The sequence below is a fragment of the Enterococcus sp. SMC-9 genome, from assembly GCF_021011285.1.
Lineage (GTDB): Bacteria > Bacillota > Bacilli > Lactobacillales > Enterococcaceae > Enterococcus_C > Enterococcus_C montenegrensis.
Map to the genome: position 1 here is coordinate 115,343 of NZ_JAILYE010000007.1, position 57,671 is coordinate 173,013.

The following is a 57,671-nucleotide window of genomic DNA, read 5'->3' on the forward strand; positions in this document are numbered from 1 at the left end:
AAGCCGCTTGAAGATGAAGCTAAACCAGCGGCATAAGGAACATGATTATAACTTTTTACTTCAGCGAAAAGCGGACAAGTTGCCATTTTGCGCACTAAGTCTAAAAAGCGGCTGACTTTTTCTGTGCTTTTTTCATCTTGTAAAATATCATCTAAATAAAAGGTATCTGCTGTTAAATCTTCTGAAAATATTACTGTCGTCTCGGTATAAAAAGCATCTAAAGTTAATGAAAGACTGTTGTTCATGGGAATAATTAATTCTTCATTGGCTTTGCCCCAGTATTTGATTAAGGCGATATTGGTGTGTGCCCGGGCACTTCCTTTAAGCATATTGATAAACTCCTAATTCTTGAATCCAAGTTGCTTTGGCACCTTGGTTAGTTAAAGCGGTCGTAATTTTTTTGGCGGTACTGTAATCTGAAGCTAGGGCGATCATGCAGCCACCCTTACCACCACCAGTTAGTTTAGCGCCTAGTGCGCCATTTTGATTGGCCACCATAATTAAATTATCCAATGTTTGATCGCTTACTTGTAGGGCGGCTAAGTTTTTTTGGGCAGCATTCATTAGTTCCCCCAGATAAGCGGCTTGATTATTTAAAATAGCCTTTTTAGCTTTTAAAGTTAAGTCTCCTAGCTCATTAATTAAATGGCCAGTAGTCTTATTATCTTGTTCAAAACGTTGCGCTACTGCTTTAACAGTTTGGCGGGTTTTGCCTTTAACACCGGTATCTGCCACAATTAAAAAACCACTGATGTTGATAGGAAAAGTCTCAAAAGCTGCGCCTTTTTGAAATAAAATCGGTTCATCACCGGCTGTGGCTGCAGCATCAATGCCACTTGGATTCCCATGGGAAATTTTCTCAGCATAATTTACATAGGTTAATAAAAGCTCATGGCTTAGGGGTAAATTTTGCCAATCAAAAAATGCCCGGGTAATGGCTACCGCAACAGCAGCGCTTGATCCCATTCCTCTTTCAGCGGGAATGGTACTAGAAATTGTAATTTGTACTGGTGGCGTAGAAAAGTCATGACGCAATTGGTGAATGAGTGTTTTAATATTTTCCAGACTTTTTGGTGCCTTCGCTAAGGGACCGACAAAATAACCCGAACGTAATACGTCGTAAATGTGGTCGGTTATTTCAGCTGTGACATGGGTCGGTTGGAAAGGAAAAGCGATGGCGGGTTTTCCATAGACAACAGAATGTTCCCCCATCAAAATAATTTTTCCATTGGCATTACCTTCACCACTGGATTTCATGCAAATGCCTCATTTCTTTTTATATTTAAATAAAACAAAATATGTACTGCTTGTCCATTCTACTAAAAATTAAGCGAATCGTTAAGGGTTTATGAAAAATTTCAACGCTTTTCAATTTTTTCTTAAGAGATTTTTTTAACTTCTTTTTTTTAATTCATTGCATTTATAAAGGTAAACTATAGAAAGCTATTTTTTTGTCAGTGAAATATTTTTTTTCACTCAGGTGGCTTGTTCTAATTTTTAAGCCATATTGGTAGCGGATTTTATCAAAATAGTACCTGTTTTTGTGAGTACTTTCTTATTTGACGCAACAAGATGTTGTGGGGTATAGTGTGTCAGGTAGAGAAAAAACACAATATTTAGTGATAGGTGAGTTGGAGGTCCATGAGTGTGATTGTATTAGCAGGTACCATTGGCGCAGGTAAATCAAGTTTAACAGAAATGATTGCCAATCATTTAAACAGCGAAGCATTTTATGAATCAGTTGATGATAATGAAGTATTGCCCTTATTTTATCAAGATCCCAATAAATATGCTTTTTTATTGCAAATTTACTTTTTGAATAAACGATTTGATAGTATAAAAAAAGCATTGCAGCACGAAGACAATGTTTTGGATCGTTCGATCTATGAAGATTCTTTATTATTTCATTTAAATGCTGATTTGGGTCGGGCAACTGCCACAGAAGTACAAGTGTACGATGAATTGTTGGCCAATATGATGCAAGAATTGCCATTTGCCGCTCAAAAAAAGCATCCTGATTTATTGGTTCACATCAAAGTGTCCTTTGAAACGATGTTAGCGCGAATTAAAAAACGTGGCCGCGAGTTTGAACAATTGGAATATGATCCAAGTCTTTACGATTATTATCAAGAATTAAATCGTCGTTATGATGCGTGGTTTGAAAACTATCACGAGAGTCCAAAATTACAAATTGATGGCGATCTGTTGAATTTCGTGGAAGATGAAGTAGCGGCAAAAGAAGTTATCCAACTGATTGATGACAAGTTGGCAGAAATTCGCCAATTAGAATTTATCGGCTAAAAAGTAAAACGCTGGAATCCAGGCTTATGAATAGGGATTCTAGCGTTTTTTGTTATAATTGAAGATAGAAAATCAAATGAGGTGGAGTATGGAACATAAAAGAGAATTTAATCAAGGCGCCTCTTATTGGGTCCAAGTCGATAATCACAGTGTCACCACTTTAAGTGAATTACAAGAAAAGTACCAGTTAAGTGATGAAATGCTGACATATTCTTTAGATAAAAACGAACGCGCGCGGGTAGAATATGATCCCGAAGAACATGCTTTTTTACTGGTTTATAATGTGCCTCATCGCCATAAAACAGATAATCATTATGAAACAAGTCCGATGACCTTTATTATTAAAGAACATCATCTTTTTTCTTTTACGACAGAGCATACCAGCTATGTAGCAGATATGATGGAGAATTTACTCCACAAAAATAGTAAACAAAGTGAATACAGCTTATTGTTCCACACGCTATTTTTAATCTCAGATTCTTTTTTTCCTTTGATTGAAGAAGTGAACAGTGAGCGGATGCGTTTAAATCAAAAACTGCGGGAAAAGACGACAAATAAAAATTTACTGGAACTTTCTGACCTTGAAATTGGTTTGGTCTATTTAGTAACAGCGACCAAACAAAATGCGGTCTTACTGCAACAAATCCGCGCCTTGAATATTTTCCATCGCCTGCAAGATAATGAAAAAGAGCAATTGGAAGATGCTCTAATTGAAGCCAAGCAAGCAGTGGAGATGACGAATTTAGCTGCTCAAGTTATCGACCAACTTTCAGGTGCCTATAACAATCTTTTAAATAATAATTTGAATGATACGATGAAATTTTTAACTATTTGGTCGTTATTGCTTACGGTACCGACGATTGTTACGGGCTTTTTTGGCATGAATGTTCCGCTGCCATTCTCCCATTCTGTTTTTGGTTGGGGGATTGCAATGTTGATTAGCATTGGCTTATCTGTTTGGATGCTTTTGGCTATGTGGCGCCGGATTAAATAAGCTAATCTTTAATAACAAGCCCCAGACTAGCTGCAATAACTAAGGCTTGTTGGGAATTGACAATGAGCCCGCGCAAGTTTTCTTGCTCTAAAATGATGCGATAAAATTTGTTATTGCTAAAATCAAGCTTGTTTAAAGATGTATGGCCCCAATTACTACCTGTTAAATCATTGTTAATGAAGTTTATATGTTGCCATTTCAGATTGTAAAATTCACTATCAGTCAGGCGACAATTGGCGAAAGTCACAACTTTCAAATTTCCTTGACTAAAAGAGACAAAGTCACAAAGACAGTCGTGAAATTGACAATCGCGTAAATAACTTTCTGCAAAATTGGCTCCCGTGAGCTTACATTGTTCAAAAATTACTTGATGAAAGCTGGCTTTAAGCCATTCAATATTGGAAAAATCACAATTACGAAAAATCACGTTGCTAGCCTCGAAATTGTCCAGGCGGGTTTTATGCAAGGTGATTTTTTCTAATTCACTTTGACGAATGATGATGTTTTTACCAGTTAAATAGCTGTGATCACTATTAGTAAAACGATTTGCTTCAAAGTAGGCTTCATCTTCAATAAAAAAATCATTTTTAATTAAAACTGGTAATTGAGGTGGGGCAGGCTGCTTCATTGGCGCGTCTCCTTTGTGGTTTGTTAGTTGCATTTTAGCTAAAAAAAATACTAAAAACAAATTAAGCTAAAACAGATATGTCATTTCACTTAAAAATATTTATTATTTTAGAATAATTATTGTGAAAAATATTTTATCTCATAAATTTCTAATATTGAAAACGTATTATCGCAAGCTTTAGAATGGAAACTCCTGTTATAAATAAGGCAATAGAGATTCACAAGCAGAATGATCGCCTTTAGCTTCTTTTTTTTCTAGAATGTAAACGGAAACAGAAAATAGATTGTTTCACACTTATTTTTTCAGAATTGCTTTTTTCTCTTTTTTTGAAAAGGTTTGTGAAAAAAGTAGTATGAATGAGTTTATTATTGGAGGAATAAAAAATGACAAAAACGATTATTGTCGGAACTAACCATGCCGGAATTGCTGCTGCAAATACATTATTAGATAATTACCCAGATCAAGAAGTCGTGATGATCGACCGCAATACGAACTTAAGTTACTTGGGTTGCGGCACTGCCTTGTGGGTAGGCCGTCAAATAGATGGTTATCAAGACCTTTTTTATACAAATAAAGAAGCATTTGAAGAAAAAGGCGCCAAAATTTATATGGAAACTTCTGTAACTAGCGTTGATTTTAACCAAAAAATCGTTCATTGCGAGAAAAAAGACGGTTCTACGTTTGAAGAAAATTATGACAAAATTATTTTAGCCACAGGTTCTCGCCCAATTTCACCTAAAGTACCCGGTCACGATTTAGACGGAATTCACTTCTTGAAATTATTCCAAGAAGGACAAGATGTTGATCGCGAAATGGCACGAGACAGTGTAAAAACAGTGGCTGTCATTGGTGCTGGTTATATCGGTGTAGAAATTGCAGAAGCAGCAAAACGCCGAGGCAAAAATGTCTTATTATTTGATGCTGCTGATCGTTCATTGCCTTCATATTATGATAAATGGTTTACAGATGATATGGATAAAAATTTGGCAGATCACGGGATTGAATTACATTTTGGAGAATTGATCAAAGAATATAAAGGTGATAGTCGCGTAGATGCCGTTGTTTCTGAAAAAGGGCAATACCCAGTGGACATGGTTATTAATGCGATTGGTTTTGGGCCAAATGCACAATTAGGAAAAGATCATTTAGAATTATTTGCTAATGGGGCTTATTTAGTTGATCGTCACCAACAAACAAGTGATCCAGATGTTTATGCAGTCGGAGATTGTGCGACCATTTACTCTAATGCACTTGATGCTACGACTTATATTGCACTTGCCTCTAATGCTGTTCGTACAGGAATTGTGGCGGGTCATAATATTGGTGGCACACCGGTTGAATCTGCTGGCGTTCAAGGCTCAAATGGTATTTCAATTTTTGGCTTTAATATGGTTTCAACAGGCTTGTCTGTTGCTGCAGCCCAAAAGAACAACATGGAAGTTAAATACACGGACTACGAAGACTTACAAAAACCTGGTTTTATTAAAGAAGAAAATGGCGATGTCAAAATTCGTATCGTTTACGAAGCGTCTTCACGTCGAATTGTCGGTGCACAAATGTCTTCCACCGAAGATATTTCCATGGCAATCCATATGTTCTCACTGGCAATCAGCAAACACGTTACAATCGACGAATTAAAATTATTGGATATCTTCTTCTTGCCACACTTTAACCAACCTTACAACTACATTACAATGGCTGCTTTAGCTGCTGAATAGGTAGAAAAATAAAATAAGTGTAAAAACGTTAAGAGCAGTTTTATCGCTGTTCTTAGCGTTTTTTTGTAATCTTAAAAAATTTTAGGCTGTTGGGAAAAAGTTTGTCGTTATAGTGCTACTTGCATTTGGTAGTTATGAAAACTGACAGGCTTCTTTTTATTAAATGCGAAAATATTGGAGATAAAGAATATTTCAAGTGGTAGGATTAGTTTTCACTTGACGCCTCCTATAGGGATAACGGCATAATGAAATAGTAGACAATTTAATTTAAGTGGTAGGCTGATTATTAAAAACTTAGGGAGGATTAAAATGGCAAGACCAAAAACAAAAGAAGCGTTACTTCAAGCAGGAAATGATACTTATCTTAATATGATGGAATTATTAGACACACTGCCACAGGAAAGTTTAACGCAAAATTTCACCTTTGACGTTGAAAAGGAAAAGCAAGCACATTGGCAGCGGGATAAAAATTTACGGGATGTTTTCGTGCATCTGTATGAATGGCACAAGCTGCTGTTAGATTGGGTAGCGGCCAATCAAAAAGGAAAAGCAAAGCAGTTTTTAAAAGCTGGCTATAATTGGAAAACTTATGGGAAAATGAATGAGGAATTTTTTTTAAAACATCAAAATACCAGTTATGAAGAGGCGTTGCAACTTATAGCTAAAACGCATTACCAAGTTATGGATTTGGCTAAGACATTTTCTAATGAAGAATTATTTGAAAAAGGAGTATTTCCGTGGGTGGGAGGAAGTACCTTAGGGAGCTATTTTGTTTCTGCAACAGCGAGTCACTATGAATGGGCAATGAAAAAAATCAAACGATTCAAAAAGAGTTTGTAGCTCCGTAGTAAAAAAATCTGTCTACCCAAGTATGTTTTAATCTTATGCGTAAGATTAACCAAATTTTGAAAATAAATATAAAAGAATATTCAGAAAATTTAGAATAAACTGTTGACATCATTTTCACGAAGCTTTATGATATTTGTAACAAACAAGCAGGTGATGAAAATGACAACTTCGACATTCATGATGAATTTATTATTATAGCCTAGGACTCTTTTGGTAATTTAAGAGTCCTATTCGCATTGCATTAACGGTTAAAACCTTAATGGAATGCTTTTTTTATAAATTTTTTTGGAGATAAAAGCTGTTGCACATTGCAAATTACTGCATCAAGGAGGGAATTACATGCGCGAGATTCAATTTTTTGACACAACGCTACGGGATGGCGAACAAACTCCCGGTGTTAATTTTAATACGAAAGAAAAGGTGCAGATTGCCTTACAGTTAGAAAAATGGGGTATTGATACAATTGAAGCGGGCTTTCCGATTGCTTCTGAGGGAGATTTTGAGGCTGTAACAGCAATTGCCAAAGCGGCAACTACTATGACGGTAGCTGGCTTAGCGCGGTGCCAGAAAAAAGATATTGATCGTGCTTATGAAGCGTTGCAACATGCTAAGTTTCCTCAAATTCATGTCTTTTTGGCAACGAGTGATGTGCATATGCAATACAAATTAAAAATGACAGAAGATCAAGTCTTAGCAGCGATTTGGGAACATGTGAGTTATGCAAAAGAAAAATTCGCCAAGGTTCAATTTTCACCTGAAGATGCTACTCGTACTAACAAAGAATTTTTATTAAAAGCTGTTCAAACGGCAATTGATGCGGGTGCCACAATTATCAATATTCCCGACACAGTCGGTTATTCCAATCCGAATGAATATGGTGCTTTGTTCAAATATTTATTGGCAAATATCAAAAGTGAAGAAGAAATTATTTTTTCTTCCCATTGTCACGATGATTTAGGTATGGCCACAGCCAACGCATTGGCTGCAATTGAAAATGGTGCCAATCGAATCGAGGGTACAATAAATGGCATTGGTGAACGCGCGGGAAATACGGCTTTAGAGGAAGTGGCCGTAGCACTGCATATTCGCCGTGATTTCTATCAATGTGAAAATAAAATTCAACTCAAAGAAACAAAACGAACCAGTGATTTAATCGCCCGTCTTTCAGGAATTTCTATTCCACGTAATAAGGCGATTATTGGCGGCAATGCCTATGCCCACGAGTCAGGAATTCATCAAGACGGTGTTTTAAAAAATCCAGAAACATATGAAATTATTACGCCACAATTAGTGGGTGTGAATACGAATTCCTTGCCACTGGGAAAACTTTCTGGCCGTCACGCTTTTGTAACCAAAATGGAGGAATTGGGCTACAGCTTAGCAGAAGCAGAAGTCAAACCACTTTTTAAACGTTTCAAAAATTTGGCAGATAAGAAAAAGCAAATTACTGACGCGGATCTCCTGGCTTTGGTAGCCGATCAAGTACGCCAAGAAGAAACAAGTCTTCACTTAGCTGGTGTGCAGTTACAGTATGTTTCTAATGGTCATCAAGGCGCGATTGTTTCGGTTCGTGACAAAAAAGGAGAAATCAAAATGGCTTCTGCGATTGGTTCTGGCAGTATTCAAGCAATCTACAATTCAATTGATCAGATTTTTGAACAACAGCCAGTTTTGATCAGCTATGAAATCACCGCTTTAACTGCTGGCGAAGATGCGCAAGCACAAGTGCAGGTGATTTTAGAATGTCCCCAGACAAAAAAACGGATTAACGGAATTGGCATTGATTTTGATGTCTTAGAAGCTTCGGCAAAAGCCTATGTTCAAGCCAGTGGTAACCTAAAAAATCTTTTCTCAGAAGATAAATAATAAAGGTGAGGGGAATCGTGATGAAAAAAATTACAGTTTTAGCCGGGGATGGAATTGGACCGGAAATTATGAATAGTGCCATTGCTGTGTTGCAGGCAGCTGCACCCAAGTATGGTCAGGAATTTCAATTTGATGAACAACCTTTTGGCGGTGCTGGAATTGAAGTCAGTGGTAAAGGATTGCCGCAAAAAACCTTAGTTGCCTGTCAAAATGCGGATGCAATTTTATTAGGGGCTATTGGTGGTATTGCAGGTTCACCTTGGGAAAAAGCCGAACAAACGCCTGAACAAGGACTGTTAGCTTTACGAAAAGCGTTAAATCTCTTTGCCAATATTCGACCAATCAGTGTGCCAGATGCACTGCTACCCTTATCTCCCATTAAAGAAGCAATCGTAAAAGGGACAGATTTTATCGTGGTGAGGGAATTAACCAGTGGCATTTATTTTGGTGAACCAAGAGAGTTACAAGAACAAGCAGCTTTTGATACCTGCCGTTACACGCAAAAAGAAATTGCGCGAATTGCCCATAAAGCTTTTCAAATTGCACAAACTCGTAATAAAAAAGTAACGTCGGTGGATAAAGCCAATGTATTGGCTACAAGTAAATTATGGCGCAAAGTTGTGACGCAAGTAGCCAAACAATACCCTGATTGTACATTGGAACATCAGCTGGTTGATTCCTGTGCGATGCGTATCGTGCAACAGCCTACAGAATTTGATGTGATTGTCACAGAAAATTTATTTGGTGATATTTTAAGCGATGAAGCCTCTGTTTTACCGGGAACATTAGGTGTTTTGCCAAGTGCTAGTCATAGTGAAAACGGTGTGTCATTATATGAACCCATTCACGGTTCAGCCCCAGATATTGCCGGAAAAAATATTGCCAATCCTGCTTCAATGATTTTATCAGCGGCTTTAATGTTACGACAAAGTTTTAGTGAAGAAAAAATGGCGCAAGCAATTGAAACAGCCGTTTTTGCGGTTATGGATGAAGGTGTTATTACGGCTGATTTAGGCGGTAGTGCAAAGACGACGGAATTTACAACAGCTGTCATAAATAAAATTCAAGCATAAACAGTTTATGGATTAAAGGAAGAAAAACATATGTGCATAAGAGGGGAGTAAAAAGATGGGAAAAACACTTTTTGATAAGATTTGGGAACGTCACGTCATTAAAGGAGAAGCAGGAGGCGCCCAATTATTATATGTAGATCTGCAGCTGATCCATGAAGTTACTTCACCGCAAGCTTTTGAGGGCTTGCGACAAGCTAAGCGTAAAGTTCGCTGTCCCAAGCGAGTTTTTGCCACGATGGATCATAATGTCCCAACGGTGGATATTCATAATATCACGGACTTGATTGCAAAAAAGCAAATCGATACTTTACGCCAAAATTGTCAGGAATTTGGGATTGAGCTTTGTGATAATGGTTCAGAAAATCAAGGAATTGTTCACATGGTAGGACCAGAGATGGGGTTGACACAACCAGGTAAAGTCATTGTTTGTGGCGATTCCCACACGGCTACTCATGGTGCTTTTGGCGCAATTGCCTTTGGGATTGGCACAAGTGAGGTGGAACATGTTTTTGCAACGCAAACAATTTGGCAGAAAAAACCAAAACGCATGGGTATCAAAGTAACAGGGAAATTACAACCAGGAGTTTATGCTAAAGATATTATTTTAGCTTTGATTGCTAAATATGGTACGGATTTTGGTGTTGGCTATGCGGCGGAGTTTTTCGGAGATACAATTACGAATTTATCAATGGAAGAGCGGATGACTATTTGTAATATGGCAATTGAAGGTGGTGCTAAAATGGGGATGATGGCCCCGGATCAAAAGACATTTGATTATGTTGCAAAACGTAAATATGCACCTAGAAATATGGACGCAGCTATAGCCGATTGGCAGACGCTTTATACAGATGAAGATGCCCAATTTGATACGTTATTAGAATTGGATGCCAAAAATTTAGCACCTTATATTACCTGGGGGACCAATCCGGAGATGGGGGTTTCTTTTGAAGAGAACTTTCCTGCAATCAAAGATCATAATGATGCATTAGCTTATGAATATATGGATTTAAAGCCTGGTCAAACACCCAATGATATTCCAATTGAATATGTTTTTATTGGTTCTTGTACTAACGGCCGACTTTCAGATTTACAAGAAGCCGCTAAAATTATTGCAGGCAAAAAAATTAAAGTCGGTGTCACAGGCATTGTTGTACCAGGTTCACGACCAGTAAAAAAGGCCGCTGAAAAGTTAGGACTAGATGAAGTTTTCAAGGCTGCAGGATTTGAATGGCGAGAACCCGGATGTTCCATGTGTTTGGGGATGAATCCAGATAAAGTTCCTGAGTTTGTCCACTGTGCCTCTACTTCTAATCGCAACTTTGTGGGCCGTCAAGGGAAAAATTCCCGCACGCATCTATGTAGTCCGGCTATGGCTGCTGCCGCTGCGCTAAATGGAACTTTTGTCGATGTACGAAAAATCGTGAAGGGAGCTGCATGTTAATGGAGGCATTTAAAGTCTATACGGGAATGACTGTTCCTTTTATGAATGATAACGTGGATACCGACCAAATTATTCCAAAAACGTATTTGAAACGTGTAGATAAAAAAGGTTTTGGTGAATTTCTTTTTGATGATTGGCGCTATTTGTCAGATCACAGGCCCAATCCTGAATTTGTGTTAAACTTTCCAGAGTATCAAAAGGCTACGATTTTAGTTTCAGGCGATAATTTTGGTTCTGGTTCTTCGCGAGAACACGCGGCCTGGGCTTTAATGGATTATGGCTTTAAAGCAGTTATTGCTGGCAGTTTTAGTGACATTTTTTATATGAATGCGACTAAAAATGGCCTGTTGCCGATTGCTTTAGACAAAGTAGCACGAGAAAAATTAGCAGCTGTATCACCGACCGCTAAAATTACGATCGATTTACCAAACCAAGTTGTCAAAACAAAAGAGGACACATTTTCATTTGCTATTGATGAAACGTGGAAAAATAAATTGGTGAATGGCTTAGATGAAATTGGGATTACCTTGCAAGCAGAAGAATTGATTAGCCAATATGAAAATGAAGGTGTACCCATCTATTGGCGTTAAATGAAAAAGCTTTCTGTCAGTCTCTGGGATGAAATCACTAAAAAATTAAAGTAAGAGCTTAATTTTTTAGTGATTTCATCTACAGGTACATTTACAGACGGCTTTTTTTGTCTCACTTTATGAATCACTACGGCCATAAGCAAAAATTTTCAAAAATAAAAAGCCATGCTAGCAAATTTTGTTATATAGCTTGGGACAAAAAGGTTCCTTAAGCTTTTCAAGCTGGCTTGCTTTTTGAAGCAACTTTCTGCGATATTAAGCCAAACTTTCAAGAAAATTGAAAAGCAATTATTGAAATTCTGTCTTATTGTTTAAAAGCAAAACGAGTTTTAAAAACTTCTCTACTTTAAAAAGCCAAGTTTAGTTGATTTAAAAAGTGCATGAGTTGATGGTAGTCAATTTCGGGATTGCGACTTTTAATATTTTGATAAACTTTTTTTGAAATATTAGGTAATTGGGATTTAATTTCTCGCCCTTTTTGGGTTAAATCAATTTTTAGAATTCGCTCATCTTCAGGAGAACGGCTACGATTTAGTAGTCCTTGATTCTCCATTTTTTTTAAAAGTGGGCTTAAAGTGCCCGAATCTAGGAATAATTTTTCACCTAAACATTTTACACTCATATCCTCTTCAATCGCCAATAAAGCGATAAAACTTGTATAAGTCAAATCCAATTCTGCTAGAAAAGGTTTATATAACCGAATTATTTCTTTTGAGGCAACATACAGTTGAAAACATAATTCTTTTGTTAAAAAATCTTCCGCCAATTTTTTCACGTCCTTTTAATTTCTTTTAGTCTAAGCAGAATCTAAATTTTTGTCAAACACAATTAAATTGTATACAATTTAATTTGTAAATAAGAAAGAAGGAATTGACATGAAAAAAGTTTATGCAACTAGGATGATTAATACCGGTGGTCGTACAGGAGAAGTTCACTCACCTGATCACGCTTTTACCATGAATATTTTGCCTCCTGGCAGCAAAGAAAAAGGCGCAACAAATCCCGAACAACTTTTTGCGGCAGGTTACAGTGCTTGTTTTAACAGTGCACTTTCTTATATTAAAGAACAAGCGGGCTTTACCGGTGAATCTACGATTGAAGTAACCGTTTCTTTATATAATTTGAGTCAATCGGAATTACCTGACGTGCAATTAGGAGTTGAGATTGCCGGACATATCGATGGTGCGACGAATGAAGAAACAATGGAATTATTGCAAGAAGCGCACAAAGTTTGCCCGTATTCTCGTGCTACCAAAGGAAATATCGCAGTAACTATTAATGCTTATTAAGTAAGGGGGTAAAAGAATGGAAACTCGTGCAATTGTCATTAATCAGTATGGTGGTAGTGAAGGTTTACAAGAAGAAAATGTGAAGCTGCCCGCTTTAAAAGAAGATCAAGTTTTAGTTCAAGTTCAAGCGACCTCAATTAATCCAATTGATTGGAAATTGCGGGAAGGTTATTTGCAACAGATGTTTGATTGGGAATTTCCCATTATTCTTGGCTGGGATGTAGCTGGAATAATTAGCGCAGTTGGTGAAAATGTCACAGACTGGCAAATCGGTGATCGTGTTTTTGCTCGACCGGCGACTACGCGTTTTGGAACTTATGCCGATTATGCGATTGTGGATACAAATCTTTTGGCTAAAATACCCGCTAATATTTCCTTTGAAGCTGCTGCTGCCACACCTCTGGCGGCTTTGACAGCTTATCAAGGATTATTCAATCATGGTCATTTGCAAAAAGGTGAAAAGGTTTTGATTCATGCTGGTGCCGGTGGTGTCGGAACTTATGCAATTCAATTAGCAAAAGCACAAGGAGCTGAGGTATTTACAACTGCTAGCAAAAAAAATCATGAACTGCTTTATCGCCTTGGCGCAGACAAAGTAATTGATTATCATGAAGAAAATTTTGCGGAAGCTTTTTCTGATTTAGATTTGGTATTAGATACAATGGGAGGAAAAATTCAAGAAGACAGTGTCCAAGTGCTCAAAAATGGTGGTCGCTTAGTCACAGTCTTAGGTATCAGTAATCCGAATTTAATGACAGCTAAAAATATTTTTGCACAGGCTATTTGGTTAGAACCAAATGGTAAAGAGTTAGCGCAATTAGCCAATAGGATGCAGGCAGGTCAGTTAGAAAGTGTTATTGGTGCGCAATTTCCGCTAACGGCTGCAGGGGTGAAATCAGCCCATGAATTAAGTGCTACCCATCATGCGGTGGGCAAAATTGTTTTAACCAATAATTAAAAAAATATAGATAAATAAAAGTACAGCTTTAAACAACACAAAAAATACAGCAGAAATTATAGGGATAATTTTCGCTGTATTTTTTGTGTTGTTTAAACTTTTTCTACGCGTAGCTTGAGGCTTAGGGGCGATTTTGTTGGCGCCATTTTAAAGGCGTTTGTCCCTTAATTTTTTTAAAAGAGCGGATAAAATAGCTAGGCTCCAGGTAGCCGAGTTCTTCACTAACATCGCTGATTGATAAATCAGTATCTTTTAACAACTCTTCGGCCCAATAGATTTTTAGCTTACTGTAAATCTGGCTAAAAGGCTCACCAAATTCTTCTTTCAAAAGACGGCTTAAATAACTAGGGCTCAAATTCACCAACTGTGCTAGTGTTGGCAGATCCACATGATTGCTTTTATTAGCGAAGACGGCATCGACAGCTGGTTGCAAAATTTTGTTTTTAGCTTGATAAATGCCACTGGTGGTATTTAAGCGTTTTTCTAAGACTGATTGGCGAATATCCTCTTGAATAAAGGTCAAATCAACCGGTTCTTCATCTTTTATGACAGCTAAATTTGTAGTGCGCTTTGTTAGACGAAGTGTTTGTTGATAGGCTTTGATTAAGTAATCTTTTTTGATGGCTTCGGTGACAATATATTCACTTAATTGTTCTAACATATTGGCTGCATGATTTAAATCGGCCATACTAAAACGCGGATAGGCGTTAATTAAATCCTGATGTTCAGCTTTAAAGGCGGCGACATCAGCGCGGGTATCCAAGTTTAAAATCTGTTCTAATTCTTCTTGTTGTTCGTCTAATAAAATTTCCCCTGCCATAATAGCACCGACGTAATTATTGTCCACCAGAATAGGAATGGCTAAATCAACAATATTAAAATGACAGCGGTAAATGAAAGGTTCACCGGTGCGCACAGCTTCTAAACCGCCGCGGGCATCACATTTTTCACAAAATTGTGCTAATTGTGGGTGGTGACGGGCTAAGTTACAAAAGGGTTTCACTTGGCTGTGCTTTGTAATGGGTTTGCCTTTGTAATCAACTAAAATAATTGCTAAGTGGGTAGCGACAGCAATACTTTCTTGTAGGCGCTCCCATTTTTCTAAATCCAAAACTTTTTCAATTTCAAAATGGGTACTCATAATTGGGCCCTCCGTAGTTTTATTATAGAACTTTTTGGTTTAATGACAAATAATTGCTATTTCACAAAAAAGTTCTATCTAAATTTATAAGAAAGCGCTATCAAAGTGTCGTGTTAATTGTAATGGAAGCGGTTATTATTGTGGCGTAGAGAAAAAGAGATAGTTAATTTTTACTATCTTTAATTTTCGATTTATAAAAAATCGACCCACCACAAATGAGGAGGAATTTACTATGAGAAAAGCATTAATCTTACCAACAAAGTATGTCCAAGGAGAAAATGAATTACTAAATTTAGGTTATTTTGTTCAAACGTTTGGCAAATCAGCTTTACTAATCGCAAATCCAGAAGATGTCAAACGCGTGAAACCGCAATTAGATGCGACTGCCAAAAAATTTAATATCACCTTTATTGAAGGTGGTTTTAATGGTGAAGTTACTCGCGCAGAAACCAAACGCTTGCAAGCTGTAGCAAAAGAAAATCATACTGATGCCATCGTTGGTTTAGGTGGTGGTAAGGCTATTGATGCTTCAAAAGTAGTCGCAGAAGGCGAACATTTAATTATTGTACCAACAATCGCGGCAACGGATGCACCAACTTCACATTCTGCTGTTTTATACCATGAGGATGGTTCTTTTGATGATTATGCATACTTTAAACAAAGTCCAAGTGTCGTTTTGGTAGATACAACTGTCATCGCCAAAGCACCAACCCGTTTTTTAGTTGCTGGTATGGGAGATGCTTTGTCCACTTATTTTGAAGCAAGAGCCACGCATAACTCTTATTCACGGGTAAATGCGAGCTTACCAATGGGCTCAAGAGAAGGTTTAACACCTAATGCGTCTGGAACGTATGCGGCTTTAGCGATGGCTAAATTATGCTGGACTCATTTGCAAGAAGATGGTTTAAAAGCCAAAATTGCAGCGGATAGTAATTTAGTAACAGAAGCTTTAAATAAAATCGTTGAAACCAACATCTTGCTTTCAGGACTTGGTTTTGAAAGCGGTGGTTTAGCAGCAGCACACGCCATTCATAATGGGATGACGGTTTTACCAGGTGCCCACGGCTACTTGCACGGTGAAAAAGTGGCTTTTGCAACAATTGTTCAATTGGTCTTAGAAGATGCGAACAAAGAAGAATTAGAAGCAGTCATGGATTTTAGTGCTTCTGTTGGTTTGCCATTAACATTGGCTGATTTGGGAGTTGAAACGATTTCCTTTGATGAAGCCATGGCAGTTGCTGAAATTGCTTGTATTCCAGAAGAGTCCATTCATTCAATGCCGTTTCCAATTGTGGTAGAAGAAGTGGCCAATGCGTTAATTGTCGCAGATAAAATTGGTCAAAATTATAAAGAGCGACACGACTTAGCGTAGATTTTTATTGACGAAGGAGTAGGTTATCCATGAAAAAAAGTATCTTTTTAGTTTCCCATAGTAAAGAAATTACGGACGGTATTAAAACTATGGTGGAACAAATGGCTCAAAAAGAAGAAGTAGCTATCTTTTCTTTAGGCGGCACAGCTGAAGGGCAATTGGGCAGTGATCCAACCAAAATTATGGCTGCCGTAGAAGCATCACAAGATGCCGCCGTCTACCTTGTTTTTGCCGATTTAGGCAGTGCGGTATTAAGCGCTGAATTGGCCTTTGATTTGTTAGCTGAAAATGACCAGAAAAAATATCGCTTAGTGGACGCTCCCTTAGTTGAAGGTGCCTTTGCAGCAGCAATTACTGCCGGCATTACAGATGATGTTGAACAAATCATGACAGAAGCCAAACAAGCAGGCAAAAAAGGATGGTAAAAAGATGAAGAAGATTATTAATGAACCGGGTATGATTGTGGATGAAATGTTGCAAGGTTTAGTCAAAAGCTATCCCGAATCAATTCACCAAGTGGCTGACTCGCGTGTTGTGGCAAAAAATGAAACCAAAAAACAAGTTGGTCTAGTATCTGGTGGTGGAAGTGGTCACGAGCCAGCCCATGCTGGCTTTGTAGGGGAAGGGATGTTAAGTGCGGCCGTTTTAGGCGATGTCTTTACTTCTCCAACCCCTGATCAAATTGAAATCGCTATAAATGAAGTAGATTACGGCGCAGGTGTTTTATTAATTGTAAAAAATTACACCGGCGATATTTTAAATTTTGAAATGGCGAAGGATATGGCAGCGTTAAATGAAATTCCAGTGGAGATGGTCGTAGTTGATGATGATGTCGCAGTTGAAAATAGTACGTATACAGCCGGAAAACGTGGCGTAGCAGGAACTATTTTAGTGCACAAAATTTTGGGTGATGCAGCCAGAAGTGGTCTAAGTTTAAGCGAATTAAAAACGCTGGGGGAAAAAGTTGTCGCTGAAATTAAAACCATTGGGGTGGCCTTAGCTGCGGCAACCGTACCGGAAGTTGGAAAACCTGGCTTTACTCTAGCAGAAGATGAAATTGAATTTGGTGTTGGTATCCATGGTGAACCCGGCTACCGTCGGGAAAAGATGCAGACTTCAAAAGAGATGGCCCAAGAATTAGTTGGTAAAATTTTGGCACAATATGAACAAAAACCTGTTGAAGTTGGGGTGTTGGTGAATGGTATGGGCGCAACACCGCTAATGGAACAATTTGTCTTCATGAATGATGTCTTAAATGAATTAAGCAGTCAAGGTATTGCAGTTACTTTTCACAAAGTTGGCAATTATATGACTTCCATTGACATGGAAGGACTTTCTTTAACCTTGATTAATTTGAGCGAGAAAACTTGGTTAAGTGCGCTAAACAGTCAAGTAGACACAATTTCTTGGTAAAAGTTGGCAAAGAAAGGACAAAAAAACAATGGAAATAACCGTAAAAGAATTGCAAGCATGGTTGGCAGATTTTGCAGCTGAAATAAAAGCCAAAAAAGATTATTTAAGTGAGCTAGACACCCCGATTGGTGACGGGGATCATGGAAATAATATGGCTCGCGGAATGAAGGCCTATGAAGAAAGTTTGGCACAACAAAAACCTGCGACAATTAGTGATACCTTTAAAGTATTGGCAATGGCCTTAATTTCAAAAGTTGGGGGCGCTTCTGGTCCCCTCTATGGCTCAGCTTTTATGAATTTAACCAAAGAAACGAAAAATATTACAGAAATCACCAGTCAGGCCCAATTAGGAAATTTAATGGCACAAGGCTTAAATGGTATTCAATTACGGGGAAAAGCTGAAGTTGGCGATAAAACGATGGTCGATGTCTGGTCGCCAGTGGTAGCCGCGTTAAAAGAAGAAAATTTAACGGTTGAAAAAATTACAGCAGCTAAAGAAGCAACAAAAGATCTAGTGGCCAAAAAAGGCAGAGCTTCTTATTTAGGCGAGCGGGCAGTAGGCCATATCGATCCTGGAGCAGCCTCAAGTGCCTTGTTATTTACCACTCTTTTAACATATTTTTAAAAGCGTAACGAATAAATAACATTTTAGGAAGGGAAAAAAATGAAAACAAATTTTGATTTTATGATGCCCAGTGTCAATTTTTTTGGGCCAGGAGTAATTAAAAAAATTGGCGAACGAGCAAAAATATTAAATATGAAAAAAGTCTTAATTGTGACAGATAGTTTTTTGCGTCAAATGGAAAATGGTCCGGTCAAACAAACAGAAGCAAGTTTATCTGATGCTGGTGTGGCTTATGCAATTTTTGATGAAGTAGAACCTAATCCCAAAATTCGCAATGTGAAGGCTGGGGCAGCATTGTATCAATCTGAAAACTGCGATGCCATTATAACCGTGGGCGGTGGCTCTGCTCATGATTGTGGCAAAGGGATTGGAATTGTTTTGACCAATGGTACTGACGTGACAAAATTGGCAGGAATTGAAACGCTAGATAAACCATTACCTCCACTAATGGCAGTTAACACGACGGCAGGTACTGCTTCTGAAATTACCCGGCACGCAGTCTTGACAAATGAAGCGACACATTTGAAATTTGTGGTAGTTTCATGGCGTAATGTACCGCTAGTTTCCTTTAATGATCCATTACTAATGTTAGATGTTCCAACAAAATTAACCGCTGCAACTGGCATGGACGCATTGTGTCATTGTGTGGAGGCTTACGTTTCAGAAAATCACAATCCGATTACAGACGCGCAAGCAATTCAAGGAATGAAGCTAATTGGGCAATATTTACGACGTGCAGTGGCAAATGGTCACGATTTAGAGGCACGTACCAATATGGCCTATGCTTCGTTACTTGCGGGTATGGCATTTAACAACGCTGATTTAGGGTATGTTCACGCAATGGCGCATCAATTAGGTGGTCAATACGATGCGCCTCATGGTGTTTGTTGTGCTGTATTAATGCCTACTGTTGAACGTTGGAATATGATCGCTAGTCCAGAACGTTTTGTAGATATTGCTGTTTTTTTAGGTGAAAATATTGCAGGCTTGTCAAAAATGGCAGCTGCTGAGCGGGGAATTGCAGCATTAGAACGTATTTCAGAAGATGTCGGCATTCCTGCAAATATTAAATCCATAGGCGCAAATCCGGCTGACTTTTCTTTAATGGCAGAAAATGCTTTGAAAGATGGGAATGCTTTTTCAAATCCCCGTAAAGGGACAAAAGCCGATATCGTTTCACTGTTTGAAGCAGCCTATAATGCTTAACTAAAGGGATAACAGGTGGTATTAAAACCGTCTAAAATAATAGCACCTTTTTTATTTAACTACTCCTACGCGTCGTTTGTTGACAAAAACTGTCAACAAAAAGAGCTGTGACAATTGTTGTCACAGCTTTTTTTGTTTGCTTAGAAAGTTTAGTGAAATATAAGAAATGTGAGCACTAAGCGGACTATTTTAGTTTTAGTGCTAAAAATGATACGCTTACATTGAAGAAAAATTAAATAGTAGAGGAGTGGTGAAAATGGAGGAGAAAGAAAAACAATTAGCAGACTTGGCTAAAGAAGCAAAAAAAGATAAGACAATGGAAAAAATCGACGAAATGGAAAAAGAATTGCAACTGGATGATGACAATGAAGAAAAAGATGAAAAAGAAAGCAAAGGCCTTGAAAAGGTGTTAGAAGAGACCCCGTTACCTGGCGCCAATTTTCGTGGCCCCAACCAGACCTTTTAGGCAATTAAAAGTATAGGTGTAAAATCGTAAAAGATAATACAGTCTCAAATAAAAGCCAGTTTCTTGAAATGTAGTACTTCTAAAAAGTTAGATTTTTAATCTGACTTTTGGAATTGCTGCAAAAGAAAATGGCTTTTTTTTGCTTGGTAACAGAAATTTATAAAAAAGTTAGTCAAGTTTCTTTCTTGTTGACAAAGAATTTTGGATATAGTATATTATACGAGTTGAGAAATGAAAGCAGAAGCACCCGCTTCTCGCCTTAGTGAAGATATTGCTGGGCAGAATAGTTAGATCGCTTGTTTACAAGCTGATTTTGCGCGCGGGTTCGAATTCGAACTCGTTTTTTTATTGCTTTCTCTCTTCAAAAAACTTGGAGGTGAATGACCATAGCAAAGGATATGATGGTAAACGACGGCATTCGTGCACGTGAGTTGCGTTTGATCGACCAAAACGGTGAACAATTAGGTGTTAAAACTAAAGCAGAAGCATTGAGTATTGCAGAACAAGCCAATCTTGATGTCGTTTTAGTAGCTCCCGGTGCGAAACCACCAGTAGCGCGGATCATGGATTACGGGAAATATCGTTTTGAACAACAGAAAAAAGATCGTGAAGCTCGTAAGAAACAAAAAGTGATCAACATTAAAGAAGTTCGTTTAAGTCCGACAATTGATGTCAATGATTTCAATACAAAACTGCGTAATGCACGTAAGTTCCTAGAAAAAGGAGACAAAGTGAAAGCTTCGATCCGTTTTAGAGGTCGTGCCATTACCCACAAAGAAATTGGTCAGAAAGTCCTTGATCGCTTAGCTGAAGAAGTTGCGGATATCGCAGTTGTTGAGCAAAAAGCGAAGATGGACGGACGCAGCATGTTTCTAGTGGTTGCACCAAAACCTGAGAAATAAGCGTCAGTCAGTCAAAGTTCATGAAGAATTGATTTTGAGGAGGAAATTAGTTATGCCAAAACAAAAAACACACCGCGGTTTAGCAAAACGCGTAAAACGTACCGGTAAAGGCGGATTAAAACGATTCCGCGCGTTTACAAGCCACCGTTTCCACGGCAAAACAAAAAAACAACGCCGTCAATTGCGTAAAGCAAGCATGGTGTCAGCTGGCGATTACAAACGTATCCGTCAACAATTAGCTCGTATGAAATAAGCTAATTGAACCCTTGCTTTACCATTTCAAAAATTCGAGATTTATTTTAGGAGGAATTAAACATGGCACGTGTTAAAGGTGGAACAGTAACTCGTAAACGTCGTAAAAAAGTGCTTAAATTAGCTAAAGGTTACTACGGTTCCAAACATACTTTATTTAAAACAGCAAAAGAACAAGTAATGAATTCATACAACTACGCATACCGCGATCGTCGTCAGAAAAAACGCGACTTCCGCAAATTGTGGATTGCACGTATCAACGCAGCGGCTCGTATGAACAACTTGAGCTACTCAAAATTAATGCATGGCTTGAAATTGGCTGAAATCGACATCAACCGCAAAATGTTGGCTGATCTTGCAGTCAATGACGCAGCAGCTTTCACTGCACTAGCTGACCAAGCGAAAGATGCATTGGCTAAATAATTATATTTAACTACTGCAAATCCCTCACGAATTTCGTGAGGGATTTTTTTACGATTTACACGTCCTGAAGTAAGGCGTATAAAGGCAGTAGCTCTTTGTAAGTTTCTTCAATATATTGTGCGGCTTTAGCAGGATGATGCCATAATTCATCTTTATTTTTAATAATTCGTCCAATTTGGAATTCAGCTTTTTTAACGGTGCTCAGTCGCAGTAAGGCATGTTCTAAATTTGCTTGCGTTAATGGGACTGTTTTTTCTTTGGTATGATCCAAACTCATAACGGTATCTGCTGGTAGCCTATCAAATATAGCAGTGTTTTTTAACAGTATAGCGGCCATTTCTTTTTGTCTTTTTGGTTGATCGATAATGGAGAGCCACATGAAAACATATTCTGGCCAAATACCGATTTGAAAGTGAGCACTCATTTTGTAGCCGCGTTTACCTTCGCTCATAGCGGCCCAAGTATTTTCGGGCGGGTGAACAGTTCTACGGCGGTGTTGGGCAATATGCAGATAAAAAGGATGTTTAAAGTGTTGTGCTAGCATTTCGCAAGTTGGGTTACCAATTGCTGTAAAAACTGGCTGAATCTCGCTACGAATAGCAGCCATTCGTGCTTCTAAACCTGGTATAGTAAAAACGGTAAAGCTTTTTTCATTAAACATTTCATAACTCCCTTTAGTTAGTGTTAATTTAAAGATAGCATATTTTCTTTTCCAGATAAAAAATAACAATTCAAAATTTTTTTCACAAAAAGTCTTTTATTTTTTTAAGTTAATGTTACAATTGTGTTACAAAAGAAATGTTTTTGTAAAAAATAAAAGTGAAGAAGTGTGATCAAAGTGAAAAAAGTATTGGGGATTTTGGCTTTCATGGCACTATTAACAGTTCCAAGTGCGTATGCCGCTGAGGAAAATACGGCTGCAAATGTGAATGAAAGTGAAGAAACACTAACCACCACAACGGCTGAGCAGATGAGTACGACGCAAACGACAACATCTTTAGAGACGACAAGTGAAAAGACAACAGATACGACAACCACAGCTGTTGAAGTGGGGGAAGCAATCAAAAATGGTATTGAAGAACAGACGGGAATTAAAGCTGTTGAAGCTAGTGAAACCGTTAATCAAAATGTAGTTGAAATTCGCAAAGCCTTAGCAAGTGGGCAATATGCTATTACGCCAGAAGAGTTGGCAAACTATACAGATGAACAGTTAGACGAAGCGTTGCAATTATTTACCCGCATAAATCAAGATTTTTATGGTATGGATTTAGGCGCGTATGTACGTCTATTAACAGCCTTGTATCAAGATAAAACAATTGCTGTGTCATCAGCACTTGCAGCTTTAAGTTTTGATGCGACCGGTTTATCTTTGTCGGAGTTGAAAAACCAAGTCGATGCATTAGAAAATTACCTGCAAACTGTTTATCCAGCCAATAGTAGCTTTATTTCAATTCGGCAGTTAAGCCATGATGAACTGCTTGCGATTTTAAATTTTATAACACCACTACAAGAAAAAATGTTGGCAGAAGAAGGGCGATTTTTCCCCGGCATTATTGCTTGGGTTGCCCGCTATGCCTCTGAAGGAATCCCGCAAGCTCGCAATGAATTGGTGAAGCCTGTGACGACGAATGCGACCACAGAAACAACCTCTGCTACTAATGAGACGACAACGGAATCTTCTGTAACTAAAAAAGAAGATAATAAAAAAGAACAAACTGGAATTTTACCAAAAATGGGAGACAATCCGATGTTTTATGTTTCAGTTATAGGGATATTGGTAATTATTAGCGTTACTTTCATTTTTTACCGTCGCAAAAAGAAATAGACACTTTATAGCTAGAAAATAAAATATCCTTGGGAAAAAACTGGTAAAAACAGTTTACATTCACAAGGATATTTTTTTTGAGTGATTATTTAATTTATAACTACGGACATGATTTTGATAACTAAAGTAGTCAGAGTAAATGGATGAATTAAAAAAATAGAATCGGGAAAACAGGATTTGAACCTGCGACCCCTTACTCCCGAAGCAAGTGCTCTACCAAGCTGAGCTATTTCCCGTCAACGATTACTACGTTACTGCTAAAAGATAATTTTTGCAAAAGAAAAGGTCAAGTGTTTCGTAAAACGACTTAGCATCATGACAGAGTGCAAGTCATCAGTTATACTAATTAAAAGTCATCTTTTCTAAAGGGACTAAGGAGGTTTTTATGGATTTTGCCAATCAAGATTTTGCATATTACGAGCGCACCATTGCATTGATGTATCGCAAGTTTTTTATGAAGCGGATTGTATTATCACTTTTAGCACTTTTGATTATTGTTATTTACAGTCTTATTTTTAAAGATCATTTACTTGTAAATGGTGTTATTGTCGTCATACTTTTAGGGGTAACTTTTCTACTGCTACAAAAGCTGCAGGAATTTCCCAAAGTTTATGCTGACTTTTTAGCACAAAATAATCCGACAGCTGAAATTATTCAAATTGAAGAAGCGGAATATACGTATAATGTCAAAAAAGATAAGCAATTAATCGTTGCGATTAATAAAAAAGGGGCGCGTAACTTACCTGCTAGTAATAAGCAATATACTTTGTTAGTCGGATTTGCGAAAAACTTTTTTACACTGCAGCCTTTGGAGCTTTACTATTATGATATGTTGGAGCTGACTTATGAAGAGAAGTTTCGGTTAAAACGCAATGGTTACAGTAACGTGCCTCGGTTTTTACGACGTTTTACTTGGAGTAATTTGAAGGCTACAGCTGGTAATGGTGTGAATTTCATTTTAGGAAATCTGTTTTTCTTATTTATTTTATATCGATTACTGCGTTATTTATGGCGCTTTGTTCAAATGTTGTTTTGATTGTTATTTAATAATTTACTTATTGACAGCAAATGTTGTGGATGGTAGATTTGTATCAAATTTTAAGAAAAGGGGTCAGGCGGACATGGCACAGCGAACTGTTTTAGTTGCAGATTGTTGTTGTATGGTGCAAAAAATTGCAGCATACCATTTTGTCATGCCTATTAATAGACCTAGTTTCTAAAATTTGTCGTAAATAATTCTGCGTGCACCAGAGTATATTTGCAAATATTTTTAGACTTTTCGAGGTACTGATTAATAGTCAGTACCTCTTTTTTTGTTTTCAACGTCAAAATAAGGAGTAAAAACATGATAGTAAATCAGATTGATGAATTGATCGGCAACACGCCAATGATACGGTTTACCAGTAAACAATTGCCGTTGCCTTTGGGGACAGAAATTTTTGCAAAATTGGAGTTTTTAAACCCTGGCGGCAGTATCAAAGATCGCTTGGGGCAATTTCTAATTCAAAAAGCGCTACGAAAAGGAGAACTGCAAGTAGGGGGGACGTTGATTGAGCCGACAGCAGGTAACACCGGAATTGGGTTAGCGCTAGCGGCGCAACCGTATAATATTCAAACCATTTTTGTAGTACCAGAAAAATTTAGTTTGGAAAAACAAGCGTTAATGCAGGCATTGGGGGCTGAAATTGTTCATACGCCAACAGCAGCTGGCATGAGTGGTGCAATAAAAAAAGCCAAGGAATTAGCAGCAGAAATTCCTAATAGTTTTCTGCCGTTGCAATTTGAAAATAAAGAAAATCCCCAAGCTTACTATGAAACCTTAGGCCCAGAAATTGCGGCCGAGTTTCCAAGTGGGTTGACGGCTTTTGTAGCAGGAGTCGGCTCAGGAGGCACTTTTGCTGGAACAGGCGCTTACTTGCAAGAAAAATATCCTGAAATTTTGTTGTATGGTGTAGAACCAGTGGGCTCTATTTTAAACGGTGGAAAAAGTCATCGTCATGAAATTGAAGGCATTGGGGTAGAATTTATCCCGCCATTTTTTGAAGCTTTAACAATCAGGGGCTATGAAACCATCAGTGATGACTTGGGATTTTCATATACGCGTAAATTAGCCCAAACCTTTGGTATTTTGGCTGGCAGTTCCAGTGGCGCGGCTTTAGCAGCGGCAGTGAATGTGGCCCAAAAATTGCCTGCTGCTAGTGTGATTGGCACAATTTTTCCTGATGCAGGCGATCGCTATTTATCAAAAAAAATTTACAGTCGGACAAATTATTAAAAGAATTAACAGTAAAAATTTATCAAAAGAAATTTTGAGGAGGAAATTTTATGCATCTCAATACGAAACTTATTCATGGGGGTATTAGTACAGACCCTGCTACAGGAGCTGTTAGTGTCCCAATTTATCAAACATCTACTTACAAACAAGATGCTGTTGGTAAACCAAAGGGTTATGAGTATTCTCGCTCAGGAAATCCTACTCGATTTGCCTTAGAGAAATTAATTGCCGATTTAGAAGGTGGGGTAAAAGGTTTTGCCTTTGCTTCTGGTTTAGCAGGTATTCACACCGTTTTATCTTTATTTAACCCTGGAGATCACATCTTACTAGGAGATGATGTTTACGGCGGCACGTTTCGTTTGCTGGCACAAGTTTTTGAGAAGAATGGCTTGACCTATACAACAATTGACACGAGTGATTTAAGTAATATTGCCGAAAATGTTCAAGCAAATACGAAGGCCCTTTACTTGGAATCTCCTAGTAATCCACTTTTGAAAATTACAGATATAAAAGGCGCTGCGGCATTAGCCAAAGCCAATAATCTTTTGACAATTGTGGATAATACATTTGCTACACCGTATTTTCAACAACCTTTAAACTTAGGGGCAGACATTGTGGTGCATAGTGGCACGAAGTATTTAGGAGGACATAGTGACGTCGTTTCTGGTTTAGTGACGACGAATAGTCATGAATTAGCAGAAAAAATCGGCTTTTTACAAAATGCGATTGGAGCAGTGCTAGGACCCCAAGACAGTTGGTTAATGCAACGGGGAATAAAAACTTTAGGCGTGCGGATGCGAGAACATCAGCGTAACGCTTTAAAAATAGCTGAATTTTTACAAAATCACCCGGCTGTTGCTAAAGTTTATTACCCGGGTCTTAGCACACATCCGGGTTTTGAAATCGCAGAAAAACAAATGCAGGGCTTTTCCGGCATGGTTTCTTTTGAACTTTTGGCAGAAGAAAAAACGACAACATGGGTAGAAAGTTTAACTTTATTTACCCTTGGTGAAAGTTTAGGTGGTGTTGAAAGTTTGGTCGAAGTTCCTGCAGTAATGACCCATGCATCCATTCCCAAAGATAAACGAGAAGAAGCAGGGATTAAAGACGGCTTGGTCCGTTTATCAGTGGGCTTAGAAGATCAACGAGATTTATTGGCAGATTTAAAATTAGCCTTTGAAAAGGTGGGATTGTAAATGGGTTTGGAGTTTATGCCGATTTTTAAAGAGTGGGCTGGCGCATATGATGATACAGTGGCAGGAGGCGATCGTGAATACGCTGAGGTCTTTTCAAACTATAATGAGATGTTGCACATGATTGCTGAAAAGTCAGGGCAAACTGTGTTAGAATTTGGCAGCGGTACGGGTAATTTAACTATTAGTTTATTAAATGCTGGTAAAATTGTTTACCCAATTGAGCCATCAGCTGAAATGCGAGCGCTGGCCCAAAGTAAGCCTGAACTTGAAAAGGTGGATTTTTTGACTGGCGATATGGAAAATTTTCCTGTGCCAAATGATAACATCGATACAATCGCCGCGAATTTTGTTTTCCATCATTTAAATGGCATAGAAAAAAAACAAGCACTAAAAAAATACGCCACACTTTTACCTAAAGGTGGCAAAGTCATTATTGGTGATACGATGTTTGTGTCACAAATCCGCTTTGATGATGTAATTACAGAAGCTGTGGAGGCTGAAAAATTAACACTCGCTGCTGATTTGCAACGAGAATACTATCCTTTATTACCAGATTTAGAAAACTATTTCCATGAAGCTGGTTTTGCGGTAAAATTTTGGCAGATTAACACCTTTGCCTGGATTGCCGAAGCTGTAAAAAAATAATGCAAAAACTTCCCCAAAAATTCAGGAAATTTAAATGAAAAGGAGTAACAACAATGAAGATGAATGTTGAAAGTTTCAATTTAGACCACACAAAAGTAAGCGCGCCTTATGTTCGCGTTGCTGATCGTAAAACAGGGGGCAATGGCGATACGATTATTAAGTATGATGTCCGTTTTAAACAACCCAATAAAGAACATATGGAAATGAAAAGCTTGCATTCTTTGGAGCATTTAACAGCCGAATTAATTCGAAATCATGCCGATTATATTGTAGACTGGTCACCGATGGGATGCCAAACCGGTTTTTACTTAACAGTTTTAAATCATGATAATTACGCTGAGATCTTAAGTGTTTTGAAAAAAACGATGGAAGATGTATTAGAAGCGACAGAAGTGCCCGCAAGTAATGAAAAACAATGTGGCTGGGCAGCTAATCATACGCTGGAAGGTGCTAAAAGCTTAGCCCGAGAATTTTTAGCTAAAGAAGATGAGTGGTCAGAAGTTTTTGCTACAAAATAAAAAAGTTAAGCTCAAGCTCTTAGCTGTTCAGAGCTTACGTGAAAAACACCGAGATCAAGGACGTCACTTCCCTTATCTCGGTGTTTTGGTTTCAATCAGAAGATATAAAGTTTTCCCGTGAAATTAATTGTAGCTGTATCCGTGGCTGTTTCACAAACTAGCACTTTAAGAAACAAGGCGAAATTTCCAAAAAATTAAGCAACAATTTTAAAAAAGTTCTGATCTTATCTCTCAGGGCTGAAGGATTCTTTCGATTTTTCTAGCTAGTCCTTTTTTAATAAATTTTTAGAGGGCTGTATAATCACTGAATAGTTGGTGAAAGGCTGGGTTTGCTTTTTTTAAGTGGACCAAACGTCCGGAATCTCCTTGCAAGAAGCAGTGTTGACTGTCACCTGTCGTCAAAATTTTACTTTCATCTGTTACAGGTGTAATACGATACGCAAAATTTAGACGAGTACCGGTGTATTTTTCTACAGAAACATGAATTTTTACCGTATCACCGTAACGAATCATATCTTTATACTGACAACTCACCCCAAGTACCGGGACGATAATGCCGCTTGCTTCTAAAATGTGATAAGGCAGCCCCAAGTGTTCCAATAAATCAACACGAGCTTCTTCAAACCAACGTATATAATTGGAGTGGTGGATAATTTGCATTTGGTCGGTTTCATAATAATGGGGACTGCGGACATATCCTGAATATTTCTCCATAGTTGCTCCTGTCTTTTTTTTATTTAGCATAGCAGTCTTTTATAAAAAGTACCAGAATATTAAAAACGGAATAAATCATCAATTAATTCATAATCGTCATTGTTGAGGCGAATGTCTGTTGCTTTTGCATTGGCCCGCATTTGTTCTTCATTGCGAGCACCAGGAATCACAGCAGCAATATGCGGATTTTTCAAATACCAAGCCAAAACTAATTGTGAAACGGTGGCATCGTTACGGTGAGCGATAATCTTCATCTCTTCCATTGTGGCGATAATTTTTTGATAACGTTCGCCGGTAAAATCGGCTTTTTTACTTCGCGGGTCTGGAGCAGAAAATTTTTGATCCGCTGTATATTTTCCTGATAGCAATCCAGAAGCTAATGGGAAATAAGGGATAAAGCTGATTTGGTGTTTGTCTAAATAAGGAAACAATTCTGTTTCGGCTTTACGGTGTAATAAATTGTAATTGTCTTCAACAACATCGACATAATTGTCTAAATTTGCTTCTTTTACTTGCGCTAAAGAAAAATTAGAAACACCAATGGCCCGAATTTTACCGGCTTCTTTTAATTCATGTAAAGCTTTTACAGCTTCATTTTTTGGTGTCGTTTCATCTGGGAAATGAATGTAAAAAATGTCAATGTACTCTGTTTGTAGGCGTTGTAGAGCATCTTCTACGGCATTTTTTAAAAATTCGGGACGATTGTCCATTTTGTCTTCGTTGCCAGGAATATGGGCAGCTTTGGTTGCGATAATCACGCGAGCCCGATCAAATTCATCTTCTTGTAGAACTTCACCGATTAATTTTTCCGATTGACCCAAACCATAAGCATAGGCTGTGTCTAGCATGGTGACACCATTGCGTAGTGCAGTGCGTAAAACCTCTTTGCCCACTTCGTCATCTAAATTTTTGAAAAGGTTATGACCACCAATTTTATTTGTGCCAAGTCCTAAAGTTGATGCGTAAACTTGTGATTTACCAATTTGTACATCTGCCATGAAAAAGACCTCCTGTATGTTTACTTTTCTATCTTTACTTTAGTCTAAATCAATCTGACAAAAAGCTGAATTGAAACGTCTTGTGTAAAATTAATTTCTTATGTTCATAGTTGAAAAGAGGAAAAAAAGCTAGCTGCAAGCACTAACTCTTCGTAACAATAAGTCGAAAAGTCGAAATCTTGAGAAACTTGCGGAACAATTTTCAAAAATTTCACGTTTATTTTTTGGGAACTAAACAAAGTTTACTCAGCATTTTTTCATCGCAGTCCGTCATTTTTTTGAAAAGCTTTTTGAAAAATCTTGACATTTTCACGTAATTCTAGTAGCTTAACAGTAATAGTTAAAATCAGTGAAAGAAAGAGTAGCAGATAAGTCACTTTTTAGAGAGAACTACCTTGGCTGAAAGTAGTTTAAGTCTTATTTGTCAAAGACATTCTGGAGATGAGCGCGTGCAAAGCCGCTTCCGTTTCACCAACGTTATCGGTGTTGAGGAAAGTTTAACTTTCAAATTTAGGTGGTACCGTGGACTAACAATTCGCCCTTGTGAGAACAAGGGCTTTTTTGTTTTTCAAAAACTGCCAATTACTGATTAAAAAAGTGTCTATGGAGGGTAAAAAATGGCAAAACGAACTGTGTATTGTGGTTTAGTTTCAAAAGCAGAATTAGAACAAACAGTTACATTAAAAGGTTGGGTTCAAAAACGTCGTGATTTAGGTGGCGTAATTTTTATTGATTTGCGTGACCGAGAAGGTATCGTGCAAGTTGTCTTCAATCCCGAATTATCAAAAGCAGCATGGGAAATTGCTGACAAATGTCGCAGTGAATACGTAATTGAAGTAACGGGTAAAGTTATTTTACGGGATGAAGCAGCAATTAATCCAAAAATGAAAACCGGTGAATTCGAAGTTATCGCAAGTGACATTACAGTTTTAAACAAAGCGAAGACACCGCCCTTTGCAATTGAAGACGAGCAAGAAATTAGCGATGAAATTCGGATGAAAAATCGTTCAATTGACTTACGTCGTCCAAAAATGACACAAAATATTATCATGCGTCATAAAACTACCCAAGCAATTCGTCATTATTTAGATGAAAATGGCTTCTTGGATATTGAAACGCCTTACCTTGGTAAATCAACTCCAGAAGGCGCACGGGATTATTTAGTTCCTTCTCGGGTACACCCAGGACATTTTTATGCATTACCGCAATCACCACAACTATTTAAGCAACTATTGATGAATGCTGGATTTGATCGCTATTATCAAATTGCCCGTTGTTTCCGGGATGAAGATTTACGGGGCGATCGACAACCAGAATTCACCCAAGTAGATATGGAAATGAGTTTTCTAACAGTTGAAGAAATTCAAGATTTAACTGAAGGCATGATCGCCCGCGTGATGAAAGAAGTTAGAGGCATGGATGTAAAATTGCCATTTCCACGCATGACTTATGATGATGCGATGAATCGTTATGGTAGTGATAAACCCGACACTCGTTTTGAAATGGAATTGGTGGACTTAGGCGATGTTGTAAAAGATGTCGATTTCAAAGTTTTCCAAATGGCACTAACTTCTGGTGGTGTGGTTAAAGCATTAAATGCCAAAGGTGCTGCCAGCAAATATTCACGCAAAGATATGGACAACTATGCGCATTATGTTAGTCAATTTGGTGCCAAAGGATTAGCTTGGGTGAAGGTGGAAGAAGATGGCTTAAAAGGTCCAATTGCTAAATTCTTAACCGAAAAAGAAGCAGAAATTATAAAAGCAACAAACGCGCAAGTTGGAGACTTGCTTATGTTTGGTGCCGATCAATTTAATGTAGTCACGGCTGCTTTGGGGGCTGTTCGTAATAAAATGGCCAAAGAATTAGGGCTAATTGATGAAAGTAAATTTAATTTCTTGTGGATTACAGACTGGCCACAATTTGAATACAGTGAAGAAGAAGGGCGCTATGTTTCTGCGCACCATCCATTTACTTTACCAAAAGAAGAAGATATTCAATATTTAACAACCGACCCAACTAAAGTATATGCCCAGGCCTATGATATTGTTTTAAATGGTTATGAATTAGGTGGCGGCTCGTTACGTATTCATGAACGTGAATTACAAGAAAAAATGTTTGCAGCACTAGGTTTTGGTCGAGTGGAAATGCAAGAACAATTTGGTTTCTTACTAGATGCCCTAGAGTACGGATTCCCACCACTTGGCGGTATCGCATTAGGCTTAGATCGTTTTGTTATGTTGTTGGCAGGAGAAGACAATATTCGCGAAGTCATTGCCTTTCCAAAAAATGGGAAAGCAGCCGATCCAATGACGCAAGCACCAAGCACGGTTTCACCTTTGCAGTTGTTTGAATTAAGTATTGATGTGACCGCTACAGAAGAAGACTAAAAGAATCTTAAAAGGACGCTCACTTTGGTGGGTTGTCCTTTTCTTTTTGGGCTAGACTTCGTATAATGTACACAGCGAGAAGAAAGTTGAATTATTGTGTTGTGCATTGATTTGGCTGGCCTCTTAGTTAAAGGCATAAGGAGCTTTTTTATCATGAAAAATATTGCGCAAAAAGTCAATTTTACTGACTATTTGCAAAAGTTTTCGTTTTCAGTGGTTTACGCAATTTTAGCCTCAATTGCGGTGAACTTTTTTTACCAGCCGGGGAAAATTTATTCTAGTGGGATTACTGGGGTAGCCCAAATCATCACGACACTATCTAAAGATTTATTAGGCTTTCATCTGCCGGTTTCGGCAAATTTATTGATTTTAAATCTGCCATTATTTTTAGTTGGCTGGTATAAGGTAGGCCATAAGTTTACGATTTTTACCGGGATTACAGTTATATTGACCTCACTGTTTATGCAGATTATGCCAGAAGAAGTTTTAACTACAGATCCAATTGTCTGTGCTATTTTCGGTGGTGCCGTCATGGGAGCTGGAATTGGCTATGCACTAAGAAGTGGTCTATCTTCTGGGGGCTTGGATTTTGTCAGTATTGCCATCCAAAAAAAGACCGGTAAGACGGTGGGATCAATTTCCATTATCTTTAATATTTTGATTATGTTTGCTGCAGGCTTACTCTTTGGCTGGCAATATGCTTTATATAGTGCCATCGCTATTTTTGTTAGTGGCAAAGTCACTGATGCCGTTTTTACCAAGCAAAAGAAAATGCAGGTGACCATTATTACCCGTCACCCAGATGCGGTTATTCATCATATTCAAGATAAAATGCGCCGGGGAATTACTATTATTAATGAGGCAGAAGGCGCTTATAAACACGATAAACAGACGGTGCTTTTAACTGTGTGTACACGCTTTGAGCTACCATTATTACGACAGGCTATGCGTGAATCTGATCCGAAGGCCTTTGTGAGTATTGCCGAAAATGTTCAAATTTTAGGACGTTTTTATGAAGAAGAATTATAAATAGCAAGATAAAAAAGGAAATAATCTACAAGAATTTATTTTGAAAAGTGGCGAAGTCATGGAACAAAAAACAAAACGAAGATACATTACCGGCCTTGATGGTGTGCGCACCTTGGCTGTTTTAGGCGTTATCTTTTATCACCTTTTGCCTGATAAAGTAAAAGGCGGCTATTTAGGGGTAGCGATATTTTTTGCAATTTCAGGTTATTTGATTACCGATCATTTAAATCAAGAGTGGCAAGCAACTGGGAAGATTCGCTTACTGACCTTTTACAAAAAACGATTAAAGCGTCTGTGGCCCAACTTAGCGTTGGTAATGGTGCTTTCCACTGCGTATATTACGTTATTTCAACGTAACCTCTTGAATAATTTACGAGGCGTATTTTTTAGTAGCCTATTATTTTTCAATAACTGGTGGCAAATCAATAATGGCGCTTCTTATTTTGACCGCTTCAACAATGAATCGCCTTTTACCCATATTTGGTACACCGCTGTTGAGGCTCAAAACTATTTAATTTGGCCCATTATATTTATTATATTGATGTTGCTTTTGAAAAAAAGAGGGAAGATTTTTATTGCCATTGTGATTGGTGCTATTGCTTCGGCAATCTGGATGGCGATTTTATTTAAGCCTGGTAGCGATCCAACACGGGTGTACTATGGGACGGATACCCGTGTCTTTGGAATTTGGTTAGGTAGTGCGTTAGCATTCATTTGGCCTTCGAATCATTTAAAAGAAAAAATTCCCCGCGAAGCCAAACGCTTATTAAATGGGGTGGGATTAGGTTCTTTACTCCTTTTGATTTTGAGTTTCTTTTTCTTAAGTGATCAAAGTAAATTTTTGTATTATGGCGGCTTCTTTTTAATCAGTATCTTATGTGTTTTGTTGCTGGCCGTCGTGGTACATCCTGGTGCCAGCTTAAACAAATGGCTTACCAATCCGATTTTTAGCTACATTGGCAGTCGGAGTTATTGGATTTATTTGTATCAATATCCGGTCATGATTTTTTATGAAGCAAAAATAAAAAACTTAGCAGACAATGTTTTGCTACACACGATAGTTGAAATCTTTTTAATTATGCTTTTGAGTGAACTATCGTATCAGTTCTTTGAAAAGCCATTAAAAAACTTTGACTACAGTAAAACTTGGCAGACAGTCAAAGGCTGGTTTAAAAAACCAATCTTAAGTCGCCAGAAACCAGCGCTAATCCCAACTATTGCCATCTTAGCAATTACACTGGTAGGTTTAGTTATTGCGCCGGTAAATCACGTAGATGCTAATCAGCAAAGAATGAAAGAACAGATCTTAGCCAATCGCAAGATTGCCGCTGAATCGAAAAAAACTGCAAAAGAAAAGACAACTGAAAGCTCAACTAGCGGAAGTCAAGATAAAGAAGCCACCGCAAAACAAGCAGAACAACATTTAGAATTAGCCAAGAAATATGGTGTCACAGACCAACAAGTAAAAAAATCTGATGCGGCGAAATTTACTTTCTTTGGTGATTCGGTCATGTTAGGCGCAGCAGCAGGTTTAAATGAAATGTTCCCGAATTCAGTAGTAGACGCTGAAATTAATCGGCAGGTCTATGCTAGCGTAGATTTACTGCAAAAACTAAAAGATGATAAATTGTTACATGATACAGTCATTATTGGTCTTGGGACCAACAGTCCATTTACAGACCAACAATTTGCCGACATTATGAATGTAATGGGGAAAGACCGCAAAGTTTACTGGATCAATATGCGTGCCCCGACTGTTCGAACACAAGGTACAGTTAATGCAGCTTTGACCAAAATGGCAAAGCAATATAAAAACTTAACAATCATTGATTGGTATGATTATAGTATCAACCATGGTGAGTGGTTTTATGAAGATGGCACCCACATCAATCCAGATGGGTTAACCAGTTATGTAAAACTAATGGTGGACAGTTTAATTAAAGCCTAAACTGAAATAAGAAAGAAAACTCCTTTTATCCAAGTATTTATCAGTATTAACTGATCGGCTTGGTAAAGGGAGTTTTTTACTTAAGTGATAAAGACGTTGAAAACATCTTTATGAATGGATTGTGGTACCATTAAATGGTAAACAGCTTTGACAAAAGCCAAGAAAAGAGATGTACTTTTTAAGTAATAAGCGTATCTTTACTAAAGAAATCTAGCAGAAAACTTAATTAAAAGGAGCATAACAATGACAGTAGATTATGATTCAAAAGCTTATTTAGCAAAAGTTGATGCATGGTGGCGTACGGCAAATTATATTTCAGTTGCACAAATATATTTAAAGGACAATCCGTTACTTAAAGATGAACTGACCAAAAAAGATGTTAAAGTTCACCCCATCGGTCATTGGGGAACAATTGCAGGTCAAAATTTTATTTACGCCCATTTAAATCGGGTAATCAATAAATATGATTTGAATATGTTCTACATTGAAGGTCCTGGTCATGGCGGTCAGGTAATGGTTTCAAATTCTTATATTGATGGAAGTTATTCAGAAATTTATCCAGAAGTTACGCAGGATGAAGCTGGTTTAAAAAGACTGTGCAAGATTTTCTCATTTCCAGGCGGGATTGCTTCTCATGCAGCACCAGAAACGCCAGGTTCTATTCATGAAGGTGGCGAGTTAGGTTATTCGTTGTCCCATGCAACAGGCGCTATTTTAGATAATCCAGAAGTTATTGCCGCTACCGTCGTGGGAGACGGAGAGGCAGAAACAGGGCCGCTAGCAACATCGTGGTTTTCAAATGTCTTTATTAATCCAGTTAATGATGGGGCTGTCTTACCAATTTTACATCTAAATGGGGCTAAAATTTCTAATCCGACAATTTTGTCGCGAAAAACAGATGAAGACTTACAAAAATATTTTGAAGGAATGGGTTGGGCGCCTATTTTTATCAGTGGCGATGATCCTGAAACTCTACATCCACAAATGGCTAAAGTCATGGATAACGCCATCGAAAAAATTAAGGAGATCCAAACAAAGGCTCGTCAAGGTAAAGCTGAACAAGCGGTCATGCCGCATTGGCCTATGATTATCTGTCGCACACCAAAAGGCTGGACCGGGCCAAAAGAATGGGATGGCGAGGCAATCGAAGGCAGTTTTCGGGCGCACCAAGTTCCTATCCCAGTTGATGGTAATCATATGGATCATAGTAAGGCACTGGTTACATGGTTAAAATCATATCGCCCAGAAGAATTGTTTGATGAAAATGGAACAATTAAAGCTGAAATTCGTAAAATAGCTCCCAAAGGAAAAAAACGAATGTCAGCCAATCCAATTACAAACGGTGGTCTTGATCCGCAACCATTAAAAATAACAGATTGGCATAAGTATGCTATTGATACGGCCACCCATGGTGCAATAACCGCCCAAGATATGATTGAATTTGGTAAATTTGCGCGTGATTTAATCGTAGCTAACCCGCATAATTTTAGAATTTTTGGTCCAGATGAAACAAAATCGAATCGCTTAAATGAAATATTTGATGTCACAAATCGCCAATGGTTGGAACCAGAAAAGCCTAAATATGACGAATGGTTAGCACCAGTTGGACGAGTAATTGACTCGCAATTGTCAGAACATCAAAGTGAAGGATTCTTAGAAGGGTATGTATTAACAGGAAGACATGGCTTTTTTGCCTCCTATGAAGCTTTCTTGCGTGTGGTGGACTCTATGATTACTCAACATTTCAAATGGATGCGTAAAGCCCATGAACAATCTTGGCGAAAACAATATCCTTCTTTGAATTTGATTTCTAGTTCGACTGCCTTTCAACAAGATCACAATGGCTATACCCACCAAGATCCGGGAATTTTAACGCATTTAGCTGAGAAAAAACCGGAATTTATTCGGGAATATTTACCAGCTGATACCAATACCTTAATGGCAGTAATGGCAAAAACACTCGCCTCGGCAGAAAAAATCAATTTAATCGTGTCTTCTAAACATCCCCGTCCGCAGTTTTATTCGGTGGAAGAAGCAGAAATATTGGTGAAAGATGGCTTGAAGATTATTGAATGGGCCTCAACAGATGGAGATGAAAGTCCTGATGTTGTCATTGCCGCAGCAGGTACTGAACCAAACATGGAAGCTTTAGCAGCGATAACGATTTTGCACAAAGATTTTCCCGACTTGAAGATTCGCTTTATCAATGTCGTTGACTTGTTGAAATTACGTCATCCAGCTGTTGATAAGCGGGGCTTAACGACAGAAGAATTCAACAGTTATTTTACCAAAGATAAGCCAATCGTATTTTGCTTCCACGGTTATGAAGGTTTGATTCGCGATATCTTCTTTGATCGTGAAAATCGTAATCTACACATCCACGGCTATCGGGAAAATGGCGATATTACAACGCCCTTTGATATGCGTGTATTCTCTGAAATGGATCGTTTCCATGTTGCACAAGATGCTGCACGGGCAGTTTATGGTTCTAAAAGCGCTGAATTTGTCCAAAAAATGACAGATACACTGAATTATCACCACGACTATGTTCGTGCTAATGGCGTAGATATTCCAGAAGTTGAAAACTGGCGCTGGGAAGAATTGTAGTCGTAATAAATGAATTGTACAGAAGTATCTTTTTTTGTGATGTATAAATAAAAAAGATAAGACCAAATTGTACCGACCCCCAAAAGTTAGACCAAAAATCTAACTTCTGGAGGTCGGTATTTTTTATTATTAGTCCAGTCTTTTTTCATTTATTGGAAAATGAAGCAAATAAATTAGTTAATTACTGAAATGGTGCATGTACCGAGGGATAGCGGCACTGATAGTTGTCGGTAAAACGACGTAATTTTTGGCAGAAAGCAAATCACCAATGTAGCTATGAAGATAAACAGCGGCGCAAACAGCAGCGTCTTTTGCTGCAAATTGTGCTAGAAAACTTGTAATAATGCCAGCTAATGTGTCACCGGTACCACCAGTAGCCATGGCGGGATTACCTAAAGGACACCGATAATTCTTTTTGTTTGTATAAATTTCTGTACGGTGGCTTTTTACAACAATTGTGGCAGCTAATTTTTTTTGATAGGTGTGATTGGTTATTTCATTTTGATCTGCAATAGCAATCCCGCTTAGACGTTGCCACTCCATTTGATGAGGGGTGAAAACAGTCTTGTCAGGGTGAGGCAGCGTTAATTTTTCATGGGCGAATAAACTGATAGCCGATCCATCAATGACTAGCCACTGTTTTTCTTGTCGGCTCAAGACAAATTTTAATAAAGCGAGACTATGTTCTTCTAATCCGAGACCAGGGCCAATTAAGAGAACATCAGCACTTTCAATAATTGTACGCAGAGCTTTTGGTTCGTTCCAATCAAGTACCATGACTTCAGGTAAGCGGGCGTGCAGAGGAGCGTGATTTTCTTTTGCGGTAATGACTGTTACCAGACCTGCTCCACTTTTGAGACAACTTTCTGCACTCATGATTATGGCGCCACCATACTGGGCATTGCCGCCAATTAAAACTGCACGACCAAAAGTTCCTTTATGGGAAATTGCAGGTCGCTTTTTTATAACGGTCGTTAAAATTTCTTCAGTTAAAGTCTCCATTTTTTACTCCTTTGGTAGTTATTGACAGCTTTTTAAGCAGTGTTGTTTGAAAATTGTAAAACCTACTTGCTATGATGAAAAGTAAGTAAAATTTTGCGTGAAATATGCAATAAGTTTCTTAGAATTTTAAAATGAATAGGAAAAAATTTCTTAGGATTAATTTTTTTGTTAGATCTTCTTTTAGTTCATTATAACGAATCTTTTCCCCCTTACCAAAAATCAATCGCCATCCTTTGTCAAAAAGCCTTTAAAAGTGGTATGATGGTTGGGAAAATAACGAAGCTTTATACGAAGACAAACGATTTTGAATGCACCTATTTAAATCTAAGTCGCGTAATCGTCAGGAGGAAATGCAGATGGAAATCAATTGGCAAAAAGAAGTCGAAGCTAGAAAAGACGACTTATTAAAAGACTTATTCGACTTACTTCGCATTAACAGTGAAAGAGATGACAACAAAAAAACAGCGGATGCACCCTTTGGTCCCGGACCACGAGATGCTTTAAAACATATGCTGGCTTATGGTGAACGAGACGGATTTACAGTTAAAAATGTTGATAACTATGCTGGTCATATTGAATTTGGTGAAGGGGACGAAACCCTTGGTATCTTTGGCCATATGGACGTGGTACCAGCTGGTGATGGTTGGCAAACAGATCCTTATGAACCAGAATTAAAAGACGGGAAAATTTTTGCCCGCGGTTCTTCTGATGATAAAGGGCCAAGCATGGCAGCTTATTACGGTATGAAAATTGTTCGTGACTTAGGATTGCCATTGAGCAAAAAAATTCGTTTTGTTGTTGGTTCTGATGAAGAATCAGGCTGGGGCGATATGAATTACTATTTTGAACACGAAGAAAAACCAGATTTTGGCTTTTCACCAGATGCTGAATTTCCAATTATTAATGGTGAAAAGGGAAATATTACCTTAGGGGCACATTTCCATGGCAATAATGAAGGAGAATATCGCTTGAAGAGTTTTGCTGCCGGGCTAAGAGAAAACATGGTTCCTGGTGCAGCAAATGCCAAAGTTATTCTGCCAAATGACAAAGCAGCCCTAGAAATGGAAAAAGCGTTCTATGACTTTGTAGAAAAAAATCCTGTTACAGGAACAATTACAGTTGAAGGCGTCGAAGCTTCATTGGAATTAGTGGGTAAAAGTGCCCACGGTGCTAGCCCACAATCTGGGATAAATGCGGGAACTTTCTTGGCATTATTCTTAGACCAATTCAAATTTGGTGGCGGAGCAAAACAATTCTTACACGTAGCAGGCACGATTATTCATGAAGATTTCTACGGTGAAAAATTAGGCGTAGCTTATGAAGATGAAAAAATGGGCAAACTTACGATGAATGCTGGTTTGTTTGCTTTTAAAGAAAGCACTGACGGTTTCCAGGCTGATAATTTTATCGCCATGAACTTCCGGTATCCAAAAGGTATCACAGCAGAAGGTTTGGAAATTTCAATTGATGGTAATTTAGGTATGCAAGGTGCTTCTATTACCCATAACGAACGCAATATGTTACCACATTACGTACCAGAAGATGATCCATTGGTAGCGACATTATTGTCAGTCTACGAAGATCACACTGGTGAAAAAGGTCATGAAAAAATCATTGGTGGTGGCACCTATGGCCGCTTGTTAGAACGTGGCGTAGCTTATGGGGCAATGTTCCCAGGGTATGTGGATACCATGCACCAAGCAAATGAATTTATGACATTAGACGATTTATTGCGTGCAACAGCCATATACGCCGATGCGATTTATCGCTTGGCGAAGTAAAATATCTGTTTAATAATTTTCTGTTGTTTGTTGTCCGTCCAAAGCATTGATAAAGCAATGAATCAATTTTATCAATTACGAAAGAAAACTATAATAAAAGACACTGCGGTGTGATTTTTTTGGGGGATTTCACCAATATCACACCGCAGTTTTTACATATTTTTTAAATCAAACTTATTTCTGCGAAACCATAGTTATCTGATCTTTTAAGTGCTAAACTAATACCTCCGTCTTTATTGTAGAATAAGTAGCCTTGACGTTCGTACAAATGATAATCATTGAAAAATTCTGATATTCCAACTATATCTCTTAACACAGTTGCTGGATTTAGCAGTTTAGTAAATACTTTGACGGTTCTTTTTGTTAGAGTATTAGAGCTAATTATATCTATTTCTGCATTAGTCTTTTCTATTGAGTAATTACCTTCTCCTGCACTCCGTTGACCTGTAATATTATTAGCTGGCACCATTACCCTCAAATTAATTGAATCATCAGCAGCCAAAGAAAGTTCTAACTGGGCATCTTTGTATGCCCCTTTTAATACCTTATTATTTTCAAAAACACTAAAATCAATTCCAAATTTACTAGTATCCTCGGCTATAATTCTAAAGGAATTGTCTATAGACTTATCATAGCTTGTTGATGGAATAGTTTCTTCAGTTTTACTAGATGTTTGAGTTGTTGTTATTGCTAAACTTGTTGTAGTCGAATTGGTAACTGTTGTGTCTAAGCTGTTGTTCGTTTCAGTGGATGCAGTTTCATTTTTCTTACCAAGAGTATTTAAAATGAATAAAACCAAAAGCACACAAATAATAGTTAACATAATTACCATAAAGATTAAACCCTTATTTTTGTTGTGTTTATGATGCTGGCTTCTGTTTTCCATTATTTATCAACTCTCTTTCTAATGTCTCAATTATAGCATAGTGGGGGATGATATAATAAAAGCCATTAATTATTTTGACATCAAAAAAATTTTGTCCAGAGAATTTTCTCGGTGTGATTTTAGTGTGATGTTTCATTTTTTGATACTGAAAAAAGCTGGTATAATAGTAATTGTCGTAGTGTGCGATTTATCGCTTGGCAAAATAAATTAAAAATTAAGAGGTTAAAATCTTAGCCTGCTTGTTTGAAAACACTGGGACAAAAAGAAGATGTACTTTTTAAGTAAAGCTGCATTTTATTGCGTTTGAATTTGCGCAAATCATTTTTGTTCGGGTGTTTTTCTTTTATTTATGAATTTTGTCGGGAGAGGAGGATTAGATGAAAAAGCGTAGCTGGTTTATTATAGGAATTGTGTTGATAGTATTACTAGGCGGGGTTTGGTATACAAAGTATCATCAAGAAGAGTCAGCGCTACTGAACACGCAGCGGACCAAAACACAGCAATTGAAAATTATCGAAGCTTATCCTGCTGTCTTTCAAGCTTTAACTAAACAAAAAGATGAAAAAGAAAAAATGTATCCTATTCCTGGCTTGTTTACAGGTGAGAGTATTAATTTAAAAACAGGGAAGAAAGAAACTTGTCATGATCTAACGCCCCAAGGAATTGCGGTCAGCGGCACTGAAATTTATATCAGTGAATATTGCCACTTGCATGAACATCATTCTGTGGTACAAGTTTTAGATCGCGCAACCAAAGATTGGGTACAGACGATTATTGTGCCAGGTAAACCACACTTAGGGGGTTTAGTTTATCGCGCCAAAGAGCAACAGCTTTGGCTGGCTACTGAAACAAAAAAACATGCTAGTCTGTCCTTATTGTTAAAAGAAACGATGACAGCTTATGACGCTAATCTTAGTCTGCGGCCCATCAAATATGATACCGTCATCCCAGTAGGCGATATCCCTAAAGCTTCACTTTTGGCTTATTTGGATCCGTTTTTAGTCGTAGGCTATTTTTCCAATCATCAGCAAGGTAAATTAGGGCTATTTCCTTTTGCTCCTAATGGGGATCTGATTTCTGTTGTTAGTAAAACACAAAATTTAAATGATTTAGGTTCAGTAGATGATTTACAAACAGAGGATACAGAGAAAATCTTGAAAAAAATTCAAGGGATTACCTATTGGAAAAATTATATGTTGATGTCCCAATCTTTTGGCAGTCACAATAGTAAACTGTATGTTTTTGACTTGCAAGATACAGTCGGTGGTTTTAGCCCAGCCTCCGCTAAATTGATTTTAGATTTTCCACCTTATTTGGAGCAAATTACAGCAGATGGGGATGATCTGTTTGCGATGTTTGAAAGTGGCGCCAAAGCTTACCGAAGCCATACCAATAAAAATGTCGAGTATGCTTTACAATTAGATATAAAAACATTGTTGCAATCTTTAGTAGCAAAATAAAGCACACTCCACATTTAAACGGGCGACAAAATAAAAAACGACTACAGTGCCCACAGGCATACATAGTCGTTTTTTTAGTTGGGCAAATTGCACCCAATGATTATTAGTCGCTAATTTTCACGCGTTGAACATCTAAGACCGTTCCGGTTTTTGCATCGGCCAAAAATTCATAGGTCACTAACTGCTCGTCTTCTAAACGTGTAATGCCGCCTTCGTAGCCTTCTGAATGAATGGCGAACTTTCGTAAAGGTTGTTTCTCGAAGTTAATCCAAGAACCTTCGATTGGACCTTCTTTTAAAAACTCTTCTTTTACGATTTGCAACACATCATCTGCGCGCAATGTTCTTTTTTTTTGCAGCCAAAAGGCAGAAGCCATCCCGCCAACTAGACCAACACCCATTCCCAGCGCCAGTCCGCCTTTAAAATATGAAAATTCATTTTCGTTGTTCATTCGGCGCCCTCCTATACTTTTTCATCCAGTAATTTCGGTTGTTAATTTCCAGAGCGTATCTTCTTTCATTATCCACTTTCATTTTATCACAAAGTAAAAAAATACATAGAAAAAACTACTTTCGAAACGAATGGATTTTGCTTAGGATTTGTTATGCTATAATAGGCACGTAAAGATTTTTTATGAAAGAAGGGTTAGCCTCCGGGCGTAAATAGATGGAAGAAAAAACATTTGCACGCATTAAAGAACTAACAGAACTACAAGGAACAAGTGGCTTTGAACATGAAGTCAGAGCCTACATGAAAGAAAAAATGACACCTATTGTGGATGAAGTGCAACAAGATGGTTTAGGCGGACTTTTTGGTATCCGTCACAACGAAGATGAAGATGCACCACGGGTAATGGTGGCAGCCCATATGGATGAAGTCGGGTTCATGTTGACAGAAATTACGGCAACTGGCTTATTTAAAGTTGTTCCATTAGGTGGTTGGAATCCTTACGTTGTTTCAGCACAACGTTTTACTTTAAAGACGTCAACAGGCCACAACTATCCATGTATCTCTAGCTCTGTTCCGCCACATTTATTAAGAGGAACGAGCGGACAACAAAATGTTTCAGTCGACAGTATTTTATTTGATGCTGGTTTTGCTTCAAAAGAAGAAGCTTTAGAATATGGCGTTTTACCAGGGGACACAATTGTACCGCAAGTTGAAACGATTAAAACTGCCAACGGCAAAAATATTATTAGTAAAGCATGGGACAACCGCTACGGCTGTACACTTGTTTTAGAAGCATTGGAAGCTTTGCAAAATGAAAAACTAGGTCATACTTTAATTGCTGGTGCCAATGTGCAAGAAGAAGTCGGTTTAAGAGGTTCAAAACCTTCTGTTTCTAAATTTAAACCAGATTTGTTCTTTGCGGTAGACTGTTCTGCGGCAGATGACACCGTTACAAAAAATGGGACATTCGGTCACTTGGGTGAAGGGACGTTAATGCGTATTTATGATCCAGGTTTGATTATGTTGCCTCGCTTGAAAGAATATTTATTAGATACCGCTACGACCCACAATATTCCTTATCAATACTTTGTTTCAAAAGGTGGAACAGACGCTGGGGCAGCCCATACAACAAATGAAGGTGTTCCTAGTACAGTTATCGGCGTTTGCGGTCGTTACATTCATACGCACCAAACAATGTTTAGTATTGCCGATTTTGAAGCGGCCCGTGAAATGTTAATTCAAACATTAAAAGGACTAGATAAAAGTACAGTAGCTACAATTGTTGACGGCAAATAACCGGTAGTAGTTAACGAAAAGTTTGCTATAACGCTATAATAAGAAGTTACTTTTGATTAGCAGCATTATTTAGACTATGTAAAATGTAAAAAGGAGATACTATGATTATTCCAAAGAATTTAGAAGAATTAGCAACCTATGTAGATAAGGGACAAAACGTCTTTTTCTTCACTGCTGATTGGTGCGGTGATTGCCGTTTTATTAAGCCAGCGTTACCAGAAATTGAGGCGGATTTTCCCCAATTTAAATTTATTGAAGTCGATCGTGATGAATACATTGATGTTGCTGCAAAATGGAATATCTTTGGCATTCCCAGTTTAGTAGCCGTTAAAGACGGTAAAGAATTGGGGCGCCTAGTAAATAAAGATCGTAAAACCAAAGGAGAAATTGAAGAATTTCTAAACAGCTTACCACAAGCATAAAAAGGGGAGATTATCATGAGTGGACAGGCGTATCAAAATATTTTAGTCGGTATTGACGGTTCAGAACAAGCAACCCAAGCTTTTCAAAAAGCAGTGGAAGTTGCGCGGCGTAATAACGGTAAAGTTTATGTTGCTAATGTCATTCAACAAAATGTACCAGTCTTAATGGGCTATAGTTCTTTAAATCAAAATATTGTTGATCAAGAAACCAATACCGCCAAGTTGTTGATCGAAGAATGTAAGGAATATGGGAAATCCGTTGACTTTACCAATATCGAAGGTATTATCGCTTATGGTTCAGCCAAAAGTGCAATGGCCCAACAATTACCGGAAAAATATGCGATTGATTTGGTGATGGTGGGACAATCAGGTTTGAATGCAGTGGAACGTTTTATGACTGGCAGTGTAGCAAGTTTTGTTATCCGAGAAGCTCCATGTGATGTTTTAGTCGTAACTTATGAAGAAAAAAACGAAAAAGCATGACGGCTCCCTTCTTTTTTGGTAAGATAGCTAGCGGTAGTTAAGACGATTGGCTACAAATTTTTTTAAAGAGTTATTTTGAGGAGGAAACGTTGTGATTTTTGCATACAACAAAGCCCATGTTGGCGATACTTTATTAGTAATGATGGCTGACGACAAGGGATTAGAACAAACTGTTGAACGAAAATTCAATATTGCGCAAATTAAAAATAGCGCAGGTACAATTGTCGGTTGGAATTTTTTCCACGTTTCTGAATTTTTAGCATTAACTGGCAATGGGGCCATTTCACTAACAGATGAACAAATTGATCTTCTAAATGAAAAATTAGCAATTTCTGGTTTTAGTGAAAAGCTACCTTATGATCACAAACCACATTTTGTTGTTGGTTTTGTCGAAAGTTGTGTACCACATCCAGATAGCGATCACCTATCGATTACAGAAACTAAGGTCGATGATGGGGAAGTCTTGCAAATTGTCTGCGGTGCAGCCAATATTCGCGAAGGGCTGAAAGTTGTAGTTGCTAAACCTGGTACAATGATGCCTGATGGAATGCTAATTTGGCCGGGTGTATTACGGGGTGTAGAAAGCTATGGCATGATCTGTTCTGCTAGCGAATTGGCATTACCCAATGCACCACAGAAAAAAGGTATCTTAGAATTAGGGCAAGATGCTGTTGTTGGCAGCGAATTTAAACTAGCTTAAAAGTAAAAAGGGAGCTTTTCACATTTTGGTGAGAAGCTCCCTTTTTGCTGAAAAGATTGTTTTAGAAAAAAACTAACCCCCCGCAGCCACTCGCTACGGGGGGTTCCTGTTTAAATTAGTTATTTTGCTTTAAAGCTGATTGATCGATGGTTAGCGAAACTTTTGTTGTGTGTTCTTTACTACCACGATAGTAAGTAATTTCAATGGAGTCGCCAACTTTTTTCTTATACAAAGCTGATTGTAAATCAGAACTTGAGTCAACCTCTTTGCCATCGATTTTTGTGATGACATCGTATTGTTTTAAGCCAGCTTGTTCTGCAGGAGTAGCATTTTGAACAGAAGTGATAACGACACCATTTTTAACAGTATTTGGTACTTTCAAGATTTGTTCTTGTTGTTGTGACGTTACAGCAGATAAGTCAACCATCGTAATACCAAGTGCTGGACGAATAACTTTACCATTTTTCTCAAGTTGATTGATAATGGAGACTACATCGTTACTTGGAATGGCAAAGCCCATCCCTTCGACACTAATATCAGAGCTTGAAGAATTTGTTGAAGCGATTTTACTTGAGTTAATCCCGATTACTTGACCGGCGATATTTACTAAAGGACCACCTGAGTTACCTGGATTAATTGCCGCATCGGTTTGAATCGCACTAATATTGACACCTGTTTGAGAATCTGACACTTGGCGATTCAATGAAGAAATAATCCCAGATGTTACGGAGTTTGCATATTGTGAACCTAGTGGTGAACCAATCGCGATTGCAGGTTCGCCAACTTTTAACGCAGATGAATCACCAAAAGTAGCTGTTTTGTCAACCTTATCACTATTAATTTTTAAAACAGCTAAGTCAGTATAACTATCGGTTCCAACTAATTCAGCCTTGATTTTTTCACCATTTTTTAAAACAACTTCCAAGCCATCTTGTCCTTCAACAACGTGATTGTTGGTAACCACATAAGCTGTTTTGCCATCTTTTTTGTAAATGACGCCGCTACCTTCGCCGACAGCTTGTAAACCACCTGATTCGCTATCACTTTCTGATTCAGACTCAGAGCGCCCTTGACCAAAAAGATCACCAAAAGGATTATCTGATGAGGCTTGTTGCTTTTGTAAGTTAATGACAGAGACGACCGCATCTTGAACCTTATTAACAGCTGAGGTTATATCTGTCTCGGCATTGACCTTAACGTTCGAGACTTTTGTGTCGCCACTTGCAGTAGTCGTTTGTTCGGTGGCAGTATTATTCGGTTGTAAATCTGCGCCAGTGGCCAGTAGATAACCACCACCTACTAATACAGCACCTAAGACACCACCCAATAGTCCGACTAAAAAGCGGCTAAGTGTGCCTTTTGATTTTTTTCTTTGCATGTCCATTTCCCCCTTAATGTGGAATTCTTATAATTATAGTATATGATTTATTGCTGAGTTTAGTCTAATTATAGACTTTGAAAAAAATATGAAGAAGTTGGTATGAAATATTTCACAAATGGCGAAAATTTATCTTTTGGTGTTTCAAACGGTTGTTATCTCGTTTTAAGAGTACTTGGGGATTAGTTATCCACAGACTTGTGAACAATGTGGATAAAAGTGTTGAAACGTATGTTTGCATGGGTTTAGTGGGGGCAATCCGGCGTTTTTGCGTAATAAATATTTAGCGAAAAGAAAAACGCGTGTGTAAAACTTTGTGGTAAACTAAAACAGACTTATTAACACTTGGGGAAAAGAGGTAAAACATGCAAATCAGAATTATTGCAGTCGGTAAATTAAAAGAAAAATATTTGGTCCAGGGCATTCAGGAATACATGAAACGTCTAGGAGGCTATACAAAAATTGAATTAATTGAAGTGCCCGATGAAAAAGCACCCGAAAACTTAAGCGATGCGCAAATGATGCAAGTCAAAGAAAAAGAGGGCGAACGGATCTTAGCTAAAATTAGAGAACAAGACTATGTTTTTGCACTAGCAATTGAAGGTGTAAATCCAACTAGCGAAGCATTTGCCAAACAAATTTCACAATTGATGGTCCAAGGAAAAAGCAGTTTTGTTTTTGTAATTGGTGGCTCTTTGGGCCTAAGTCCAGCGGTTATAAAGCGAAGTGACACGCAAATTTCCTTTGGCAAAATGACCTATCCTCATCAGTTGATGCGTTTAATTTTAGTGGAGCAAATATATCGTGCTTTTCGGATTAATAACGGGGAGCCGTATCATAAATGAGGCTATTTAAATCCTGTAATGAGGAATTTTATTTAGAAAATGGCAGTATCGCTAAGGTAGCAGGGCTTGCGTAATTTAACACGGAGATAAATGGATTTTATTAAAAAAGAAGTTATGCATGATTGTTTATAAACGAAAAGATAATAATAAAAAATCTGCTGTGAAAACAACCGATATTTCATTTACGAAAGTTCAGGATTACATTTTAAAGTGTGGTCCTGAACTTTTTTATTGAAGAATAACGAGACGTCCAGAAGCTGATAAAATAGTGTTTTGAGTAGTAATGACTTCGCTTACTTGATACAATGAGATTAAAATACAACTAGGAAAACGAGGTGTTTTTATATGAAATATTGTCCAGAATGTGGGAGTAAGGTGATAGCGGGGGCAAAATTTTGTCCAGAGTGTGGTTACAAAATTCTGGCTCAAAATGAAAAAGCAACATTTCCTGGGGTAGCAGTAACCAAAGTTTCTTCTGTTGTCTATATTAAAAGAACTTTAGCCAAATCGGGGATTGAAGAGACTAGTGTCATACCGAATATTGCTGAAAAAACATTGCTTACAGCATCAAAAACAATAGCTAGAGATACTAATCCCGCATTAATTCTTGGAATCATGAATACGGCCCTTTTTAAAAAAGGAAAAACGGGAGCGGTATTCACAGGTACCGAAGTCTTTGTGCGGGGAATGCTTGAGAATTCTGTGAAAATACCATACGAAGGAATAGTGGATGTAGCATATAGCGTTGAAAGAAAGGGAAATAGTAAGAGAAAGATAACAGAAGTTGCCATTCTCACAGTAGATTATCAAGATGGTAACTCTATTCGTGTCGACTCAGAACAGCTAGATTCTGATTTTCCACTTGAGTTTTTAGCCCAACTGCTGCAAAACTTTAATTTGAATGTAGACAAAATAGAGACTAATATTGAAATTATTTAGTAGCGATTGTAGGACTAGAGATTATTAGACGGGATTTAAACATTTAAAAAGTAAAATTTTTTTCTTAATGAATGAAGGTCAACGATAAAAATTATCTTTTGGGAAATGTACGTATAAAGATTTTGTTTCATTAGATTTCGGGATGCTAAAAATCACCTAAAACATAATTACTTGCAAAAACTAAGCGCGTGTAAGTGTGCTATAGTTATGAAGACTTATGAGAATTATGGATAGCCTTGTAGATGCCGCATTTTAGCGCTGCTGGTAATATGTGCTGTTTTATTTCTTGAGGTAACGTAGAAAATAATTTGGAGGAACAAATGAACAATAACGATCGATTATTACGGTTGCGTTATGCAATCGACCTTAAAGATGCTGATTTAATTAAAGCTTTTGAACTCGGTGAGCACCCTGTGACCAAAGAAGAAGCCCGGGCGATGCTGACAAAAATTCAAGAAAAACACGAAGACAATGCAGAAAAAAATGTCTACGAAAAAGCCATCAATAATCAAGTTTTTGATGCTTTCTTAAACGGCTTGATTCTTTTAGCCCGGGGTCCGCAAAAAGATAAACCGGCAACAGCAGACACACCACAAAAGAGTAAGGAAATTAAACATATCAATAATGTCTTACTGAAAAAGTTGAAAATCGCACTTTCAATGACGACTGAAGATATCTTAGCTATTTTTGCGGAGGTTGAGCTTTACCCGTCAAAAGGAGAAATCGGCGCTTTTTTACGAAAAGAAGGACAACGGAACTTTAAGTCTTGTGGCGATAAATATATGCGTAATTTTCTTAAAGGATTGGGAATTTATAATAGAAGAAAGTAGTAGAAAAATTGATAAAGAGGACCCGTCATTAGGTAGTACCGATAATGACGGGTCTATTTTTCTTGAAATCGAAAGTTCATTTGAAAGATATTCTAGACTGATTCATACTATAAAAATAATAAAAAGATACTAAGCTTACAAGGAAGCTTACCATCAATTGGCTGACCTTGTAAGCTTAGTATTTTTGTTGTCAGGATTATTTTGTAGGAGTTTTTTTAATTAAGTTTTTTATTACTCTTGAATTTCAGTTGAACCTTATTTTGAAATTAGGCGAACTAATAATTGCCCATCGAAAAGCATAAAGAAAAGTAAGCATGTAAAAAAACGGAAATGATACCCAAAAGTCCAATACTTCATTTGGTGAGGCTTAGCTATGATTGGAAATTTGCGCGTAGCCTAAGCATAGTAGAAAAATAGAAAAGGATCTTATGTGTTAGTGCGTGGTCTTGTTATAAACCCCGCGCCAAGCGAAAATTTTAGTCTATTAAATGGATATTTCACAATTCAATCATTTTACATCTGCATAAAAGGACAACTATAATCAAAATATACCTACCGATTGGTACAAAAAATTATTGGAGGCGCGCTATGGAAAAATATGAAAATATTATTATTGGTTTTGGAAAAGGTGGTAAAACACTGGCAAAAACGTTAGCTGCAAAAGGACAATCGGTTTTAGTTATTGAAAAATCACAACGAATGTATGGTGGAACGTGTATTAATATCGGGTGTATTCCGTCAAAATCACTTATTTTAAATGGCGAAAAGAAGATGGATTTCGTCACTGCTGTGGAACATAAAGAAAAACTAACGAAAATGTTACGTAATAAAAATTATCATATGATTGCTGATGAAGCCACAGGCGTAGTGCTAGATGGCACGGCGCGTTTTATTTCAGACCACATTTTAGAAGTCGCTTTACCAGATGGCACAAAAATGCAGGTTGAAGGGGAAAAGATCTTCATTAATACCGGTGCGTTGCCGATTATCTTGCCTATTGCTGGGTTGGCACAAAGTAAATACCTGCTTGATTCCACCAGCGCAATGGATCAGGAAAAATTACCAGAAACACTGGTCATTATTGGGGCTGGTTATATCGGTTTAGAGTTTGCTTCAATGTTTGCTAGTTATGGTAGTAAAGTTATCGTTTTAGATGCGCATACTGAATTTATTCCACGCGAAGATGACGATATCTCAGAAATGATCTATCGTGATTTAACGAACGCAGGCATTGAGTTTCACTTAGGTGTAACGGTCGATCAAGTAGTAGACAAAGACGCTACCGTTGAAATTAGCTTCACAGAAAATGGCGAGATGAAAAAAGTTGTTGCGGATAAAGTTTTAGCTGCAACTGGTCGAAAACCAAATACTGCAGAACTAGGTTTGGAAAACACAACAATTTCAGTCGATGATCGTGGTGCTATTGTCGTCAATGATCTACTGCAGACAACAGCAAAAGATGTTTGGGCAATTGGGGATGTTAAAGGCGGCTTGCAATTTACTTATATTTCCTTAGATGATTATCGGATTATTTTGGATCAATTGATTGGAGAGAAAAAGCGCCGAGTCTCTGATCGTGAAGTTGTTCCTTATAGTGTCTTTATTACGCCACCGTTGTCTAATGTTGGCTTAACTGAAAAAGAGGCTAAAAAAAAGGGCATTGCGTATAAATTATTCAAATTCATGTCTGCTGGAGTGCCTAAAGCACAAGTTTTAGAAGATCCAAAAGGTATTTTTAAAGTTCTGGTTGATCCTGAGACTAACCAAATATTAGGTGCAAGTATTTATGCTGAAGAATCCCACGAAGTCATTAATTTGATCGCCTTAGCAATGAAGGGCAAACTGCCTTATACATTATTGCGTGATCATATTTATTCACATCCAACCATGAGTGAAGCGTTAAATGATGTTTTGAAGTAAACAAATTAAATTTACTTTGAAAAATTGGGTATAGCATTCGTGAAGAGGAACACTCAAAAGGAGAATTATTACTTTGAGTACAAAAGAAAAACTAATTGCTGCAGCCCGGGAGCTAATCTACCGACAAGGCTATAACAATACCTCCATTCGTGATATTCTACTGGCTGCAAATGCTGGCAAAGGGCAACTTTATTATTATTTTGATTCGAAAAAAAGTATCGGACTAGCAGTTATTAAAGAAAATATTGCCATTTGGCAAAAAGAATTGTTTGAAGGTATTTTAGCCCCCAGCTCGCAGCCGGAAAAGGATTTTGCTGAAATGCTCACTTGGATTTTTTCCTTCCATCAAAAACAACAACACTATTATGGCTGTCCGATGGGAAATCTTATCGTAGAGTTGTCCTTAGAAGATGAAGATTTTCGAATTTTACTAAATGATTTTATGCAACAATGGCTTGTAGCTTTGGCAAACAAAATCAAAGTATTACGTTCAATTGATTTAGCCGCCGCTAAAATAGCGGCACAAAAAGTTATTGCACAAATTCAAGGAAGTATCCTTTTGCTAAAAGTAACGCAAGACTTAACAATTTTGGAAAGCAACCTACTGGAACTAAAAAAACACTATATAAAAGCCAATTAGCTTTTATGCTTAAGAACCTGTCAGGCTCTCTTTGGTTTATAAGGGGAGTAGGGCAGGTTTTTTAGCAGTAAAGCTAAGATTCTTTAGGGTTATCCTTGTAAAAAAAGTAGCCCCATGATTTGAAAAAGACTTTGCCTGCAGTACATTATTCAGCGACTTTAATTATTGGCTTAGATAAACTACTAGTCTTTATTTTTTTTGCTATTACATACATGAGTTAAATTTGTGGGCGGTAGATGTAATCTGGATAAAATCGTTTTTGCTAGCAATATCAGTCTAATTGTTAAATAGGTCCGATAAAAAAATTAACAATAAAAAATCCTCCAAAGCCTTACGCAAGATTTTGGAGGATAGGTGTTATTCTTTGTAATTGTGGGTAGCCTGTAAAGTGCCGTCCTTTTTATAAATACGTAAAGTTGACTGTTTATTAGTAGCAATTTCTTTGCCCCGTTTAATCGCCTCTTCTTTGTTTGAATACGTATCACTGGCACGTTTAGCACCTACTGATAGTACTTCCCAAAAATCATTCCTATATTTTACTAGTACATCAGCGGTTAATAATTTTGGTGCATTGTCATCTTTCTTGTGAAAATCATTTTTTTGCGGATCGGCTGCTTGTTTAAATTCGGCTTTTTCTTTTTCATCGGCAGCGGCATACCATTTTTCTGCTTGACTCGTGGCAATCGGAATCGCGCGATCTTCAGGATAGCCATCTGCTAGTAACGCATTGGCAATTTCAATTGTCTTCTTTTTTACTAAGGGCTCCAAATTTTTCAGTGATGCCGGATAGTCCAACATGTCCCATGCCATAAAATAACCCCCTTTGTATTGTTAATTTCATCATACTACGATAAAAATTTTTTTAAAATGGATAAGGTTGACTGAGAGATTTTATTAACGGGTAATAAGTTAGCTTCTAATTAAAGCTAGTTTAATATGGGATAGAGCAATGGATGTATTGCGAAATATTGTATCAAAAAGTATCAATAAAAAAATTACCCCATGCACGATTTTTAGAGCGGGGTAAATCAGTTTATTGATAATAATTATCTAAGAATAAGGATTTTTTTGAGTAAAACGTTCAGAAATTACCTGTTGAATCAAAGTTTCTATTTCTGCGACATCATATTTATTGCAGCAATCAGAAAAAACATAGTAATAGCTTTCCCTTGTTCGAAAAGACTCAAGATATATATTTGAGAGCAGTATATCACCGGGAGTATCTTCTTCATACAGAACTAAATCCAGCTCATATTTATTTCCTAATGTATTTTTTAAAATTTGAATCGTAAGGGATGCTAAAAATGGATTAACACTATGGTGAACAGAAATCAAAATACGTTTATTTGATAGATCTTGCGCAATGTTTAAGATTGAAGAGTAGTTTATTTCAGATAAAATACTTCTATAACGCTGAAGTGGGTCATCAGGATAAAACTGGTTTTGACAAAAATCCATAAAGTCGTGGACGTCTTTGGAATCTGTAGGTGTTCTTAAATTTTGGGCTGTTAAAAAAATTCCCCAAGAATCGAAATTAAGCACAAAACCATTAAAATAATAAAGTTGTGAATGGTATTGATAGAGATAATGGGACAAGATGCGGTGCCTTTTTGGGAAAGCTTCACTTTCAATATAGCCAATACGACACAAGTAACTTAAAATTTGTTGATTTTGATAATCTAAGTAAGTTTTTTCTTCTCGTTGCTGTTTTGCCAGTCGAAAAGCAAATGACGAGTAAACTGAAAAATTTCGCGTACTACAAAAGAAATCGTAAAACATTAGACCTTCATGAAGTGTATAAGGGCGATCATAGTTTTTCATATATTGAAATAAAATACTATTTATAATATCAAAAAGCGGACGATCCTTTTGTTCAAAATCTTTTGGAAAACTGTAATCACGTGTTTGATTAAAGCGGGTAAAAGATATTTTCATCCATAGTTTAATTTGAAGTTCTTCCATCTGGTCAAAGGTTACGTCTAGTTGTTCTTTGAGGTCTTGGATAAGGGGACCATACATTTGATTGACTTCTTTACTGAACTCGCTTTTGTTTTCTTTTAAAAACCAATAATAGCTATAAAAAAAATAACGAATTTGATTTTCACTGCCGGTTATTTTTCCTCGTTTAATGGTTATTTGGAATTCTTCCAAAAGTTCGTTTAGTTCGGCAATCCGTCTATAGTAAGTTGCGGAGCTAATATTAAATTGATCTTGAAAAACTGGTCCGTTGATGGATCCATTGTCAAAAAGCCACTTCACTATTTGAAATTTTGTTGAGTGTTCTAAAAATTTTAGAAAGCACACTTTCAGCGGGAAGGTGGGATCTTTTTTAAAAGTGAGAGTTTGCTGTTCTTCGATTATTTCAATACTATTAGAGAAGCCATTTTCTACGACAAAATCAGCTAATAATGCCAGATACTCTGTCAATGTATTTGGTGTAATTACCAAATTTTTACAGAGTTCATCTTTGGTGCAAATACCACCATTATTGTACAAATAAACCAGAATGTCGTTCATAAAATCATATGGTTTTTCTAATAACTCTCTTTTTAGCAAAGTAACACCCCCTTGGTAATACGATCAATGATTTCATAGCTTTAAAAATGCCAGTGGAAAATTAGTACATTTATATAATATTAGAAAAAATAAAAAAAATGAAGTAAAATGAAGTCGATTGAGACAAAAGGAGCGTAGCGAAATGAAAAAAACAGTAGTTATCGGTGCCTCCCACAGTGGACAGATGGTAGCAAGTGAAATTAAACGATTTGACCCGGATCATGAGGTTGTTTTAATTGAAAAAGAAAAAAATGTACCCTTTATTGCTAGTGGTATTAACTTAGTTTTAAAAAATAAAATCCACGATTTATCTGACGCAATCGCCCCCTTAGTCGATTTAGATAAAATTGGGGTTAAGTCTTTTTTTGGTTATGAAGTTGTTGAGATTAATTGGAATAAAAAAACTATTCGTTATACTAATGGCAAAGGTTTACAAGAAGAGGACTATACTAATTTAGTTCTTGCGACCGGTTCTAAACAGTACTTGCCGCGACAATACATGAATGTAAAAAATATTTATAATTATAAATCATTTTCAGAATCTCTAGATGTTTTGAAAGTGTTAGAAAATGCTAATACTATTGCGATTTCAGGGACAGGTTATGTTGGGGTAGAATTAGGAGAAGTATTAACCCAATTGAACAAGCAAGTATCTATCATTGGGCCTACCAAAAACTTGATACAAGAGTATTACGATCAAGAAATAAGTGATTGTATTAAGCATAAATTTACTAATTACGGTACTTCTCTTTTTTTAGAAAATCAAATTATGGATATAAATGAAGAAGATAACAGGCTTAACTTACAACTTTTGGAGGGTTCTGTTGCTTGTGATGTTTTAATAATGGCGAATAATTCAAGGCCTAATAGTGAACTATATTGGAATGGTTTAAGAATTTCGCAAGACAAAACAGTAGAAGTTAATCAGTATCTTCAAACCAATCAACCGCAAGTATATGCTATCGGGGATCTTATTGCGTTACCGAATTTACTGACTAAGAATAAGACAAGACTATCGCTAATTACCGAGGCACGACAAACGGCTAGGATTGCAGCGTTAAATATAGTCGGGAAAAAAACTGTTATGCCAAAACAACTTAATATTTCTACAACGCAACTTTTTGGATTATATTTTGGTTCAGTGGGTTTAACGAAAGAAAAACTTGAACAGTCGAATATTGCCTATAAGACGATTAGGGTTGGAAATCTCTCTTCGTTTGAGAAAATACGAATTTCATTGCATGTGGATTTTAAGGATAGAATAGTGGGTGTACAAATAGTAAGTGAAAAAAATATCCAGACGTTACTAGATCTGTTGGAAATTGTTATTAGAAGTGGCTGGAAAATGGAAGAGCTATATTGTAATAACACATCTTTTTTCCCAATGTCACCAAGTTTTACGTCCGTACTTCATGAAGCTGCAGCCTGCTACTTAGCACAAATACGAGAAGAGTAATCATCCATAGTATTAAACAATTATTGAAATTTTAAAAGACACAAAAAAATTGATGTAACGTAATTTTTACTATTTGATTGGTATTAGTAAAGGCAATAAAAAGCAGACCTATCTTTTAAAATAGATAGGTCTGCTTTTTATTGCGGGCGTACTATGGTTAAGATATCTCCAAACAAAGCGTAATTATTCCCAGCTAATCGCGCAACTGGTCGCAATTTTTCATTGAGAATATATTCTTTATCTAGGTCGAAAACACTTTCAGCAAAATAATAATCCAAAACTTTTAAAATAAATAAATCAGAGATTATCACGCCTTGATCATCTTTTAAAGGGATTTCGTGTTGTAACTTAACTTCTAAACGAATTAATGGGTCGATAAGTCCAGGAGTGGCAACACTGCGACTTTTAACTGTTGGCATATCGATTAAAGAAAGTTCACTTTCATCAGGCTTTAGACTAGCGGCCGTTTCATTCATTTGATGTAAAATATTTTCATCTACGACATGAATGACCCCTTCTTTTGTCTGACTCAGGTTTCTGGCAGTATCTTTTTTTTGGCCATTTTTTCGGGTAGTTGCAATCAAAACATAAGGTAAGTCACTAGAGACTACTGTGAAAAAACTAAATGGCGCCAGATTAACGACATCATTTTCACTACTTTTGGTTGTAATCCAAGCAATTGGTCGCGGGGCAACTGCGCCTGTTAAAAATTTGTAATTTTGTTTTGGTGCCAATTTATCGGCTGAAAAATGGATCATAAATGAGCCTCCTTAAAAATAAGAATACAATAATACCCGAACGTCAATTGTGCTACCTATTTGCTGTCTATTTTTATCATATCAATTTATAGACAACAGTAAAACGATAGCGTTGTGTTCGGGTAATTATCTTACTTATTTTAAATGAATTGAATTAAAAATCGGGATGATTTTATTCTTACGCACGTTTAGTATTGGCATCACTTGTGTCAAATGG

At 37.4% G+C, this 57,671-nt stretch carries 57 protein-coding genes, 1 tRNA gene and 2 other annotated features (2 of these 60 running past the window's edge); of the genes, 41 read left to right on the forward strand and 17 right to left on the reverse strand.

Annotated features, from left to right (window positions below; genetic code table 11):
* Window positions 1–329 carry the beginning of a diphosphomevalonate decarboxylase gene (mvaD, locus tag K4422_RS12040; RefSeq protein ID WP_206903590.1) on the reverse strand. The gene continues 646 nt to the left of window position 1, outside the view, so 329 of the gene's 975 nt are visible here — the first part of the coding sequence; its start codon is at window positions 327–329; its stop codon lies off the left edge, out of view.
* Complete coding sequence (mvk, locus tag K4422_RS12045) at window positions 322–1,257, reverse strand: mevalonate kinase (protein ID WP_206903591.1); 936 nt, start codon at window positions 1,255–1,257, stop codon at window positions 322–324. Before mvk ends, mvaD begins: the two co-directional genes overlap by 8 nt.
* Before the next feature lie 384 nt (window positions 1,258–1,641).
* Here mvk and K4422_RS12050 point away from each other — a divergent pair, with 384 nt between their 5' ends.
* Both K4422_RS12050 and K4422_RS12055 read left to right on the forward strand, forming a co-directional pair.
* Window positions 1,642–2,301, forward strand: coding sequence for a deoxynucleoside kinase (locus tag K4422_RS12050; RefSeq protein ID WP_206903592.1), 660 nt, complete (start codon window positions 1,642–1,644; stop codon window positions 2,299–2,301).
* A gap of 88 nt (window positions 2,302–2,389) precedes the next feature.
* Entirely contained in the window at window positions 2,390–3,295 is a 906-nt protein-coding gene (locus tag K4422_RS12055; protein ID WP_016173743.1) for a magnesium transporter CorA family protein, read from the forward strand.
* 1 nt (window position 3,296) lies between these two features.
* Here the strand turns inward: K4422_RS12055 and K4422_RS12060 are convergent, their stop codons facing one another.
* On the reverse strand, window positions 3,297–3,923 hold the full coding sequence (locus K4422_RS12060) for a pentapeptide repeat-containing protein (RefSeq protein WP_230711269.1): 627 nt from the start codon (window positions 3,921–3,923) through the stop codon (window positions 3,297–3,299).
* Window positions 3,924–4,306: 383 nt separating this feature from the next.
* Between K4422_RS12060 and nox the strand changes: the two genes are divergently transcribed.
* The 6 genes from nox (at window position 4,307) to leuD (ending at window position 11,460) form a co-directional block, all read left to right on the forward strand.
* On the forward strand, window positions 4,307–5,641 hold the full coding sequence (gene nox / locus K4422_RS12065) for a H2O-forming NADH oxidase (RefSeq protein WP_230711270.1): 1,335 nt from the start codon (window positions 4,307–4,309) through the stop codon (window positions 5,639–5,641).
* A gap of 309 nt (window positions 5,642–5,950) precedes the next feature.
* Window positions 5,951–6,481 (forward strand): ClbS/DfsB family four-helix bundle protein, encoded by a 531-nt coding sequence (locus tag K4422_RS12070; protein WP_230711271.1) that lies wholly within the window; start codon window positions 5,951–5,953, stop codon window positions 6,479–6,481.
* A gap of 348 nt (window positions 6,482–6,829) precedes the next feature.
* Window positions 6,830–8,356 (forward strand): 2-isopropylmalate synthase, encoded by a 1,527-nt coding sequence (locus K4422_RS12075; protein ID WP_206903596.1) that lies wholly within the window; start codon window positions 6,830–6,832, stop codon window positions 8,354–8,356.
* 20 nt (window positions 8,357–8,376) lie between these two features.
* On the forward strand, window positions 8,377–9,429 hold the full coding sequence (leuB, locus tag K4422_RS12080; RefSeq protein ID WP_016173748.1) for a 3-isopropylmalate dehydrogenase: 1,053 nt from the start codon (window positions 8,377–8,379) through the stop codon (window positions 9,427–9,429).
* A gap of 55 nt (window positions 9,430–9,484) precedes the next feature.
* On the forward strand, window positions 9,485–10,870 hold the full coding sequence (gene leuC / locus K4422_RS12085) for a 3-isopropylmalate dehydratase large subunit (RefSeq protein ID WP_016173749.1): 1,386 nt from the start codon (window positions 9,485–9,487) through the stop codon (window positions 10,868–10,870).
* Window positions 10,870–11,460 carry a 3-isopropylmalate dehydratase small subunit gene (gene leuD, locus K4422_RS12090; RefSeq protein ID WP_230711272.1) on the forward strand — a complete coding sequence of 197 codons (591 nt, stop codon included), beginning with the start codon at window positions 10,870–10,872 and terminating at the stop codon, window positions 11,458–11,460. Before leuC ends, leuD begins: the two co-directional genes overlap by 1 nt.
* Window positions 11,461–11,806: 346 nt before the next feature.
* Here leuD and K4422_RS12095 read toward each other — a convergent pair whose 3' ends face one another.
* Window positions 11,807–12,226 (reverse strand): MarR family winged helix-turn-helix transcriptional regulator, encoded by a 420-nt coding sequence (locus K4422_RS12095; RefSeq protein ID WP_206903600.1) that lies wholly within the window; start codon window positions 12,224–12,226, stop codon window positions 11,807–11,809.
* A gap of 109 nt (window positions 12,227–12,335) precedes the next feature.
* Between K4422_RS12095 and K4422_RS12100 the strand changes: the two genes are divergently transcribed.
* Both K4422_RS12100 and K4422_RS12105 read left to right on the forward strand, forming a co-directional pair.
* The gene (locus tag K4422_RS12100) at window positions 12,336–12,749 is read left to right on the forward strand and encodes an Ohr family peroxiredoxin (protein ID WP_230711273.1); all 414 of its coding nucleotides are present in this window, start codon (window positions 12,336–12,338) and stop codon (window positions 12,747–12,749) included.
* Between the two features lie 16 nt (window positions 12,750–12,765).
* Window positions 12,766–13,707, forward strand: coding sequence for an NADP-dependent oxidoreductase (locus K4422_RS12105; RefSeq protein ID WP_230711274.1), 942 nt, complete (start codon window positions 12,766–12,768; stop codon window positions 13,705–13,707).
* Between the two features lie 121 nt (window positions 13,708–13,828).
* Here the strand turns inward: K4422_RS12105 and K4422_RS12110 are convergent, their stop codons facing one another.
* A complete protein-coding gene (locus K4422_RS12110) occupies window positions 13,829–14,848 on the reverse strand; it encodes a PocR ligand-binding domain-containing protein (RefSeq protein ID WP_206903603.1) in 1,020 nt (339 codons plus the stop codon).
* A gap of 232 nt (window positions 14,849–15,080) precedes the next feature.
* Here K4422_RS12110 and K4422_RS12115 point away from each other — a divergent pair, with 232 nt between their 5' ends.
* From K4422_RS12115 to rplT, 9 genes are all read left to right on the forward strand, one after another.
* Window positions 15,081–16,220 carry a glycerol dehydrogenase gene (locus K4422_RS12115; protein WP_016173755.1) on the forward strand — a complete coding sequence of 380 codons (1,140 nt, stop codon included), beginning with the start codon at window positions 15,081–15,083 and terminating at the stop codon, window positions 16,218–16,220.
* 29 nt (window positions 16,221–16,249) lie between these two features.
* Window positions 16,250–16,645 carry a dihydroxyacetone kinase phosphoryl donor subunit DhaM gene (dhaM, locus tag K4422_RS12120; RefSeq protein ID WP_230711275.1) on the forward strand — a complete coding sequence of 132 codons (396 nt, stop codon included), beginning with the start codon at window positions 16,250–16,252 and terminating at the stop codon, window positions 16,643–16,645.
* Window positions 16,646–16,649: 4 nt separating this feature from the next.
* The gene (gene dhaK / locus K4422_RS12125; RefSeq protein ID WP_230711276.1) at window positions 16,650–17,633 is read left to right on the forward strand and encodes a dihydroxyacetone kinase subunit DhaK; all 984 of its coding nucleotides are present in this window, start codon (window positions 16,650–16,652) and stop codon (window positions 17,631–17,633) included.
* Between the two features lie 28 nt (window positions 17,634–17,661).
* Entirely contained in the window at window positions 17,662–18,258 is a 597-nt protein-coding gene (gene dhaL / locus K4422_RS12130; RefSeq protein WP_230711277.1) for a dihydroxyacetone kinase subunit DhaL, read from the forward strand.
* Window positions 18,259–18,297: 39 nt separating this feature from the next.
* Window positions 18,298–19,464, forward strand: coding sequence for an iron-containing alcohol dehydrogenase (locus K4422_RS12135; RefSeq protein WP_230711278.1), 1,167 nt, complete (start codon window positions 18,298–18,300; stop codon window positions 19,462–19,464).
* Between the two features lie 256 nt (window positions 19,465–19,720).
* Entirely contained in the window at window positions 19,721–19,930 is a 210-nt protein-coding gene (locus K4422_RS12140; RefSeq protein WP_016173760.1) for a hypothetical protein, read from the forward strand.
* A gap of 229 nt (window positions 19,931–20,159) precedes the next feature.
* Window positions 20,160–20,285: a sequence feature (ribosomal protein L20 leader region), on the forward strand.
* Window positions 20,286–20,310: 25 nt separating this feature from the next.
* A complete protein-coding gene (gene infC / locus K4422_RS12145; RefSeq protein WP_016173761.1) occupies window positions 20,311–20,832 on the forward strand; it encodes a translation initiation factor IF-3 in 522 nt (173 codons plus the stop codon).
* A gap of 52 nt (window positions 20,833–20,884) precedes the next feature.
* Complete coding sequence (gene rpmI / locus K4422_RS12150) at window positions 20,885–21,085, forward strand: 50S ribosomal protein L35 (RefSeq protein WP_016173762.1); 201 nt, start codon at window positions 20,885–20,887, stop codon at window positions 21,083–21,085.
* A 62-nt stretch (window positions 21,086–21,147) separates the two neighbouring features.
* Complete coding sequence (gene rplT / locus K4422_RS12155; protein ID WP_173103647.1) at window positions 21,148–21,507, forward strand: 50S ribosomal protein L20; 360 nt, start codon at window positions 21,148–21,150, stop codon at window positions 21,505–21,507.
* A 55-nt stretch (window positions 21,508–21,562) separates the two neighbouring features.
* Here rplT and K4422_RS12160 read toward each other — a convergent pair whose 3' ends face one another.
* Window positions 21,563–22,168, reverse strand: a complete 606-nt coding sequence (locus tag K4422_RS12160; protein WP_230711279.1) for a DUF1054 domain-containing protein — start codon at window positions 22,166–22,168, stop codon at window positions 21,563–21,565.
* Between the two features lie 168 nt (window positions 22,169–22,336).
* Between K4422_RS12160 and K4422_RS12165 the strand changes: the two genes are divergently transcribed.
* Window positions 22,337–23,332, forward strand: coding sequence for an LPXTG cell wall anchor domain-containing protein (locus tag K4422_RS12165; protein ID WP_230711280.1), 996 nt, complete (start codon window positions 22,337–22,339; stop codon window positions 23,330–23,332).
* A gap of 162 nt (window positions 23,333–23,494) precedes the next feature.
* Here the strand turns inward: K4422_RS12165 and K4422_RS12170 are convergent.
* Window positions 23,495–23,568, reverse strand: a tRNA-Pro gene (locus tag K4422_RS12170).
* 149 nt (window positions 23,569–23,717) lie between these two features.
* Here K4422_RS12170 and K4422_RS12175 point away from each other — a divergent pair.
* The 5 genes from K4422_RS12175 to K4422_RS12195 all read left to right on the forward strand — a co-directional run bounded on the left by K4422_RS12175 (window position 23,718) and on the right by K4422_RS12195 (window position 27,966).
* Window positions 23,718–24,368, forward strand: coding sequence for a hypothetical protein (locus K4422_RS12175; RefSeq protein WP_206903611.1), 651 nt, complete (start codon window positions 23,718–23,720; stop codon window positions 24,366–24,368).
* Between the two features lie 309 nt (window positions 24,369–24,677).
* The gene (locus K4422_RS12180; protein ID WP_230711281.1) at window positions 24,678–25,607 is read left to right on the forward strand and encodes a PLP-dependent cysteine synthase family protein; all 930 of its coding nucleotides are present in this window, start codon (window positions 24,678–24,680) and stop codon (window positions 25,605–25,607) included.
* Window positions 25,608–25,657: 50 nt separating this feature from the next.
* The gene (locus tag K4422_RS12185) at window positions 25,658–26,803 is read left to right on the forward strand and encodes a cystathionine gamma-synthase (protein WP_230711282.1); all 1,146 of its coding nucleotides are present in this window, start codon (window positions 25,658–25,660) and stop codon (window positions 26,801–26,803) included.
* Window positions 26,804–27,448, forward strand: coding sequence for a class I SAM-dependent methyltransferase (locus K4422_RS12190; RefSeq protein ID WP_230711283.1), 645 nt, complete (start codon window positions 26,804–26,806; stop codon window positions 27,446–27,448).
* A gap of 53 nt (window positions 27,449–27,501) precedes the next feature.
* The gene (locus tag K4422_RS12195; protein WP_206903615.1) at window positions 27,502–27,966 is read left to right on the forward strand and encodes an S-ribosylhomocysteine lyase; all 465 of its coding nucleotides are present in this window, start codon (window positions 27,502–27,504) and stop codon (window positions 27,964–27,966) included.
* A gap of 285 nt (window positions 27,967–28,251) precedes the next feature.
* On the opposite strand, the gene K4422_RS12200 is transcribed toward K4422_RS12195, so the two are convergent.
* A complete protein-coding gene (locus K4422_RS12200; protein WP_206903616.1) occupies window positions 28,252–28,680 on the reverse strand; it encodes an acyl-CoA thioesterase in 429 nt (142 codons plus the stop codon).
* A 59-nt stretch (window positions 28,681–28,739) separates the two neighbouring features.
* On the reverse strand, window positions 28,740–29,678 hold the full coding sequence (locus K4422_RS12205) for an aldo/keto reductase (RefSeq protein WP_206903617.1): 939 nt from the start codon (window positions 29,676–29,678) through the stop codon (window positions 28,740–28,742).
* A 340-nt stretch (window positions 29,679–30,018) separates the two neighbouring features.
* Window positions 30,019–30,224: a binding site (T-box leader), on the forward strand.
* Between the two features lie 71 nt (window positions 30,225–30,295).
* On the opposite strand from K4422_RS12205, the gene aspS reads away from it, so the two are divergent.
* From aspS to K4422_RS12225, 4 genes are all read left to right on the forward strand, one after another.
* Window positions 30,296–32,068 carry an aspartate--tRNA ligase gene (aspS, locus tag K4422_RS12210; protein WP_230711284.1) on the forward strand — a complete coding sequence of 591 codons (1,773 nt, stop codon included), beginning with the start codon at window positions 30,296–30,298 and terminating at the stop codon, window positions 32,066–32,068.
* Window positions 32,069–32,221: 153 nt separating this feature from the next.
* Entirely contained in the window at window positions 32,222–33,097 is an 876-nt protein-coding gene (locus K4422_RS12215) for a YitT family protein (protein ID WP_206903619.1), read from the forward strand.
* A 58-nt stretch (window positions 33,098–33,155) separates the two neighbouring features.
* The gene (locus K4422_RS12220; protein ID WP_230711285.1) at window positions 33,156–35,045 is read left to right on the forward strand and encodes an acyltransferase family protein; all 1,890 of its coding nucleotides are present in this window, start codon (window positions 33,156–33,158) and stop codon (window positions 35,043–35,045) included.
* Between the two features lie 243 nt (window positions 35,046–35,288).
* Window positions 35,289–37,652, forward strand: coding sequence for a phosphoketolase family protein (locus K4422_RS12225; protein ID WP_230711286.1), 2,364 nt, complete (start codon window positions 35,289–35,291; stop codon window positions 37,650–37,652).
* Between the two features lie 177 nt (window positions 37,653–37,829).
* Here the strand turns inward: K4422_RS12225 and K4422_RS12230 are convergent, their stop codons facing one another.
* A complete protein-coding gene (locus tag K4422_RS12230; protein ID WP_230711287.1) occupies window positions 37,830–38,654 on the reverse strand; it encodes an NAD(P)H-hydrate dehydratase in 825 nt (274 codons plus the stop codon).
* Between the two features lie 356 nt (window positions 38,655–39,010).
* On the opposite strand from K4422_RS12230, the gene pepV reads away from it, so the two are divergent.
* Complete coding sequence (gene pepV, locus K4422_RS12235) at window positions 39,011–40,435, forward strand: dipeptidase PepV (RefSeq protein ID WP_206903623.1); 1,425 nt, start codon at window positions 39,011–39,013, stop codon at window positions 40,433–40,435.
* A 163-nt stretch (window positions 40,436–40,598) separates the two neighbouring features.
* Here the strand turns inward: pepV and K4422_RS12240 are convergent, their stop codons facing one another.
* Window positions 40,599–41,321, reverse strand: coding sequence for a hypothetical protein (locus tag K4422_RS12240; RefSeq protein WP_230711288.1), 723 nt, complete (start codon window positions 41,319–41,321; stop codon window positions 40,599–40,601).
* A 377-nt stretch (window positions 41,322–41,698) separates the two neighbouring features.
* Here K4422_RS12240 and K4422_RS12245 point away from each other — a divergent pair, with 377 nt between their 5' ends.
* On the forward strand, window positions 41,699–42,781 hold the full coding sequence (locus K4422_RS12245) for a hypothetical protein (protein WP_230711289.1): 1,083 nt from the start codon (window positions 41,699–41,701) through the stop codon (window positions 42,779–42,781).
* Window positions 42,782–42,884: 103 nt separating this feature from the next.
* On the opposite strand, the gene K4422_RS12250 is transcribed toward K4422_RS12245, so the two are convergent.
* Window positions 42,885–43,232 carry a PepSY domain-containing protein gene (locus K4422_RS12250; RefSeq protein ID WP_206903625.1) on the reverse strand — a complete coding sequence of 116 codons (348 nt, stop codon included), beginning with the start codon at window positions 43,230–43,232 and terminating at the stop codon, window positions 42,885–42,887.
* Window positions 43,233–43,447: 215 nt separating this feature from the next.
* Here K4422_RS12250 and pepA point away from each other — a divergent pair, with 215 nt between their 5' ends.
* The 4 genes from pepA (at window position 43,448) to ytpR (ending at window position 46,132) form a co-directional block, all read left to right on the forward strand.
* Window positions 43,448–44,527: a glutamyl aminopeptidase gene (gene pepA, locus K4422_RS12255; protein WP_230711290.1), complete on the forward strand. Its 1,080-nt coding sequence runs from the start codon at window positions 43,448–43,450 to the stop codon at window positions 44,525–44,527.
* A gap of 101 nt (window positions 44,528–44,628) precedes the next feature.
* Window positions 44,629–44,949 carry a thioredoxin family protein gene (locus tag K4422_RS12260; RefSeq protein WP_206903627.1) on the forward strand — a complete coding sequence of 107 codons (321 nt, stop codon included), beginning with the start codon at window positions 44,629–44,631 and terminating at the stop codon, window positions 44,947–44,949.
* Between the two features lie 15 nt (window positions 44,950–44,964).
* The gene (locus K4422_RS12265; protein WP_230711291.1) at window positions 44,965–45,432 is read left to right on the forward strand and encodes a universal stress protein; all 468 of its coding nucleotides are present in this window, start codon (window positions 44,965–44,967) and stop codon (window positions 45,430–45,432) included.
* A gap of 91 nt (window positions 45,433–45,523) precedes the next feature.
* The gene (ytpR, locus tag K4422_RS12270) at window positions 45,524–46,132 is read left to right on the forward strand and encodes a YtpR family tRNA-binding protein (protein ID WP_230711292.1); all 609 of its coding nucleotides are present in this window, start codon (window positions 45,524–45,526) and stop codon (window positions 46,130–46,132) included.
* 115 nt (window positions 46,133–46,247) lie between these two features.
* Here ytpR and K4422_RS12275 read toward each other — a convergent pair whose 3' ends face one another.
* Entirely contained in the window at window positions 46,248–47,510 is a 1,263-nt protein-coding gene (locus tag K4422_RS12275) for a S1C family serine protease (protein ID WP_206903630.1), read from the reverse strand.
* A 365-nt stretch (window positions 47,511–47,875) separates the two neighbouring features.
* Here K4422_RS12275 and rlmH point away from each other — a divergent pair, with 365 nt between their 5' ends.
* The 5 genes from rlmH to K4422_RS12300 all read left to right on the forward strand — a co-directional run bounded on the left by rlmH (window position 47,876) and on the right by K4422_RS12300 (window position 52,684).
* Window positions 47,876–48,355 carry a 23S rRNA (pseudouridine(1915)-N(3))-methyltransferase RlmH gene (gene rlmH, locus K4422_RS12280; RefSeq protein ID WP_230711293.1) on the forward strand — a complete coding sequence of 160 codons (480 nt, stop codon included), beginning with the start codon at window positions 47,876–47,878 and terminating at the stop codon, window positions 48,353–48,355.
* Window positions 48,356–48,700: 345 nt separating this feature from the next.
* Complete coding sequence (locus tag K4422_RS12285; protein WP_230711294.1) at window positions 48,701–49,294, forward strand: zinc ribbon domain-containing protein; 594 nt, start codon at window positions 48,701–48,703, stop codon at window positions 49,292–49,294.
* Window positions 49,295–49,614: 320 nt separating this feature from the next.
* Window positions 49,615–50,124 carry a DUF1456 family protein gene (locus K4422_RS12290; RefSeq protein WP_230711295.1) on the forward strand — a complete coding sequence of 170 codons (510 nt, stop codon included), beginning with the start codon at window positions 49,615–49,617 and terminating at the stop codon, window positions 50,122–50,124.
* Window positions 50,125–50,712: 588 nt separating this feature from the next.
* Window positions 50,713–52,044, forward strand: a complete 1,332-nt coding sequence (locus K4422_RS12295; RefSeq protein ID WP_230711296.1) for an FAD-dependent oxidoreductase — start codon at window positions 50,713–50,715, stop codon at window positions 52,042–52,044.
* 73 nt (window positions 52,045–52,117) lie between these two features.
* Complete coding sequence (locus tag K4422_RS12300; RefSeq protein ID WP_206903635.1) at window positions 52,118–52,684, forward strand: TetR/AcrR family transcriptional regulator; 567 nt, start codon at window positions 52,118–52,120, stop codon at window positions 52,682–52,684.
* A 357-nt stretch (window positions 52,685–53,041) separates the two neighbouring features.
* Here K4422_RS12300 and K4422_RS12305 read toward each other — a convergent pair whose 3' ends face one another.
* Entirely contained in the window at window positions 53,042–53,494 is a 453-nt protein-coding gene (locus tag K4422_RS12305) for a DUF2188 domain-containing protein (protein WP_230711297.1), read from the reverse strand.
* A 240-nt stretch (window positions 53,495–53,734) separates the two neighbouring features.
* Window positions 53,735–55,240 carry a helix-turn-helix domain-containing protein gene (locus K4422_RS12310; RefSeq protein ID WP_230711298.1) on the reverse strand — a complete coding sequence of 502 codons (1,506 nt, stop codon included), beginning with the start codon at window positions 55,238–55,240 and terminating at the stop codon, window positions 53,735–53,737.
* A gap of 142 nt (window positions 55,241–55,382) precedes the next feature.
* On the opposite strand from K4422_RS12310, the gene K4422_RS12315 reads away from it, so the two are divergent.
* Window positions 55,383–56,696, forward strand: a complete 1,314-nt coding sequence (locus K4422_RS12315; protein WP_230711299.1) for an FAD-dependent oxidoreductase — start codon at window positions 55,383–55,385, stop codon at window positions 56,694–56,696.
* A gap of 137 nt (window positions 56,697–56,833) precedes the next feature.
* Here the strand turns inward: K4422_RS12315 and K4422_RS12320 are convergent, their stop codons facing one another.
* Window positions 56,834–57,454, reverse strand: a complete 621-nt coding sequence (locus K4422_RS12320) for a flavin reductase family protein (RefSeq protein ID WP_206903639.1) — start codon at window positions 57,452–57,454, stop codon at window positions 56,834–56,836.
* 178 nt (window positions 57,455–57,632) lie between these two features.
* On the reverse strand, window positions 57,633–57,671 hold the 3' end of the coding sequence (locus tag K4422_RS12325; protein WP_206903640.1) for a ring-cleaving dioxygenase. It continues 936 nt past the right edge of the window; 39 of the gene's 975 nt are visible here — the last part of the coding sequence; its start codon lies off the right edge, out of view; the stop codon is at window positions 57,633–57,635.

Bases quoted from the DNA above. Each gene is read 5' to 3' on its own strand.
- mvk (WP_206903591.1), bottom strand. From the start codon at position 1,257: ATGAAATCCAGTGGTGAAGGTAATGCCAATGGAAAAATTATTTTGATG.
- K4422_RS12050 (WP_206903592.1), top strand. From the start codon at position 1,642: ATGAGTGTGATTGTATTAGCAGGTACCATTGGCGCAGGTAAATCAAGT.
- K4422_RS12055 (WP_016173743.1), top strand. From the start codon at position 2,390: ATGGAACATAAAAGAGAATTTAATCAAGGCGCCTCTTATTGGGTCCAA.
- K4422_RS12060 (WP_230711269.1), bottom strand. From the start codon at position 3,923: ATGAAGCAGCCTGCCCCACCTCAATTACCAGTTTTAATTAAAAATGAT.
- nox (WP_230711270.1), top strand. From the start codon at position 4,307: ATGACAAAAACGATTATTGTCGGAACTAACCATGCCGGAATTGCTGCT.
- K4422_RS12070 (WP_230711271.1), top strand. From the start codon at position 5,951: ATGGCAAGACCAAAAACAAAAGAAGCGTTACTTCAAGCAGGAAATGAT.
- K4422_RS12075 (WP_206903596.1), top strand. From the start codon at position 6,830: ATGCGCGAGATTCAATTTTTTGACACAACGCTACGGGATGGCGAACAA.
- leuB (WP_016173748.1), top strand. From the start codon at position 8,377: ATGAAAAAAATTACAGTTTTAGCCGGGGATGGAATTGGACCGGAAATT.
- leuC (WP_016173749.1), top strand. From the start codon at position 9,485: ATGGGAAAAACACTTTTTGATAAGATTTGGGAACGTCACGTCATTAAA.
- leuD (WP_230711272.1), top strand. From the start codon at position 10,870: ATGGAGGCATTTAAAGTCTATACGGGAATGACTGTTCCTTTTATGAAT.
- K4422_RS12100 (WP_230711273.1), top strand. From the start codon at position 12,336: ATGAAAAAAGTTTATGCAACTAGGATGATTAATACCGGTGGTCGTACA.
- K4422_RS12105 (WP_230711274.1), top strand. From the start codon at position 12,766: ATGGAAACTCGTGCAATTGTCATTAATCAGTATGGTGGTAGTGAAGGT.
- K4422_RS12110 (WP_206903603.1), bottom strand. From the start codon at position 14,848: ATGAGTACCCATTTTGAAATTGAAAAAGTTTTGGATTTAGAAAAATGG.
- K4422_RS12115 (WP_016173755.1), top strand. From the start codon at position 15,081: ATGAGAAAAGCATTAATCTTACCAACAAAGTATGTCCAAGGAGAAAAT.
- dhaM (WP_230711275.1), top strand. From the start codon at position 16,250: ATGAAAAAAAGTATCTTTTTAGTTTCCCATAGTAAAGAAATTACGGAC.
- dhaK (WP_230711276.1), top strand. From the start codon at position 16,650: ATGAAGAAGATTATTAATGAACCGGGTATGATTGTGGATGAAATGTTG.
- dhaL (WP_230711277.1), top strand. From the start codon at position 17,662: ATGGAAATAACCGTAAAAGAATTGCAAGCATGGTTGGCAGATTTTGCA.
- K4422_RS12135 (WP_230711278.1), top strand. From the start codon at position 18,298: ATGAAAACAAATTTTGATTTTATGATGCCCAGTGTCAATTTTTTTGGG.
- K4422_RS12140 (WP_016173760.1), top strand. From the start codon at position 19,721: ATGGAGGAGAAAGAAAAACAATTAGCAGACTTGGCTAAAGAAGCAAAA.
- infC (WP_016173761.1), top strand. From the start codon at position 20,311: ATGACCATAGCAAAGGATATGATGGTAAACGACGGCATTCGTGCACGT.
- rpmI (WP_016173762.1), top strand. From the start codon at position 20,885: ATGCCAAAACAAAAAACACACCGCGGTTTAGCAAAACGCGTAAAACGT.
- rplT (WP_173103647.1), top strand. From the start codon at position 21,148: ATGGCACGTGTTAAAGGTGGAACAGTAACTCGTAAACGTCGTAAAAAA.
- K4422_RS12160 (WP_230711279.1), bottom strand. From the start codon at position 22,168: ATGTTTAATGAAAAAAGCTTTACCGTTTTTACTATACCAGGTTTAGAA.
- K4422_RS12175 (WP_206903611.1), top strand. From the start codon at position 23,718: ATGGATTTTGCCAATCAAGATTTTGCATATTACGAGCGCACCATTGCA.
- K4422_RS12180 (WP_230711281.1), top strand. From the start codon at position 24,678: ATGATAGTAAATCAGATTGATGAATTGATCGGCAACACGCCAATGATA.
- K4422_RS12185 (WP_230711282.1), top strand. From the start codon at position 25,658: ATGCATCTCAATACGAAACTTATTCATGGGGGTATTAGTACAGACCCT.
- K4422_RS12190 (WP_230711283.1), top strand. From the start codon at position 26,804: ATGGGTTTGGAGTTTATGCCGATTTTTAAAGAGTGGGCTGGCGCATAT.
- K4422_RS12195 (WP_206903615.1), top strand. From the start codon at position 27,502: ATGAAGATGAATGTTGAAAGTTTCAATTTAGACCACACAAAAGTAAGC.
- K4422_RS12200 (WP_206903616.1), bottom strand. From the start codon at position 28,680: ATGGAGAAATATTCAGGATATGTCCGCAGTCCCCATTATTATGAAACC.
- K4422_RS12205 (WP_206903617.1), bottom strand. From the start codon at position 29,678: ATGGCAGATGTACAAATTGGTAAATCACAAGTTTACGCATCAACTTTA.
- aspS (WP_230711284.1), top strand. From the start codon at position 30,296: ATGGCAAAACGAACTGTGTATTGTGGTTTAGTTTCAAAAGCAGAATTA.
- K4422_RS12215 (WP_206903619.1), top strand. From the start codon at position 32,222: ATGAAAAATATTGCGCAAAAAGTCAATTTTACTGACTATTTGCAAAAG.
- K4422_RS12220 (WP_230711285.1), top strand. From the start codon at position 33,156: ATGGAACAAAAAACAAAACGAAGATACATTACCGGCCTTGATGGTGTG.
- K4422_RS12225 (WP_230711286.1), top strand. From the start codon at position 35,289: ATGACAGTAGATTATGATTCAAAAGCTTATTTAGCAAAAGTTGATGCA.
- K4422_RS12230 (WP_230711287.1), bottom strand. From the start codon at position 38,654: ATGGAGACTTTAACTGAAGAAATTTTAACGACCGTTATAAAAAAGCGA.
- pepV (WP_206903623.1), top strand. From the start codon at position 39,011: ATGGAAATCAATTGGCAAAAAGAAGTCGAAGCTAGAAAAGACGACTTA.
- K4422_RS12240 (WP_230711288.1), bottom strand. From the start codon at position 41,321: ATGGAAAACAGAAGCCAGCATCATAAACACAACAAAAATAAGGGTTTA.
- K4422_RS12245 (WP_230711289.1), top strand. From the start codon at position 41,699: ATGAAAAAGCGTAGCTGGTTTATTATAGGAATTGTGTTGATAGTATTA.
- K4422_RS12250 (WP_206903625.1), bottom strand. From the start codon at position 43,232: ATGAACAACGAAAATGAATTTTCATATTTTAAAGGCGGACTGGCGCTG.
- pepA (WP_230711290.1), top strand. From the start codon at position 43,448: ATGGAAGAAAAAACATTTGCACGCATTAAAGAACTAACAGAACTACAA.
- K4422_RS12260 (WP_206903627.1), top strand. From the start codon at position 44,629: ATGATTATTCCAAAGAATTTAGAAGAATTAGCAACCTATGTAGATAAG.
- K4422_RS12265 (WP_230711291.1), top strand. From the start codon at position 44,965: ATGAGTGGACAGGCGTATCAAAATATTTTAGTCGGTATTGACGGTTCA.
- K4422_RS12275 (WP_206903630.1), bottom strand. From the start codon at position 47,510: ATGCAAAGAAAAAAATCAAAAGGCACACTTAGCCGCTTTTTAGTCGGA.
- rlmH (WP_230711293.1), top strand. From the start codon at position 47,876: ATGCAAATCAGAATTATTGCAGTCGGTAAATTAAAAGAAAAATATTTG.
- K4422_RS12285 (WP_230711294.1), top strand. From the start codon at position 48,701: ATGAAATATTGTCCAGAATGTGGGAGTAAGGTGATAGCGGGGGCAAAA.
- K4422_RS12290 (WP_230711295.1), top strand. From the start codon at position 49,615: ATGAACAATAACGATCGATTATTACGGTTGCGTTATGCAATCGACCTT.
- K4422_RS12295 (WP_230711296.1), top strand. From the start codon at position 50,713: ATGGAAAAATATGAAAATATTATTATTGGTTTTGGAAAAGGTGGTAAA.
- K4422_RS12305 (WP_230711297.1), bottom strand. From the start codon at position 53,494: ATGGCATGGGACATGTTGGACTATCCGGCATCACTGAAAAATTTGGAG.
- K4422_RS12315 (WP_230711299.1), top strand. From the start codon at position 55,383: ATGAAAAAAACAGTAGTTATCGGTGCCTCCCACAGTGGACAGATGGTA.
- K4422_RS12320 (WP_206903639.1), bottom strand. From the start codon at position 57,454: ATGATCCATTTTTCAGCCGATAAATTGGCACCAAAACAAAATTACAAA.